A 55,918-nucleotide genomic window follows, 5' to 3' on the forward strand; every position below is an offset into this window, starting at 1 on the left:
GACGCCGATCCTTCTCCGATAGCGACGCAAATAGCCGCAGCATCTTCAACTCTATGTCTCTTGTATAGCCCATCGCTCTGCCAATCCATGCTCTATTTTCAGTAGCAGTGATCATCCCACGAGTGTCGGGAAAAATCGCATTCCGGGAAGTTGTTTCTTGCCAAATCCTTAGAGGATATTTGCCAATGGAATATCAACTGAAATCACGACCGACGGGCTTCTGATTGTGTTCACATGCATGTACACTGAATCCGTGAAAAAAAACATCACGCCCGCATCCATGTCCACATCGTCCCCGTTGGCGATGCCTGTGTTGGTGCTCTTGCTCTGCTTCCTTTTCAACCTCGCGGGGCGGGGCGTCAGCGACACCTACCTGGTGTTCCTGCTGCCGCTTGGATCCGAATTCGGATGGCACCGTTCGCAGATGACCAGCGTGTACTCGGCGCTCATGGTGGTGGGCGGGTTGGCCTCGCCGCTTGTCGGCATAGTGTTCGAACGCTTCGGGCCGCGCGTCCTGTACGGCAGTGGACTGGTCCTCCTGGGCGCAGGCCATTTCCTCGCCGGCCAGCTCCAGCAGTTGTGGCAGTTCTACCTTTGCATCAGCGTGCTGGGCGGGCTCGGCGTTTCGGCGATTGGCATGGTGCCGGCGTCCGCCCTCATCAGCCGCTGGTTCCACGGGCGGCTGAGCACGGCCATGGGCCTGGCCTATGCGGGCTTCGGTTGTGGCTCATTGCTCATGGTGCCGCTGGCGCAGGCTCTCATCAATGAATACGGCTGGCGCGATGCCTACCGACTCATCGGCGGCACGTTGCTGTTGATCGCGCCCCTCGCGCTCCTGTTGCCGTGGGGAACCATCCGTGCCGGCCACCCAAGCGGGCTTTTAAGGCAGAAGGCACCGGCCCTGCAGGCATTGGCAACCACGCCACTTCGCCAAGCCATGCGCCATCGCCCGTTCTGGATGCTGGTGCAGGTCATGTTTTTCACGGCCGTTGCGATGTACCTCATCATCGTGCAGTCGGTGGCCTACCTGATCGACATCGGATTCTCTCCACTGAAGGCGGCGGCGGCCTTCGGCACTGCGGCGATGCTGTCGGTGGTCGGCGTCTCCGCTGCCGGATGGCTGGCGGACCGCTTTGGCCACAAGCCCGCGGCGATGGTGAGCTTCGCAGGCACTTTCCTCGGCGCTGCCCTGCTCTTTGCGATGTCTTATCACTCGACGCACTGGCTGCTGGGCGCCTACATCGTACTCTTCGGCATCTTCCAGGGCGCCCGCGGCCCGATCATCGCGAGCCTCAGCGCGCGCCTGTTTCCGAATCCCGGTCTCGCTACCATCTACGGAACGATTTATGCCTGCATGTCGATTGGCGCCGGACTGGGTGCGCTGCTGTCCGGCGTGTTGCACGACCTGACGGGTGGCTACCGCGCGAGCTTTGTGCTGTCGATGGTGTGCGTGGCCGTCGCGGCATCGCCGTTCTGGACCTCGAACGCTCTCGTCGCCACGACGCCGAAAGACAAGGGCGACCGCCATGCCGGATGACGCACGCCTGATCGGGGGCATGTCACGCAACAAAGTCGTTAACCAGCGCGCCGAGGTCGTGATCGCGTACACGCCGCTTCACATCATCAAGGCTGCGGGGTCGGCTCCGCCCCAATCGTTACGAGGCCCTGTGACAAAATGAGCTTTATATCCTGTCCACTGCAACCCATCCGAAAATCAACGTGAATGTCAAACAAGCTGCCAACGTCGTCGAGTTGATCGAGTTTTTCGCCAAACACAAGCGCCCGGCCACGATGGCCGAGATCGCCAAGCATTTCGACTGGCCGCGCTCCAGCACCTTCAACCTGCTGGGTACACTGGCGAGTCGCGGCTATCTCTACGAACCGCGCGCACGCGCCGGCTACTACCCTTCGCCGCTCTGGCTCGTGATGCTTCAGCAGATCGAGCGCGCCGAGCCTATCCCTGAGCAGTTCCGCAACCTGCTGGTATCGCTGGCCGATCAGACCGGCGAGACGGCCGTGCTGGCGGCGACGTGCAGCAATTACGCGATGTTCATCGATGCCGTCGAATCGCGGCATGCGATCCGCTATACCGCGAGCCCCGGCAAACGCGTGCCGCTGCATGTCACCGCCACTGGCAGGGCACTGCTCTCGCAGTTGTCGGCCGCCGATCGGGCGAGCGTGCTGCGGCGAGCGGCGTTCGAACGGTACACGTCTACCACGCTGATGAGCGTCGCTGCGGTGGAGAAGGAAATCCAGCGATCGATTCAACGCGGGTTTTTTGAGGGCAACGCGGAATACACTGAAGATTTGGGTGGCGTCGCGCTCCCACTCCGGTTGCCGCATCGCCATTTCGCGGTGCTAGTGGCGGGTCCTATGTTCCGCATCAAATCGAGGAGCCAGGAATTTGCCGAGATCATGAGGGCTCAAGTCGACCATCACTTGGGTGACCTCGTGGCCGATGCGGAAAAGGCGGCGGACGCTCTCGGCGTTTCCTGAGCGGCAGGAAAATGAAATCCTGCGTACCTCGACCGGCAAGTTCCTTAACACCAAGCTGCACGATATGTACAAGGATTGGCATCGGGAGTGAGCCGTGATTGAACGGGCCGAATTCGGGCCCCGTTCTGTTTGAAGTCGCGAACGCTTCTAATGCCTGAGGGTTGGCCGTTTACTGCTTGCTTTCACCTCGGTGAAGTGGCTTTGGCACATCAACGGAATAGCGTATTTTGATCCTGGACAGACATGGTTTGCTGCTCCAGCAAGTCCCTGTGCAGCGCTTCAACAGGCCTATTGAAACGGGAGGTGCGATGGGCTACCGAATGTCAGAGAAATGGGAGTTTGTTTCTAACTAACAACCGTTCTGTTAATATCATCACGTGATGTTTATCGAAACCAGTCGGTTTCCGGCAGGCGCGTACAGTCGTCCTTGTCCCTTTTCATCTCACTGTCAGAAAGGCTTCCCATGTCCGTCGAACCCCCTATCCTGTTTGCGGTTGATGCCGACGGCATCGGCACCCTGACGCTGAACCGGCCGGACCAGCTCAACGCCTTCGATCTTGAAATGGTCGACGCCTGGCGTGCGGCGCTCGAGCAGGCCGAGGCCGATGAGCGCGTCAAGGTCATCGTCGTCACCGGCGCCGGTCGCGCGTTTTGCGCGGGTGGCGACTTTGAGGAGATGGCCAAGTTCAGCGAAATGGACAGCATGGGGCGCAAGGATTTTCTGTACCGGCATGTGCACCGCATCGCGCTCACCCTGGAGCGGATGGAAAAACCGGTCATTGCCGCCGTCAACGGTGCGGCGCGCGGCGCGGGCTGCGACATGGCGCTGATGTGCGACATCCGCCTGATGGCCAGTTCGGCCACGCTGGCCGAGAGCTACATCAATATCGGACTGATCGCAGGTGACGCGGGGTCCTGGTTCCTGCCGCGGCTGATCGGCACGGCGCGCGCGCTCGAGTTGTTCTGGACCGGTCGCGTGGTGGGGGCGCAGGAGGCCGAGCGCATCGGCATGGTCAACCGCATGGTGCCCGATGCCGAACTGATGGCCGCCACTTACGAGATGGCGCGCACCATTGCCGCCAAGCCGCAGCAGGCGGTGCGCTTCTTTCGTCGCGCCGTCTACCAAAGCCAGACCATGGCGCTCGCTACGCACCTGGACATGGTGTCCTCGCACATGGCGGTGCTCGAAGACACGCCCGAGCATCGCGCCGGCATTGCGGCCTTTCGCAACCGCTCGCGGGCCAGCAAGTAAAACTGGGTGGCGCTGTGCAAGGCGTTCTGAGCGGCATCACCGTCATCGACCTGTCCCGCTTGATTGCAGGGCCATACGCGGCCATGGTGCTGGCCGACCTGGGCGCGCGCGTCATCAAGGTCGAGGCCATGACCGGCGAGGAGGGGCGGCATTTTGGCCCGCCGTTTTATGGCGACTCCAGCGTCGCTTTCATGACCTGCAACCGGGGCAAGGAGTCGATCGCGCTGGACATACGCACCCCGGCCGGGCGCGCGGTGCTGGAGCGACTGATTTCAAAAGCCCAGGTGCTGGTGCACAATTTTCGCCCCGACTTTGCCGAGGCCCATGCGCTGACCTACGACGCGGTGCGGCGCCTCAACCCGACGATGGTGTACTACATGGTCAGCGCCTTTGGTGAGCAGAGCGACTACCGGCTCAGACCCGCGGTCGACAGCGTGGTGCAGGGCATGACGGGCGCCTTCTACGCCAGTGGTGAAGAGGGCGACGCACCGATTCGCATCGGCTTGCCAATCATTGACGTGGCTTCCGGCATGTGCGGCGCCTTGGGCGTGCTGGCCGCCGTGATGCACCGGCAGCAGACCGGCCAGGGGCAGCGCGTGGAGCTGTCGCTGGCGGACACCATGTTCAATTTTCTGGCGGGCAAGGTGGGTGAGTATGCGATTGAACAGCGCGAGCCGATTCGCTCGGTGAACCTGCCGATTGCGGTGCCGAGCCGTCACTTTCAGGGTTCCGACGGCGCCTGGTTCAGCGTGTCGGTGGTGAATGAAGGGGCGTTCAAGCGCTTTTGCGCCGTGGTTGAGCGCCCCGCGTGGCTCACCGATCCGCGTTACCAGCGCAATGCCGTGCGCATTGTCAACCGAGTGGCGCTGCTGGCCGAGCTGGAGGCGATTTTCATCACCCGTCCGGCGGTCGCCTGGGTGGCGGCCTTCGAGACCGCCGATATTCCCTGCGGTCCGGTGAACACGGTGTCCCAGGCCATGGCCGACCCGGTACTGGCCGCACGCTTTGTTGAGCATCCGGCGATGCCGGGACTGCCGCTGATCCCTTTTCCGGCGCAGCTCGCTGCGGGCATGCGCCGGCCCGACGCGATGCCGCCACCGCCCAAGCTGGGCGAGCACAGTCGGAACATTCTCGGCGAGCTGGGTTACGGCCCGGCCGAAGTGGATCAACTCGTGAAAGATTGCGTAATAGCACGCGAATTGAACCATCGTCATCAGTAGATTCCGAAACTTTTATAGGAGAGTCAGGCATGTCGGACCAGGAAGTTATTTACGAAGTCAAGAACTTTGTCGCCACCATCACCATCAACCGGCCCAAGACGCTTAACGCGTTCACCGGCGATACGATCAAGGACATGGAGCGGCTGCTGGCCCAGGCCAGCAACGATCCGAAGGTCGGCGTGATCGTGCTGACCGGCACCGGCGAGCGCGCCTTCTGCGTCGGCGGTGACGTCAACTGGGAAAAGGGCGAGGGCGGCAAGAGCGGACTGGAGGACCTGGAGTTCAACTTCAACCGCCAGATCGCCGAATGCCCCAAGCCGGTGATCGCGCGAGTCAATGGCTATGCTATTGGCGCCGGTCACCACATTGCCTACTTCTGCGACTTCACCATCGCCGCCGAGCACGCGATCTTCGGTCAGAACGGCCCCCGCGTCGGCTCACCGGCGGGCGGCTACATCGTCTCGCACGCGGCCAATGTCCTTGGCCACAAGCGGGCGCGCGAGCTGTGGATGCTGTGCCGCCGCTACAGCGCGCAGCAGGCGTTCGACTGGGGTCTGGCCAATTCGGTGGTGCCGATGGCCCAACTCGACGCGGAGGTGCAGAAGTATTGCGACGAACTGCTGTCGCTGTCGCCGACCTGCCTGAAGATCGTCAAGCGCTCGTTCTACCACCACATGGCGCCGATCATGGGCAAGGACATGAACGACCTGATCCAGGAAGTGGCGCCCAACTACTTCAACACCGGCGAGCAGCAGGAAGGCGCTAGCGCCTTCCTGGAAAAACGCAAGCCTGATTTCAGCAAATTCCGCTAACCGGTAACCTTTGTCCTGCGCGGCTCGGCGGGGAACTTTTAGAGACTGAAAATGATGAACCAAGAACGTTACCCCGAGTTGCGCGCCGCGCTGCGCGATCTTTTCAAACGCTTCCCTGACGAGTACTTTCGCAAGATCGATGACACCCGTGCTTATCCCGAGGCGTGTGTTGACGCGCTGACCCGGGCCGGCTGGCTGGCGGTGATGATTCCGCAGGAGTACGGCGGCGCCGGCCTGGGTCTGGCCGAAGCCTCGGTGGTGATGGAAGAGGTCAACCGCTGCGGCGGCAACGCCGGCGCCTGCCATGGCCAGATGTACAACATGGGCACTTTGCTGCGCCATGGCTCTGACGAGCAAAAGCGCCGCTACCTGCCCAAAATCGCCAGCGGCGATCTGCGCCTGCAGTCGATGGGCGTGACCGAGCCGACCACCGGCACCGACACCACCAAGATCAAGACCACCGCGGTCAAGCAGGGCGACCGCTACGTGGTGAACGGCCAGAAGGTCTGGATCTCGCGCATCCAGCACTCTGACCTGATGATTCTGCTGGCACGCACCACCCCACTCAAGGATGTGACGCGCAAGTCCGACGGCATGTCGATCTTCATCGTTGACCTGCACCAGGCCATTGGCCAGGGCATGACGGTGAACCCGATCCGCAACATGGTCAACCACGAGACCAACGAGCTGTTTTTCGACAACCTCGAAATCCCGGCCGCGAACCTGATCGGTGAGGAGGGCAAAGGTTTCAGGTACATCCTGGACGGCCTGAACGCCGAGCGCACCCTGATTGCCGCCGAGTGCATTGGAGATGCCCGCTGGTTCATTGATCGCAGCACCCGCTACGCTCGTGATCGGCGCGTGTTTGACCGCCCGATTGGGCAGAACCAGGGCGTGCAGTTTCCGCTGGCCGAAGCCCACATCGAGACCGAGGCCGCCGACCTGATGCGCTGGCGCGCCTGCGAGCTGTTCGACGCCCATCTGCCGTGTGGCGCCGAGGCCAACATGGCCAAGTACCTGGCCGCCAAAGCCTCCTGGGAGGCGGCCAACACCGCTATTCAGACGCATGGCGGTTTTGGCTTTGCCTGTGAATACGACGTGGAGCGCAAGTTCCGCGAAACCCGGCTCTATCAGGTGGCACCGATCTCCACCAACCTGATCCTGAGCTACGTGGCCGAGCACGTGCTCGGGCTGCCACGCTCATTCTGAGAGAAACTGTCATGCGTCCATTAGAAGGAATGTTGGTTGTCACGCTGGAGCATGCGATTGCCGCGCCGTTCTGCACCCGTCAGCTCGCTGACCTCGGCGCGCGGGTCATCAAGGTCGAGCGACCGGGCGAGGGCGACTTCGCCCGCGCTTACGATACCCGGGCCCACGGCCTGGCGTCCCACTTCGTCTGGTGCAACCGATCCAAGGAAAGCCTGACGCTCGATCTGAAGCAGCCGGCCGCTCGCGCTGTATTGCAACAGCTGGTGGACCGCTGCGACGTGCTGGTCCAGAACCTGGCGCCCGGCGCCGCCGCACGCATGGGGCTGGATCACGCCAGCCTGGAGCCGGTCAATCCGCGCATCGTGGTGTGCGACATCTCGGGCTACGGCGACGGCGGGCCTTACACCGAGAAAAAAGCCTACGACCTGCTGATCCAGAGCGAAGCCGGTTTTGTGTCGGTGACCGGCACGCCGGAGCAGCCGTCCAAGGCCGGCCTGTCGATTGCCGACATCGCCGCCGGCATGTACGCCTACAGCGGCGTGCTGGCCGCGTTGCTTGAGCGTGGTCGCACCGGTCGTGGCCAGCGGCTCGAAATCTCGATGCTCGAAGCCATGTCCGAATGGATGGGCTTCCCGCTCTACTACACGCTGGAAAGCCAGCCGCCGCCGCCGCGCGCTGGCGCCTCGCACGCGGCGATTTACCCCTACGGTCCGTTCACCTGCGGCGACGGCAAGCAGGTCGTGCTGGCAGTGCAGCATGACCGTGAGTGGACCACCTTTTGCGACAAGGTGCTGCAGCAGCCGGCGCTCGCCAAGGCGTATCTTGGCAACGCCAATCGGCTGGCCCAGCGCGAGCACCTGCGCGTTGTCATCGAAGGGGTGTGCGCCACCTTGACGGCGGCGCAACTGGTTGAGCGGCTCGACGCAGCGCAAATCGCCAATGGTCAACTCAACGAGATGGCCGATCTGTGGCGTCATCCGCAGTTGGCGGCGCGTGGGCGCTGGACCGAGATCGGCTCGCCCGGCGGCCCATTGCCGGCGCTGTACCCGCCACACCATCTCAGCCACAGCGAGCCGCCGCCCATGGGGCCGGTGCCCGCCCTGGGAGAGCACACCGAAGCCATCCTCACCGAACTCGGCTACGGCGCGCCTGACATCGCCCGGCTGCGAGCGGACAAGGCCATCTAAGCGAGCGACCGAAGTCATGACCCAAGATAAAACCCCGAGCGCGACGCTGGCCGCCTTTGCCGCCGGTCTGCAATTTGACACGATTCCGGTGCCGGTGCTGCGCCGCACCGAAGACCTGTTCCTCGACTGGTATGCCTCGGCGCTGGCCGGCAAGGGCGCGCGGCCGGTCGAAGCCATCGAGGCTTACGCCCGCATCATGGGACCGGACTCAGGTCGCGCCGAGGTGTTGATCTCGCGCCGCACCACCTCGCCCCATTTCGCCGCGATGGTCAACGCGGCTGCCTCGCACTTCGCTGAACAGGATGACGTGCACAACGGCTCGGTGTTCCATCCCGGGGCGGTCGTGTTCCCGGCGGCGCTGGCCATTGCGCAAGACATCGGCGCGAGTGGCCGTGAGTTCCTGGCCGCCGTGGTGGCGGGCTATGAGGTCGGCATTCGCGTGGGCGAGTTCCTCGGCCGCTCGCACTACCGCATCTTTCACACCACCGCCACCGCAGGCACCCTGGCCGCCGCTGCAGCGGCCGGGCGGCTGCTCAGGCTGGACGCGACGACCATGCTGCATGCTTTCGGCAGCGCCGGCACACAAGCTGCCGGACTGTGGGAGTTCCTGCGCGACGCTGCCGACTCCAAGCAACTGCACACCGCGCATGCGGCGTCCAGCGGTTTGGCCTCCGCCTACCTGGCACGAAGTGGTTTTACCGGCGCGCGCCAGATTTTGGAAGGGCCGCAGGGCATGGCCGCGGGCATGTCCAGCGATGCCGACCCGGCGCGGCTCACCGACCGTCTGGGGCAACGCTGGGCCACGGCGGAAACCTCGTTCAAATACCACGCCTCGTGCCGTCATACGCACCCCAGCGCCGATGCGCTGCTCACGCTGATGCAAACGCATGGGCTCAAAGCCGACGATATCGCCGCAGTGGCCACCCATGTGCATCAGGGTGCCATCGACGTGCTGGGCCGCGTCACCGTGCCCGCCACCGTGCACCAAGCCAAGTTCTCGATGGGCACGGTGCTTGCGCTGGCGGCCGAGTACGGCTACGCCGGGCTGAACGAATTCGAGCAGCATTACCTCGCGCCGTGCGTGGCCGCCTTGCGCGACCGGGTCACGATGCAGCTCGACGCCGAGGTTGACCGTGCCTATCCGCAGCGCTGGATCGGCAAGGTGACGGCGACGACGCGTGACGGCCGCACACTCACGGCGCGCGTCGACGAGCCCAAGGGCGACCCGGGCAACACCCTGACACGTGCCGAGCTGGAAGACAAGGCGCAGCGCCTGGCGGCCTACGGTAAGGGCGCTACGCCGCAAGAAATGGAGGCCCTGATCGCGCGCGTTTGGACCGTGGTCGAGGTGCCGCGCATGGGCCGCTGGCTGGAGCCGCGCGCATGATAGCCCATACCGCCGGCCTGCAGGTCTTGCCACGCGCCTACCTTTTTGTGCCCGCCGATCGGCCCGAGCGTTTTGCCAAGGCCCGCGCTAGCGGCGCTGACGCGGTGATCGTCGATCTGGAAGACGCCGTGGCCCCCGAAGCCAAAGTGCGCGCGCGCGAGGCGCTGGCGGCGCTACTGGACGAAGCCGCGCCGCTGGTGGTTCGCATCAATGCCGCTGGCACGCCCTGGTTTGAGGACGACCTCGAACTGTGTCGTCATCCTGGTGTGGCGGCGGTGATGCTGCCCAAGGCCGAGGGCATCGACGCCGTCTGCACCGTGGTCGAGACCACCTACAAGGACGTGTTGCCGATCATCGAGTCGGCGCGTGGCCTTCAGGAGATCCACAGCATTGCGCGCGTGCCGGGCGTGATTCGCCTGACTTTTGGAAGCGTTGATCTGGCGCTCGATCTGGGCATCGACTGTGCGCCTGATGGCGCGGAGACTGAGCTGCTGGCTTTCCGCTCCCAAGTGGTGCTGGCTTCGCGGCTGGCCGGGCTGGCTGCGCCGGTTGATGGCGTCAGCACCGCGATCGACGACCTGCACCGCTTGCAGGCCGACACCGGACGCGCGCGCCGGCTCGGCTTTGGTGCCAAGCTGTGCATCCACCCGAAGCAGGTAGTTGCCGTTCAGGCGGTGTTCACGCCGACCCCCGAGCGGCTTGACTGGGCGCGCCGCGTCTGCGAAGCATTTGCATCGGCCGACGGCGGTGCCGTGGCCGTGGACGGCCAGATGGTTGACCTGCCGGTGGTCCAGCGTGCACGCGCCGTGCTGCGCAGCGCAGCGCCGGCCTGGCAGCCTGATTTCATTGATCCGACAGGAGACCCCCATGACTCGTAAAAGCAAACCCATCCGCTCCGACATCGCCTGGAGTACCCCCGACCGCATCGAAGTGCACGGCAAGAGCCTGCCCGACGAGATCCTCGGCCATCTCAACCTGGGTGATATGGCCTTCCTGCAGATCCTCGGGCGCATGCCGACGCCGCAGGAATCGAACGTGTTCAACGCCATTGCGGTGACGCTGGTCGAGCACGGCATCACGCCGAGCGCGCTGGTCGCGCGGCTGACCTACGCCGGTGCGCCCGAATCGCTGCAGGCGGCGGTGGCGGCCGGATTGTGCGGCCTGGGCAGCGTGTTCGTTGGCAGCACCGAAGGCACCGCCAGGATGCTGTACGAGGCACTGCCGCCGGGCACGCGCGGCGCCGATCTGGAGCGCATTGCGCACGAGACCGTGGCGGCCTACCGCGAGCGCGGCCAGATCATTCCCGGGCTCGGCCATCCGCTGCACAAGCCGGTCGATCCGCGCGCCCCGCGCCTGTTCCAGATCGCCAAGGACAACGGCTTTTCCGGCGACTACATCCGGCTCGAACAACTAATCTGCGCCGAGGCCGAACGCGTCGCTGGCAAGTCGCTTCCCGTCAATGCGACCGGCGCCATCGGCGCCATCAGCTGCGAACTCGGGCTGCCATGGAAAATCGTGCGCGGCATCGGCGTCTTCGCGCGCGCCATCGGGCTGGTGGGCCATATCCTCGAAGAGAGTAACAACCCAATCGCGGTCGAGATCTGGCAGCGGGTCGAAGACGAGGCCACTCGGCACATCAGGCCACAGGGCGCCTGAAGCGCTGCGGCTGGCCTTGCACGCACGACGCGCCCGCGTCGACCTATCGATAGAATCTTACTAGACACTGCTGGAGTATTGAACGATGAATGACACGATTCTGAGAGAAGAACCCATCCACTGGGTGCAATCACCCCCGCAGACTGCCGAGGCATTGAGCGTGGGAAACTGGTCCGTCGAGGCTGTCGTGGCGCTGCTCGACCAGCCATTCAACGACCTGATGTTCCGGGCCCAGCAGGTGCACCGTGAGCATTTCGACCCCAACGAAATCCAGCTCTCGACCCTGCTGTCGATCAAGACCGGCGGCTGCCCGGAAGACTGTGCGTACTGTCCGCAATCGGTTCACTACGACACGGGTGTCGAGGCTGGAAAGATGCTGGACGTGCAGGAAGTTGAGTTGGCAGCCAAGGCCGCGCGCGACCAGGGCGCCAGCCGCTTCTGCATGGGTGCTGCATGGCGTGCACCCAAGGACCGTGACGTCGAGAAGGTTGCCGAGCTGGTTCGCGTCGTGAAGTCGCATGGACTGGAGGCCTGCTGCACGCTTGGCATGCTGAGCAACACGCAGGCGCACACGCTCAAGGACGCTGGGCTCGACTACTACAACCACAACCTCGACACCGCGCCCGAGGCCTACGGCCGGATCATCACGACGCGCGATTATCAGGACCGCCTCGAAACGCTCGGCCACGTCCGCGACGCCGGCATCCACGTATGCAGCGGCGGAATCGTCGGCATGGGCGAGTCGAGGCGCGAGCGCGCCGGACTGATCGCGCAGCTCGCCGGTCTCGATCCCTACCCCGAGTCGGTTCCGATCAACCATCTGGTGCAGGTCGAAGGTACACCGTTGCATGGCATCGAAGCGCTCGACCCGTTCGAATTCGTCCGAACCATCGCCGCAGCGCGGATCACGATGCCGAAGGCTCGCGTGCGTCTGTCTGCCGGGCGGCAGCAGATGGGTGAGGCGGTGCAGGCGCTGTGCTTCCTTGCTGGTGCGAATTCGATCTTCTATGGCGACAAGCTGCTGACCACGGGCAACCCCGACTGGGCCAGCGACCGACGCCTGTTCGACACCCTAGGGCTGGTGGCGCGCTGAACTTCATTGAAGGTGAAACCATGTACCGTACCCTCCTCAAGTCCAAGATCCACCGCGCCACCGTGACGGCATGCGAGTTGCATTACGAAGGCTCCTGCGCGATCGACGAGGATCTGATGGATGCTGCCGATCTGCGCGAGAACGAGCAGATCCACATCTGGAATATCGCCAATGGCGAACGCTTCATCACCTATGTCATCCGTGCCGAACGCGCAAGCGGGGTAATCTCCCTCAACGGCTCGGCCGCGCGTCGCGCCGCAGTGGGCGATCTGGTGATCATTGCCGCGTTCGGACTGGTGGCAGAGACCGATCTCGACAGCGCCCAGCCTCGGCTGGTCTTTGTGGATGCCGACAACCGGATACGCGAACTGAGGTCGACGATTCCGGTCCAGGGCGCATAGGGCTGAGAGAGTGAGAATTTTTCACCACCGGTCTAAGCTGGCACGAGATTGGCTTGCAACGGCCGCATGGCAACGCGAAGCACGGACGACCATGCCGTCAACGATTTCCGCAGCGACGACGGCGAGTTGCTGGACGATCTGCTCACCGACAACGTGGCTGCGGTGGGGGCCCATGCTGCCGCAGTTGTTCATCACTGAGGTGAGAGCCCGAACCATCCTTTGCGAAACGAGGAACCCGTTAGGGTTTCGCGGACTGACGATGACGCCATGGCGTCACGGCTCCTGAGGAAGACGAGGAACAAAGATTAGACGGCAATTAAGTGAGCGTGTTGCTGATCTCGGGCTTTTGACGGGTCAGCCGGAACGTGGCCACGAATGGCCAATATCGAAATCCCCTGTGTTTCCTGGCAATTTACCGTAGCGTCTCCACGCAAAGCGTTTGAGCATAGACGCATATCATGCGAACCGGTTCGGTATGTACAAAGAAATCAAACCACTTCGTCGAGATCGAGATGTTGAAACGCCCACCAGCAGCCTGAAAAGGCCGCGAACCAGAGCAAATGTGCTCAGGAAATCGGTGAAAATGCACTTCAGATTTCATTGTGTGAATTCTTGACGTTCAACTCACGCTCAGCGCCAGTTAAGCAGAGCATCCCTAGCCGCGGCGGTTGCCGGCCGGCATGCGGCGGCCAGTTCGCTCAGGGCATGGACCAGCTGGTCGATATCGGCTTCGGTGTGAGCCGCCGACAGGGCGATGCGCAGGCGCGCCGTGCCCTCGGGCACGGTCGGCGGGCGGCTCGCGGGCACCCACAGGCCGCGCTCGCGCAGGCCCTCCATCGCCGCCAGCGCCTCGTCATTGCGGCCGATCAGCAGCGGCTGGATGGCCGTCCGCGACGCGCCGAGTTGCCAGGTGCTGCCCTTCAGGCCCGTTGCTAGGCCTTGGCGCAGACGCGCGATGAGTTTTTGCAGATGCACGCGCCGCCACTCGTCTTTGGCGATCAATTGCAGGCTGGCATGCAGGGCACTGGCCAGCAGTGCGGGGGCGGCGGTGGCAAAAATATAGCTGCGGGTTTTTTGCAGCAGCCATTCCACGAGAGCATCGCTGCCAGCCACAAAAGCGCCGGCAACACCCGCCGCTTTGCCCAGAGTCGCCATGTAGAGCACGCGGGGTGACGCTTGCGCGCCGCTCAGGCCAAAGTGTGCCAGGCTGCCGCGCCCTTGCGGCCCCAGCACGCCAAAGCCGTGGGCATCGTCGATCAGCAGCAGCGCATCGTGGCGCTCGCACAGCGCCAGCAGGGCCGGTACATCGGCAATGTCGCCGTCCATGCTGAACACCGCGTCGCTGATGACCAGCTTGCGGCGCGCCGGGCTTTGCGCCAGTGCGGCGTCCAGCGCCGCCAGGTCGGAGTGGGCATAACGGTGAATCTGCGCGCGAGACAGCCGTGCGCCGTCGATCAGGCAGGCATGGTTGAGTGCGTCTGAAAAAATCGCGTCGCCGCTGCCGACGAGCGCCGGAATGATGCCGATGTTGGTGGCGTAGCCGGCGTAAAAATAAAGCGCGCGAGGCAGGTCGACGAAAGCGGCCAGGGCGTGTTCAAGCGTCTCGTTGGCCGAGCTATGGCCGCTGACCAACGGTGAGGATGCGGAACCCACGCCGAAGCGGTGTGCGCTGTCGCAGGCGGCCTCCACCAGCGCCGGGTGGGTGGCCAGGCCCAGGTAGTCGTTGCTGCAAAAGGCCAGCATGCTTTGCCCGTCCACCAGCAGGCGGGCGCCGCTTTCGGGCTGCACTACGCGGCGGTGTCGCCGCAAATGACTTTGATCCAGCGCGGCGATGCGCGCCGGAAATTCATCGAGCCAGGAGCTTGTCAGTGAGGGGTGGATTGCCATGCGGGGGGAAGTTCCAGGGTGAGGGCTCTGGCATCGGGCATGCTTTGATGCGCAATGTTGGCCAGCAGCGGTGTATTCAGGCGTTGCTGCAAAAAGGCGATGTTGTCATCTTGCGCCAGCATGGCCGGCTCCATATGGTTGGCGACCCAACCAGCCAGCCGCAAACCGCGCGCGTGAATGGCCTCCAGGGTGAGCAGGGCGCCCATGCCGCCGTGCTGGACCCGGCCCGGCCGACCGAAGGCTGCTGCACCACCTTTCTGGCGTTCGGGAACGGCGCAGCGGCCTCCATGGTCTACAGCGGCTACGACCACTTCGACAGTGACGAGTTTCACTTCTGGATTGGCGAGTCGGGCCAGCCCAAGACGGCGGCCCACGCCAGCAGCCGGCGCAGTCTGCGGCAAAGCACCGCGGACACGGCCGAAGCCGCGGTCCGCGCGCAGCGCTACGGTTACGGCAGTCCGTTTTGGAAGGCCATCCAGTCGGCGCACCGGCCCCACCAGCCGCACTTTGGCGTACTGATCGCGACCTGCGAAAAGGCCGATGCCCGGCCTTCGGCCGATGGTGTGCTGCTTTACACCCACGACGGCGTGCAGGAAGTGGCGCTGCCTGCCGGACAGAGCGTGCCCGGCTACGGCGACGTCCTCGATGAAATGGTCGCCGCAGTCCAAGGCCAGGCCGCGGCCGTGCATGATGGGCGCTGGGGGCGCGACACCCTGGCGGTCTGCCTGGCGATCCTGCAATCGGCAAGGGAAGGCCGCGAAATTTTCCTGCCTGCCGCGTAGCGTGGCGCTGCCGGGGCGCGGAGATCAAGGCCTTCCCACTCGAGTAGGGGCATGATGTGTATCATTTTGACCCGTATCCCGGCACGGCCCCCTAAACGGTGGTCGCGGGCTGCTGCTCCATAAACTCAAAAAGACTATGCCCTTTTGAAGTCAGGTATTCGACAACCATGGAAGCAGCGTGTGGCTTGCTCCAACCCTTTTTTGCGCACACGCCTTGCATATACAGGCTGTCTACAGTCCGTCTAATTATTTGGGCTTTGCGTTTTCATGGTGCTTTTTTCCTTTCAGGCAATTAAAGTCATGCCAGCGTGCTTTGATGCGCCAACATCAAAAGTCATGGTTTGGGCGCAACCAGCACCCGTTGCAGACCTTTCGATCAAACAGTCTGCAAAGTCGGCCTTACCTTCACCAAAGACTCGCAGGGCACGCATTACCTGATCCGCACGCTCTACCAAAAATTGTTTGGTCCGAAGAATCGCCTCCAACGCTTGGCCAACTTGCTCCCCTGTCAACTCGTAGCAGGAGGTCAACACCCAGTACAACTCGATCACGGACACCATGGTGATGTATCCGGGGTTGTCACCGTCCAGAGACTCAATCAACTTGGTCGCCTTGATCCTCCCATTGAATCGATGAAGAGGTGATCAACAAGAACCGGCGGGTAACCTGCTGGTTTTGTTATTTTGGTGGTGTTGATTAGGCAGCGACCTTGGCCATCTGTCGGACATACGTAAGCAGCGCTGGCCAGGTGTTGACGATGCGGCAGTAACGGTGGCCAGCTGATGTTCACGCAGCAACGGTGGCCAGGAGTCGCCGAAACGGAAGAGTTGTTGACCATGAGTCGCTCAAAAGCCGCTTTAAAGCGCTACCTGGTCAACGTTGCTTCGCTGGTAATGGTCAAACTTGCTGCAGTCAGCCATAGTCAATAGCGCGGATAAACATTTACAAGAAAGTAAATGGAATTAATTCACTCGTCAGCACAAGTATCATTGACATGATGGAAAATTAACCCATAATGAAGTCACTTGCAAATTTGAATTGCGGCTAAGTCCTTGATTTGAAACCATTTTTTTGCGCCGCCGACTTTGACCTGTCCAAAATCACGACCCAAACCCGCCCTGGTTGGCCGCGCCGCAGCCGCCCGGTGGGCGCACGCGCCGGCATGCCGGCGGGCTGTACCCCGGCCGCCGGGCGGCCCGGCAACGAGCGCGGACGGCAGGGCGCCCAGCACCAGGTGCGGATCGGCGGCGTGCCGTCGACGCGGGCGCCAGCAGGGCGCTCGTCGGCCGAGCACATGACGGACGCGTGGGTCATATAGAAAACTACACCATATGGAAAACTACACCATGCCCCGGCGGGGCCAGGACCCGGTGAAATGAGCCAATCATTGAATCCCTCGACCAGCGACCTGTCAACACCGCCCGGCGCGCCGCCGGCGCTGACGCTCGAAGGCGCGCTCGACCGGCTACGCAACGGCGTGCGCATCGCGCCGTCCACGCAGTTTCCCGACGCTGTGAACGCACGCCTGGCCAGCGCCGCCCAGACGGCCGCGCGGCAGTGCGCCAAGGTGCCGCCGGCGGCCAGCCGCCGCGTGCTGGGGCTGCTCGATGTCGCCGTGAAAGCGCCGACGGCAGGCCAGCGCGTGGCCTGGCACCGGCGCGCCGCCGACGCGCTGGCCAGCGCCTTTGCGCCGCACGCGGCCTGCCGCGCCGGCTGCAACCACTGCTGCCACATCCCCGTCAAAATCAGCGCCGTCGAGGCGCGGGCCCTGGGCCGGGCCATCGGCCGCGCCCCGGTGCCGCTGGCCGATCACGAACCTGCCGCCATCGCCGGCTACGCCTCGCCCTGCCCGTTCCTGTCGGATGGGCGCTGCAGCATCTACGCGCAGCGCCCGGCCGTCTGCCGCAGCCATCTCAACATGGACGAAGACGCCCTGCTCTGCCAGCTGCTGCCCTCCGGGCACCAGGTCCCGGTGCCCTACCTCGACACCCGGGCGCTGCTGGCGGTGTCGGTGCTGATCGCTGGCGAGGACCTCGGCGCGGCCGACCTGCGCCAGTGGTTTCCCGCGCCTGCCGCCCCCATACGCCCCCCAGAGAATGACAACCATGCCCGTTGACAACTACCCCTTCCGTCCCCACCAGGAACCGGCCCGGTCCATCCATGACGCGTTCCAGCGGGAGGCCGGCAAACGCAAGGAGCGCGCGCTCGACGTGTGGATCGCGGCCGAGCTGCAGGCGGTGTTAGCGGCAGCGCAGCTGGCGGCCGAGCGGCATGGGCTGCGCATGCTGAGCATGGACGAAATCAAGAGCGCGGAGCGCTACGCGCGCGGCTCAGCGGACTACGGCTCGAAGTGGGCCTACACGGTGGTGGACAGCATGCGCCGCTCGGCGGCCAGGTCCGCCGCATGACGGCGCGCACCACCGTCTCGGGTTTCGTGGTGCTGGAGGCGCCGCCGCCGGCCCCCGGCGAAACCGCCCTTCCCCTCAAGCCCAAGCGCGGCCGACCCGTCGGATGGCGCATGCCCACGCTGGCGAACCTGGACCAGCTCACGCTGGAGGACTTTTCGTTTGTGCGCGGCGTCATGAGCGGCATGAAACCCGCCGTGGCCTACAAGCAGTTTTACGCGAACCGCCACTTCGACGCCGACGGCAACCCGATCATTCCGCACGGCACGGAGATCAACAGCCACGCCGACCGCCTGCAGCTGGCGATCCTCGCCGCCGCGCGCGCCTCCAACAAGCCCGAAGCCAAGTCGGCGGCGCTGGCCCTGGAACGCCCTACCCCCGAACCCGTGGCCGCGCCGGCCGCCGTCGCGCAGGCGCACCTGGCCTATACGCAGTGGACCGAATCGCAACCCGAGGACATGTATAACGAAAACGAGATAGTCGAGCGCTACAAGGACTACCTCGCCGACCAGGGTGTTCAGCCCGGCAGCGGCGGCCACTTCGAAGTCGCGGACCAGTCCTTGAGCGTCACCGCCAAGGTCAAGGCGATCAACGCCCTGCAGACCCAACTGGCCACCCTGCCCCAGCCCGAGCACAGCACGAAACTGTGGCTGGCCGCTTCGCTCGTCAAGGCGTTTGCGCGCCGCGGTGTCACGACCATGGCCGGTGTCGTGCAGTCGATCTCCGTCGCCGGCCGGCACTGGCACCGCGACATCAAGGGACTGGGCCCGGGCCGCGCGGCACGTATCGAGGGCTGGCTCGAAGACCACGCCGACACGCTGGGACCGTTGTTGCGCTGGGGTGCGCACTGGGAAGTGGCCCCTCCCCTGGCCCAAGTCATCGTGCCGCTGCAGCGCGCGCCCGCCGCCGCCCTGCTCACCTACAGTCAGGAATCGGGCATCGCGTCCCCCGCCCCGACCGCGCTGGCGCTGCGCTCCGGCATCGCGCCGCTGGAGCTGCTGCTGGTGCCGCCTGCCCTGGACGGCCAGGCCGGCATCTTCAGGACGCAGACGCCGAATCACCTGGGCGCGACAACCGACATCGAGGCCATCGGCGCCTGGCTCAATGGCTACCTAACCGCGGGCAAACAGCGGACCTTTGACGCCTACCGCCGCGAAGTCGAACGGTTTTACATCTGGGCTATGCTCGAAGCACAGTGCCCGCTGTCGTCGATCACCTTGAGTCTGGCCCAGCAGTACCAGGCGTTTCTCAGGGCGATCCCTGGGCGCTACACCACCACTGCACGGGTCCCGCGTCACGATCCGCGCTGGCGGCCTTGGCGCGGCCAGCTCGAGGCGAGCAGCCAGAACTACGCGCTCGGCGTGTTGTACCAGATGTACAATGCGCTCCACAAAAACGCCTACGTGACGGGCAATCCCTTCGAGAGCATCCAGTACGATGCCGCCGGGATGAAGCGCCACGCCATGGATGTGACGCGCAGCCTGCACGCCGACGACCTCTACCTTGTGCGCGAAGCGCTGGCCACCCTCCCCGGCCTCACGTCCGCAACGCTGCGCAAAGCCGCCCTCGCCCGCCGGACCCGGCTGATCCTACACCTTGCCTTGACCACCGGCATGCGTTTGGCCGAGATCTCCTCGGCGAACATGAACAGCCTTGCCCACCCGCGTGTCGATGGCAGGGCCGCCGATGATTGGGTTATTACGGTCGTAGGAAAGGGTAAGAAGAAGCGCGCAGTTCCAATTAGCGTGAAGCTTATGAACATGATTGAGGAGCACCATGCGGACTGGCGGGCCTTGATGCCAGAAGATGCGGCACGCATTGCAGCCTTCGATCTCTCCCCTCCCCTCATCGCCGCCCTGGAGGCGCCGGTTCGCTCGGGTGGGCGCGCCATCACCGATGACACGGCGATGGCCCATGACAACGGCGCGCTGAGCACGAATGGACTCTATCGAACCCTGAAGACGTTTTTCCGGCAGATGGCCAGAAAAGAGCGGGGCCCAGAAATGCAGGCTCGCATCCTGAGGTTCAGCACACATTGGCTTCGTCATACCTACGCACACGAGGTCCTGCGCGAGAACAACGGCGATGAAGGCCTCAAACTTGCCCAGCAGCTGCTCGGTCATGCATCGATTACCACGACCGCGGAGTATGTGGAGCAAGATATTTCGGCACAGGTGAAGGCAGCTCGTAAAGTCAATCCCCTAGGAGACTAGGACTCGAAAGCTGGACTCAGAACCATGGTAGTGCCAACGCAGTTTCCCCGGGGAAACTGGAGGCCATTTTCGCGACGTTTTTTCAGTGCCGACTACAAAAGAGCGAATGCGAATCTTCTTTCCGGCACCAATCCATCACCGGCGATAGGGTACAGCGGCACAGTTTCCCCGGGGAAACTGGAACTCGACCGCGACGCTTTGTCCAGCATCCCAGCCGTGAAAGCTATTGCTGCGGACTCCTTAGCGCCAAGCGATTCGCAGCACGAGGGGTGAAGGCCGCTCAGTTTCCTCGGGAAAACTGAGCGGCCTCGTGGCCACACATCCTCCTAAAAACCTGTCGAACTAAATTACCTCAACATTTAATTGGCGCTGCCCTGGCGGAATCCAACTGAATATCACTGAGCGTCTCTGCAGTTTCCCCGGGGAAACTGTCTGCGCAAGCCAGAGATCGTCCTCCCGATCAGGGGAATAGCTGCGGCGCCGTTTCACTAGAGCTTTCTAAGGCTGATAGGTTGCTACGCTCGCCCGCCCCGCCCCTGGCGTGCAATTCACTCGACACATTCAAATGGTCTGGAAGTGACGCAGCATCCCCGCATAGGCTAGTTAAGCGACGATGGTTAATATCAATCGGCAATAGCTAATGGCGAGGGCAAGAGGCAAGACAACACCATTGGCCAACACGGAGCTCGATAAGCGATAACACGTATGCCCCTTGCAGCAAAAGACAGGCGAATTCCGATAGACGCGCATTGGACAACCGGAAAATCGGCATGGCACGCCGTGCAACAGTAGTTCAGTTTCACCGGGGAAACTGGTTCTCGCTACACGCGCGAACAATTTCACACCATCAACTCGCTTTTGGCCAGTATTACCCCTTGACAGAGTTATCTTTGCTGTTAAATTAGCTTCAGACCAAATGAGAAGCCGATTGTGGGCTGTTATCTGAATAGAAACTTTCAAAGTTCGCTGCTGGGGCACGTCCTCGGTGCAGCTATCGTTTTAGGAGCACTTGCCGGATGCTCCGAATAATCCGCGCCAAAAACCGCCGCCGGCCAAAGCAGCAGCAGAGGACTAGAGCGTCACTCAACAACGCCTCAAAGATCGAAAGAAGGAACACGATGCAAAGAACAAGGCGGTGTGCCTGGAAACCATCGGCAAAGCCAAGTGTGAGGAAGTCGGCTACGTCTTCGACTGATGCTTGCCAAAACTGGCGATTTCGCCAACCTTAAAACCCTATAGGAGAGTCCCGTGATCGTTCAAATTGGAGCCGAAAAAGGAGGGGTCGGAAAGAGCACCTATGCGGTGAATCTCTCCGCCTATCTTGCGCAGCAAGGATACAGTGTCATCCTGGTCGATACAGACACCCAGAAGACTTCCAGCAAATGGGGGGAGTTGCGTTCGCATTTCAAGTTGCAGCACAACTTCACCATCGTCGACAAAGCTGTTGACCCAACCGAGCACATCCGCATGCTCTCCGAGAAGTACGATGTCGTTGTCGTTGACGTCGGCGCCCGCGACTACGCCCGGCTGAGCGAACTCACCCGAATTGTCGACTTGTGGATTGCTCCGACTCGGGTGGGGCAGGGCGATCTTGAGTCCACCCTTGAATTGGCTGATGCCTTTGCCAAGGCGGACTCGAAGCACAAGAACGGGAAGATCCCACTGGTTGTCTCGATCAACGCAGTTCCCGGTGCCTGGAATACCACTGAAGGCGCGGATGCCTACGAAGCGCTTAAGGAGGCCCTCCCAGGCGTGCCTATTCTCGAGGCCTTAGTCCGCGACCGGAAGATCTGGCGTGACGCGCACCGCATGGGGCGAACCATCTTTGAAATGCCACCACGCGAGCGCGAGAAGGCAGAAGCGGAATTCACCCAGATGGTCGATGAAGCTTTTAAAGCATTCAACAAGTTCAACAAGGGAAGCAAGAAAAATGGCGCCTAACTCCAAGTCAAAACGCAAGCCAGTTCTCGGCCATATCCACCGCAACACGGACCAAGCGGCAATGAGCTTGGCGCTGAGCGACGTGCGGCCTCCCACCCCGATTCCTGCGCCGCCAGTGGCGCCCGCAGCTCACAGTTTGCCAACCGCGGACACCGACATTTCGACTTTGTACGCGGTTGGCAGCAAATACCCGGTTCCGTTGTTTCTCCTTGCGCGAAGCCCAAATCAAGCACGGGTCTTCTACAGCACAGAAGAGCTTGACGACATGTCTAAGTCGCTGCGAACAAACGGACAGCACCTGGCCGGGCTTGGATACGTGAGGTCTGGCCGAGTGTTCTTGATCGATGGCGTGAAACGCTTCCAGGGAGCCACCATCGGGGGTCTGGGCACCCTGGAAGTTGAAATCGTTCCCACGCCCGTTGATGACGCCGCTGAGTATGAAATGTCGCGGCGTATCAACCTTGAGCGCAGCGCGCAAACTGCGCTGGACGATGCCGTTCGGTGGAAGGACTTGCTGGCCAAAGGCGTCTATGCGGATCAGGACGCGCTTGCCCAGAGCCTCGGTATATCTAAGGCCACGGTTTCGAAGACGATGGGGCTGAATCGCATCCCCGAGAGGTTGCTTCGGATGATGAGTGACCATCCCCAAACTCGCGCTCTCACAATCGCGTATGAGATCAGCAATGTCTTCGCGGCCGACCAATTCAAAGAAGCGCCCGAGAAGGCTGAGTACATGGCCGAGGACGTCATTGAAGAGACGGCAAAGCTTGACTTGAGCCGGCACCAGGTGAGCACCCTTATCGCTTCGAAGCTCAGCGGTCCGAAATCACGACTTCGAGGTGAAGCCCATCCCGTCAAGTATGGGGAGAGCAAGGGGTCCTTGAAGGTTGTCCCATCGCGCGGCCAAGTGGAGCTGGTGTTCAAAGGGCTACCAGAGCCCAAAGTGGAAGAGCTCAAGGCACTTATCGAGCAGATGCTCGCTGGCCAACTGAGCATCTAAGCGCGGAAAGGTACCCGGGAAACCAACTATCGGTGTGGGCGTCCACTCACCAACAAAGGCCCAAAAAGCGAAGCATCATGCCCCCATTTGGCTCGTTAGACAGTTAGAAAAATGCCTCGCATGTGCTAAAGGTACCCGGATATGGGGCTTCGGTGACCTAAAACCTGAGAATGATCCGAATTCGCCCCATAAACGGGTACCTTAGACGCCCTTAAAGCTGGTTTTCGGACCGCGAGCCCACCTTTTGGTATCTTTCACCCCATAGACGGGTACCTGATGTTTCCCCATAAACCGGTACTTTAAGCAATCCCCCATGGGGGGGTACCTTAGGAAATCCAAGCCTAACTGTCGCCAGATACTTGGGGAGCAGGTTCAGACGGGCACCGCGGATAGGGACCCATGCAGAAGGTAATTCCCCACAAACGGGTACCTTCACGCTGACCCATAAACAGGTACCTAAAAGTACGTCCCTGAGTCTGACGCCGACATAATGAGGTCCGCCGCCGAGCCGTCAGGGGTCGGTCCGCCGCCCCATAGATGGGTCCCCAGGCCGCGCCCCACAAACGGGTACCTTTTGGGCTCCCCATAAACGGATACCTAAGATGGACCTGCACAGAACGAAGCCTGCCTCTTCAACTCAACCTTGGGACACGGGATTAGATCGAGGCCTGGGCAAGCCTCATAAACGTGTACCTATGAAGCGCCCCATATTCAGGTACCTTCAAAACGCCCCATAAACCGGTACCTTTGAAATTCCCCATTGATGGGTACCTTTGACCCCATATCCACATACCTGAAGACCCATAGAAGGGTTCCAGTCACCCATAAATGGCTACTTATTCCCCCACAAAAGGGGACCTTCCGCCCCATAGAGAGATACCATACCCCGCTGAAACCCGCATGGCTGCTGGGTTTCAGATCCCTAAATGTATTAAATTCTTAAAGTGTTAGTTAAATAAATACACAACGGGTGGCGACATCCAAACAAGGGCGTCCAAAGAAACAATCCAAAAAAAGAATTGCCTCAATCGCGGTACATAGGTACCATCAGAAATCTACATTCCGCCAGGCCCCGGCATGGGAACATCTCCACCACCTCCAGAGCACCAGATCAGTCTGTTCATGAAAAAGGAATCCCCGGATCCTTTTCGGAAAGCGGTTCAGATCGTTCACAGTATGCCGCTCGGCGACCTTACCGCTGTGCAGCGAAAGATGTCGAACAACTGGCTCAAAAAGGCAAACTCGACTGAACCCGATGCCGATGGATACTGGTCCATTCGCATCGATGAGATGAGCAATGACATCGGCTTCAATTCAAAGAATCGTAAATACCTCAAGGACGCTGCGCGAGCCCTGCAGCGAATTGTTTTTGCCTGGGACGTAGTAGCTCCAGAAGCGAAAAGGGCAAAGTGGATCTCCTCAGTGCTGTACCCCGACGTGGAGATCACCGCTGATACCATCCGCTTTCGCTTGAGTGAACCACTGAAGCTGTACGTTCGTAATCCAGATGTCTATGCGTTGATTGACGAAACGGTGGTTCGAAAGTACAGGCGCCTGGCGTCTATCGGTATCTATGAACACTGCGTCCGATTTGAAAAAGTTGGAACAACTACGACGGTGCCGTGGCAGAAGTTTCGCGACATCGTCTTGGGCGAATCGGCTACTCGCAAAACCTACGAGCAATACAAGGTGTTCAAGGCAAAGATCCTGAATCCCTCAATAGCCGAGATCAACGCCGAGGGAGCTATCAATATCGTCCTCAGGGAGACAAAGGCAGGAAAGTCTGTCGAAGGTGTCTTCTTCAAGGTAGCAAAGGGACGCCAGTACGCAGACGCTGCGGGTCTCGATGAGAATGAGACATCCCTGGTCGCACAGATGGTGAAACTTGGCGTCCTGTCCTCAGAGGCAAAGCGACTATTGAAGGAATATTCGCCCAAAGTGATCCAGGCAACGCTCGCATATACCAACGAGCGGAAGACCAGTAAAAAGTCGGAAAAGCTTGAAAACCCCCCCGCGTATTTCAGAATGGCGCTGCAGCGGAAATGGGCGATAAACGGCGAAGCTGTGGAGGATGTAGAGCCGAAGGGCGCGGAACCACCACCGTCCTCAGGAAAGCCGAACTTGAGTGCTCTCTATCGCACCAACCAAATTGCGAAGGCCGAAGCCTACTTCAAGGTGCTCGACGCGGATGATCAACAGGACCTCATCGCCAAGTACAACGAGCAACAAATTACTCCGGCACTCCGCCTAAAAACCAAAGCAACAAAGCCCTCTGAGGCCGCATTTTTTCAATGGCTAATGAAGGATTTGTGGGGCGAGCCAAATGCGGAAGACCTGCTTGAGTATGCGCAGACCCTTCTAAGCAAGATTTAGAAGGTTTCCCCCGCCTTCCACGGCTGGACTGCGATGATGGCTTCATGCCTTCCGATGCCCCTGAGTTACGCCGCCACCTGGCCAGCCTCACTCAGAATTGATCGCGAGTTCCACCCCAACTATGCCAACATCAGCCGACATCATGCTGTTCTGCGGCGACCCGCACGGGAAGTTCGACCACATCCTGCAGGCCGCCGGCGATTTGAGAGCGTCAGCTGTCATATTGCTTGGCGATATGGAGTCCGGGCAGCCGCTGCACGAAGCGATGGCGTCGATTGATGACAAGCTGTGGTTCATCCACGGCAATCACGATACGGACAGCGAACTTAACTGGAACAACCTCTGGGGCGGCAAGCTGGCAGATAGGAACGTCGATGGGCGGGTTGTAACCTTGCCCAACGGTATCCGGATCGCCGGGTTGGGAGGGGTCTTCCGCGAAAGCGTCTGGTATCCCAGCCTGCCGACACCGCCAAATTTCCGCAACCGCAAAGAGCATGTTCGGGCAACGCCATGGCAGGACCGATGGCAGGGGAGCGTGCCGTGCAAGCACTGGTCCACCATTTATCCGGACGAGCTGGATCGTTTGTCAGGAATGCCGGCAGACATCCTCATCACCCATGAAGCGCCTGGATATCACAACAACGGCTTTGAGCTCCTGGACAGCCTGGCGCAGAGCATGGGCGTCAAAGTGGCCGTTCACGGGCACCATCACGATAACCTGGACAGCTCCGATCGGTGGGACCGGCAGGGCTTCAAGAGTTTTGGCGTCGGCTTGCGAGGCATCACAGCCATCGACGCAAGCGGAATCTCCAAGGTGATAGTCCCGGGCGAACTGGACGCGCAGCGGGACTTCCGGCAAAAGTATCTGGATGTGTTCAAGGATGTCGCGCCTTGAACCCGGTTGACCTTGCTTTACGTCGGTACAGCGGCATTCGTGGCCAATGCAGCCTTCCAGTCATTCTTTGGTGAGAACGCCTGCCAGTGATCAATCTCCGCGACCAGATCGCCTCCAGAGTCAGGCCAGTACTCGGCTGCCATGCAACTCGAATAGACCGACAGAATCTCCTGGAACTTCTTGGCGCCATTGTTCATGAAGCTCTCGCCGGCGGTGATGACATGGATCGAATGCGGCTCATCACTTTCAGCAGCAATGAATTCGAACGGCTTTGCGCTAGCTGAACCCTCATAAAGGGAGCGCCCGAAGGTATACATGAACGCCTGGAAGTCGTAGCCCATGTCGTTCGCATCGCGCAAGAACGCTGAGCTGGTGGCGTGCCGGGTGGTCTTCAAATCGAAGCTGATCTCCGGGTGGTACAGATCGAACCGAACCTTGAGCATCAGTCCGGTCGTCGGCTCCTGGAAATAGATGCTCACCTCCGCCTGCCCCTCGGCGAGAAAATCACCAAAGAAGCGACCCCGAACACGGCGATACTTGATTTTTTCAGCAAGGAGAAGGCCCTTGCGAAATGTGGGTTCGTCAATTACCAGACGTGCCGGATTCGCAGCCTCAAAGGCCTTGTAATCCTTGTTGCGAGCATCCGCCAGTCCAGGAAAGACAGCAATCTCGTTGCCCACCTGTTGAGGCTCCAGCACGAGCGCATGAACGAGGCTTCCGAAATCTTTCGCTTTGCTTGATGAATGCAAATTCAGAAGGCTGGCCTGGAAATGCGCCGGCGAAATCAGAAGTGGCTTGAGCATGCTGCAGCTCAGAACCTCGCGGTCCGCATGGTACGCATGAGAGGTCATGTCGGCGTACATGCGGCTGAAGGGGGTAGCTCCTGCCGTCACGTTGAGACTCAGCTCGTCTGTCGTGCCAAACAGTGCCGCGGATGAAGTGAGGTCGAATACTTTGTTCATGTCTTGGTTGCTCCATTGATGGGCTTGATCTATGAAACCACGGACGCACCATCTGTCAAGACGCTCGATGGGTGTGAAAGGCCTCAAATATCGGAACAAAGCGGAAAATTCGTGCGTTGAGCGGGGTTGACGGTGCCGCTTCGCGTGATAGCTTTAACGTAAGGACAGCCGCTACTTTAAGAATCAAGAAAATGACCCCAGAAAAATTGACTAACTCCGCTGAAATCGACTTCAATCCTGAGCTTTTGCCTGAGACGTGGAGGGCTGCGCTCCAGACTGCCATCAAGTGCACCGATGAGGCTGCGATCTGGAAAATCATGAATGCCCAGCAACTCAACGCGGAAGCGCATGAGGAATTGGTCAACAGCATCAGCCGGCTGCACTACAGGCACAGGAACATCGATGTGTATTGCGAATTGTTCATGATGCCCGTTATCGTTCCCTCGGAGTGCGAACTCATCAACGAACCTCTCGTCTGGAAATCGGCGCGGGACACTATCAAGTCGGCCCTGAACAACTGGTTCGGGAAAAAGACCCGGATCGTCATCTTCGAGGGAGTCCTGCCGATGGACTGGATAACCACCTGGCGCCCTCGAGTGATTCGGCAACACCTCCAGAGGCTGGTTCCGGAGTCATCGAGGCAGGCGACTGAGTTCCCCGCAACGACCATTGAGCTGCCAGAACGGGCCCCTCGCCTCGGGTTCGTCCTTATCGCCTGCCAAAAGCAAGGGGAGTGGCCGGAGATACCGGAACTGAATTCATTGATGGACAAGCGTCTCAAGGACGTTGTCCGTTCATCTTTGTACTTAGCAGCCTCGCCGGCCGAGGCAATGGCTCCCTACGCTCCGCACGGTGGCTCGCGAGACTTTGAGGGCGAGCCGTTAGTCCTGGCCCCTGAACGGGTCCAGTTCGCTATTACGGATGGCATCGTCCTTTGGCTGATGAAACTCCACGCAATGTTCCCGGTTCTCGGATGGACCGTCTCGCAATCCATCGCCGCGTCGGACGTGGTGAAGTTCACCCTCCACTTGGCTGACTCCGCTGTTCGGCTTACCCAGTTCACGGTTCGGATGCACCAGATTGGCATGCAGGGGTTGAACGACATCACCATTGGCCTGGCAGGAATTGCTCCAAACATGGAAACGCCAGCTGACATGAGCAAAGACCAGTACCTCGCCATGCAAACACCCTCAGCGGTTGCTTGACAACGACCCCTTTCATGTTGAGATAGTCCCAACTATTCGCAACGCGCGCTCTTGGCGCATTTTTCCTGGAGAGTCAAATGGACATGAAATCACTAAGCATTGGCCCGTTCAACGAGGGGTTCATTCGCGTGGCTACGACCAGCGATCCCGCCTCCACCGAAACGAAGTTCACGGGCGAGATCGAAATACTGGCGCGCCACCATACTCGCCTTCCTAGTGAAATCGACGGCGAGCGCATGCGCCTGGCCAGTCACCCCGCAGGCAAGATGTTGCTTGAACGCGAGGCTGCGAACAAGGCCGCAGGGAAGTTGGTTGAGGTGCCGATTCGGATGTTTTTCAACAAAACAGCCAACGCATTGACTGTGAAGTATCAGGCGTTCGACGGGGAAGGTCGGCCGGTCTGTGTCGGTGATGGCTGCAATGCAAGGCGCACCTCACTTATCGAGGGTAATCAGCCTGTAACTGTGGACGCGCCATGCGCCGGCTCGGAGGATTGCGAGTTTGCTCAGTCCGGGGTTGTTTCTTGCAGACGCCAAGTCAAGATGCCGGTCCAGATCAAAGGGCAGGCGAACGCGCTCAGCGTCTTCGAGGTTCGAACCTCGTCGTTCAATGCCTACAAGACGCTCCGTGCCCAGCTGGAGCTCATCGAAAGCCGTTTTGGAGGCCTCCGTCATGTGCCCATCAAGCTCTCGCTCTGGCAAGCCAGCAACGAGGCAAGCTCGTTCGAGCCATTCGATGTCTTCAAACTCTCCTTGGATGGGAACTCGGAAGTCGAAGTGATGCGACAGGCGAAGAAGGAACGTGACGAAGAAAAAGAATGCGGCCTCGTTTCCGATCAAGACGCTATTTACGAGAAGCTCCAAAACGGCGATGCCGACAGCAAGCTCTCGCTGGCATTCGACGACTTCAATGAAATTTCAGATTTTTACGCCCCCGTTGCCATCCCCAAGGCGGAGCGGCGGAAGGGGAGCCAGTCGGTCTCCTCGCCGCTGACTAAGAGGCACGCGCGCAGTTCTGCGCCCCACTTAGCCGCCGATTTGATCTCGTCCTCCCTTGCGCAGGCTGGACTCGCACCGGCAGCGGAACAATCAACACCTACTCAATAGACTATGAGCGACCCAAACATCACGCGCCTAGTAGTGGGCCCGACAATGACACTCGCTATGGGTGTCCCAGTCGGCCAGGCGGTCACGCAAACCGACCTGTCTAAAACCCTACGCTGGAAGGACGGCCATTGGCAGAATTCCGCAAGCATTATAAAAAAGGCGCGCCAGTTCACCTTCCTGCCTGTGGATGTTCTCGAAATATCGGCGACCAGGCGAGCGAGTACCTTCCGGCACTTGCGCGCATACGCGCTGCCAGTTGCGGCGGTAGTCATCTTCTTGGGGACGGCGCTGGGCTTCGTCCTCCAGCAGCGCGATAGCGCGGAAGACATACCGGTAGCGACTTCCATCGCGCCTGCAGAGACACCCGTGGCGGTCAGGTCCGTGGATGCGCCTTACCCCTTGCCAGGCGCCTCGCCATCGGCACCGCTTCCGGGTAATAGCCAGTTGGAGGAAGAAAGTAGCGCGCGTGAGCTTGCGCCACCAGTGCCCAGCGCAAAGGGACCGGTGCAGGTACCGTCTGCCCCGCTGCCCACTGTGACTTCAGCCAAGGCCCCCGCATTGCCCGCCGTGCGACCGACCCAGCAAGCGGCACCAGTCGTCCCATCCCACAAGCAGGCGCCTGCCGTAGTGCCAAAGGAGGATGCCAAGGACGAAAAGGCCCGTCCTGCAGTGATCTTGGACGCGGATGTTCCATTCGCGAAGGCAAAGCTGCCCGAGGCGGTCTCGCAGCAAAAGGCCACTGCTCCACCACCGGCCTTAGGGCAGCTACCAAAGCCGCAGGCTTCCACAAGCGGATCTAGCAGCGTAAGCAGCGGCCTTGTCGCCTTGACTCAGGACGGCAAGTTCGCTCTTTTTACGAATGTGAAGACCCGGCTGCCTGAGAAGTTTGCCGTGGGCGACAGGCTCCCCACGGGCGAAGTTCTGAAGGCAATCGACAGAGTCAATGGCAAGGTCCAAACGGACGCAAAAGAATACAGGCTGGAATGAACATGACCGACGAAACCATAATTATCGATCCCGTTGGGATGAATATCATCAACCGACTTGCACCCGGGAGCAAGTTCATCGGGCAACTGGAAAGCGAAGGCGGACTTCTCATCGAGGGAACTATTGTCGGCAATGTGCTGGTAAGTGGCGGGCCGCTCGTTCTCATGGAGCATGGAAGCATCACAGGTGATGTGACGTGCGAAGACGATGCCTACCTGTTCGGCAAAATCCATCCGGCCGAGGGCAAGGACCACAGCGAACTGATCGCGGGTGGCGCTGTTTTCATGGCGCAAACATTGGAGGCTCGCGCGAACATCACCGCCGGCGCTATCAAAACCTATGACGGCGCTCAGGTCGACGGGCGCATCCGCACGGTCCGCCGCGCCAAAGCAAAGCTCCCGGACGCAGGTTGACGCGCATGAAGAGTGTTGTGGTCAGCCATCGGTGGATTGCCCAGGTCCTGAAGCAACGCGGAATCCCTGTACCGGACTTGAAGGAATTGGAGGGCGCGGTTGCGCAGTGCACCGAGGAAATCCGCGCGCGGCTTCTAAACGTCGTAACTCTTATCGAACGAGGGACAGAAGAGGCAGGTGACATCGAATGGGTACGAGTGGCCCTCAAGGCGCCGGGACAGAAGGCTCGTAAAGTTTCGCCTGATCTTGAGCAGACGCCTCTCGTGGTGAGTGCGGCGCCGGTTCCGTCCCATGCAACCGAGCCACGGCCTGACCGTCCCCAGTTTCTGGAAAACGGCCAGCTGGACGACGCGGGAAGCGGCACCGCGGTGCCGGCGAAGCGTGTAAAGCACCACATCTACGCATCAAAAGCCGCGTTGACCATCGAGCTCGACACGTTGAGACAACAGCCCGGCGAAGAGGATGTGGTGCGTACAGTTCTTATTGAAGCGGCGGTGGCCACCGCTGGTCGCGGGTATGACTGGGAGCGGAAGATCCCGTTTCAACTCATGCGCCGTGAGCTGCCGATGGTAGCGGGCGCTCTCCTTGGGCTTCTCGACCGACCCTTGGCTATTGAAAATCATGGGCCTGAGCGGAATAAATCGATTTGGATTGAGCAACAAGGCAGCAAGTACTTTGTGAAGATCTCTCAGGGGGCCCGCACGATTGCCCTTCCAGTCGATTGCTCGGACGCGTATGCCTGGAATGCCATCGTGCTCCAGGCGCTTCAGCACAATGCTCCCTCACTGTCAGGCAGCCTGCAGCTGCGCCTGATTCACCGTGTAGCCGAAATGATGAACCACACCCCCACCAAATGAAGAAAATCCAACTAGCTGAGCTGGCGCGGCGGTTCCAAGGCCCAGTGCTCGCTGCCGCTGCCGGGGCCGCGATTGGTTACCTCTCCTGGGGGGAGGGGAGAACGCCCATTCTCGCGGCCCTGCTTCCCGTGGCTGTTGGCATTTCCGGTTCAAGGGCCCGAGCGTTCGCGCTCTCGATGGGATATGTGCTTGGAACTATGCGAGGACTGCCGGCGTTCGCCGCCGCATGGTTCGACAACAGTCTGATCATCGGATCGATGCTGTGGCTTCTGGTGGGACTGATCGCGGGCGCCGCATGGTCGCTTGCCTGGACCGCTGCAGAGGTGCCTTGGAGAAAGGCGCTTGCCGTCGCAGTAGCGTGGGTTGTGACTCTGCTTCCGCCGGTGGCGGCGTCATCGCCTGGGCATGCTGTTGTCGCCTGGGGGTACATCACACCCGGATGGGGGTGGATTGGCGTTGCGCTGAGCGTCCTTGTCCCTGCGGCCGTCATGGCGGTGGTCACGGCGAAGAGGTGGTCAATGGCCTACGTACGTGGCGCGGCCGTGGGGCTGGCCGGCGTCCTAGCTGTTGTGTCGCATTTCCACGATGAGATTGAAAACCGGTACGTCAATGACATGGTGGCCGTGAGCACCCGCTGGGGCGCGGCCTCAGATCCATTCGAGATGCTCGATAGGGTAGAGCGGATGGGGAAAACGACGCGGGCGCTGTCAGAAGAGAATGTCGCGTCAGTGGTCGTATTCCCTGAAAGCATCGTGCAGACCTATCACCCAACGCTCTATCCCATTCTCAAGGAAATCATCCTCGACGATGCGGCAAAGGCCGGCCAGACGGTGGTTATTGGGGCGGATTTGCCGACCGCTGATGGCAATTTCCAGACTGCAGCACTTGCCTTCTACCCCGATGGGAGTAGCGTGACCGCCTTGACGCGCCAACCGGTCCCAATAGCGCTGTGGAAACCTTGGAATTCGACGGGCAGCTTCCTCACGAACTGGCGGAGCAGCAACATCCTGCCCTTTCGCAGCGGCATCAAAGCGCGAGTGATATTTTGCTTTGAGGAGTACATGCCGATTCTGAGCCTCCTCAATGAGGCCCTTGACGATCACCAGATGGTGATCGTGCTGGCCAATACCTGGGCGTCCAGGAGCGCTGAAACGGCGGCCATCCAGTCCCGGCACAGCGAAGGCATGGCTGTCTTGTTCGGGAAGCGACTCATCAAGGCGGAAAATAGGCCGAAAGTCGCCAAGGGTGGAGACTGAGAGGCGGTAGAGTTGTGGCTGTCGAAAGGCTAGTTCAATTCGCGAACCCGAAACAATGTGAGTGAGATCTTTGCAGGCGTCACGGTCAGCGGCGAGACGCGACTGATCGGCGAGGTGGCTCAAGGCGCTGCCTGTGCGTGCTTTTGTCGGGTTTGCGGCAGTCCTTTGGTGGCCAAGCAGGGGGAAGTACTCACGTGGCACTTTGCGCACGTTGCCAGACAGGAAAACCCCGAATGCTATGCCGGCGCGCTAAATCTGATCCGCAGGCTCGCCATTGAGGACATTCTTGGCAAGGCGGTTCTGAAACTGCCTGAATGCCACGTCACGATTCGTCGCCCAAGCAGGCTGGGGCATTCTGATGCAAAGCTGGCTTGGCAGCCTGAATTCGAGCGATGGGCGGACTTCGCGATGGATGCACCGAAGGGGGCCACCGTTGCACGCATTCACCTGGTGGACGGGGAAATAGCTGAGCTTTCCGTAGAAGCCACTGAATCGCCGATGTCCGCGTTGCCGGTCGCGGTGAGCGACACGGGAATGATCGTTTGCCGGTTCCCGATTCCAGCTCCCCAGCACCTTCGGACGTTCGAAGCGGCGATGGCGCAAATTCGCGCTACGGCTGCCTGGCAATGGATCCGCGTGCCGGCAGGCGCAGCACAGGTGAAGCACGCAATTGAGCAACTTGATGCCCAAGATCGCCTTGAGGCGGCCAGGATCGACAAGCTAGCTCATCAGAGGGCGATCGAGGCGGGCAGCCGGTGGGCGGGCATAGCTAGGCGAAACCGTGCTGGAGAGGCTTTCCTGCGGCCTCGTCCAGCGTTCGGCCCCCCTCCCACCGGGGGCGGGGCAGAGGATGCTATGCCCGGCCGTTCGCCGGGATGCACGCTGACGTTCTACAGGCTCCCCGATTCAAAGTTGTGGGTACGCTACATGCGCTCTGATCGAAGGTATGTGGTCATCCCGTTTCCGGGTCACCAGTGGAACGGTTGGGAAAACGACCTTCCGCCGGCAGTGGGACGATACGACCCGGAGCTCAAGGCTTTCGTTTTGGATGACGTGTTCCGTGGCATGGAAGCTTTGGCCGCGCTTTCATCGACCGTGAAGTCTGGCCGAAGCTTGGCGGAGTTCACTTCAGACCCCTTTGAGAACTGAGGTGGGCTTCCAGGACTGGCGCGACTCGCGGGCAAGCCACTTTCTGACTGGTCGAGATCTGTTGCAGCGCGGCAGATCGGCTGCTAATATGCCTCTGCCTCCTCACTTTGAGGACTCGCGTGCGCAATGCACGCCGCATTTCAACCCATACGGGGATTCACATCCCCTTGGGATTCGTGGGTCCCCGTTTTTCTTTTCAGAAAGACAAACCCATGACAGAAGTACTGGAACGGCCAATCGGCCAGGAATCGCCCGTCGTTCACGATCAGGGCGAGGACGTAAACATCGCTGTTGGCGAACTCGTCTCCGGGTTCAACTACCGTCGCCGCCTCAACGCAGCGAAGGAAGCCTCGTTCGATGAGGACATCAAACGCAACGGGCAGCTCCAGGGCCTGATCTTCAGGAAGCTCGAAACGGGGGGCCTGCAGATCCTTGCCGGGCATCGCCGTGCAATGTCGATAAGCCGCGTGTTTGGTCCGGAGTACCGTGTTTTTGGCAAGGCCAAGAAGTACTCCAACGCCGAAGCCATCGCGGTGATGGTCAGCGAAAACTACAACCGCGAAGACCCCACCGCCATCGAAGACGCCGAAGCGGCGACCCGCCTCCTCGGTGAAATGAATGGCGACAAGGACGAAACCGCTCGCCGGCTCGGCTGGAAACGGCCGCTGCTCGATCGCCGACTGGCGATCATGAATGCGACGGACAGTGTGCGTGACGCCTTCATTGAAGAGAAGTTGCACCTTGGCCATGTCGAGATTCTTGCTGCCATGCCCCGCGAGGCGCAGGAAAAGGTACTCGTGAAGTTGCTGGCTGCGCCAGTGATGCCAACCGTAGAACAGCTGAAGGCCATGGCCGAACAGGTTCTGCTCGGGCTCGAGGCAGCGATCTTCGACAAGGCCGATTGCAATGGCTGCAAGTTCAATACTGGCAACCAGCAGGCCCTGTTCGACACGTCGTTTTCAGGTACCCGCTGCACAAACGGTGCTTGCTACGGTGAGAAGACCGAGAAGGAACTCGAAACGCGCCGCATGGCGTTGACCGAGACCTACCAGGTCGTGCGGATTGTCCGCCCAGGGGATAACTTGACGGTCAATCCCTTGCGCGCCGAAGGCAAGCTTGGCGTGGGTGCTGAACAGGCGCTCGCGTGTCGCACCTGTGCTGACTTTGGTGCCTGCATTTCAGGGGTACCGGACAAGCTGGGTATGAGCTTCAAGGATGTCTGCTTCAACAAGACGTGCCTTGACACCAAGGTCGGCATCCGTGCCGCGGCAGAGGAGGCCGCGCGGGAAGCTGCAGCTGCTTCGATCGAGAGCGCCGCAAGCGCTGCAATTGACGCAAGCGCCAAGACGGATCGCGCGCCGGGAAGCGCTGGTGAAGGCCAGGGTTCCAACGAGGATCGGAAGCAATCGCAGAAGACCAAAACGTCCACCGTGAAGGTCGCTGCTTCTTCTGAGCCGCGGAACGCAGTGAAGGAATTTCGCGAGAAGATCTGGCGCGGCGTATTCCATCGTGGAGCGTTGAAGTTGTCGGTGGAGAAAAGCCGAGCCTTGTTGCTCGCGCTGTGTCTCTACCGTCCGTCCACCCTCGACTCGCACGCAGCAGTGGAGGCGATTGAACGCGAAACGGGAATGGGAAGCGTTGGGAAACTTGATGCTTTCCAACTTACCAGCGAGATCCTGGCCATGGACGTTAAGGCCCTTGGCAGTGCGTTGTTTCAGATTCCAGCGGCGGTCACAACCAGCCTGGAGATCACGGCGGTTGTCGGATTTCTGAAGGCCTTGGGGATTCAGATCGAGAGCCACTGGAAGATCAACGCAGCGTTTTTTGATCTGCTGACCAAGACCGAAATGGACGCCGTGTGCATCGAACTCGGGATGGACAAGGCGGTCGGCAAGGAATATGCAAAGCTGAAGAACGGCGGCAAGGCCGACTTCATCAAGGCCATCATGGCGATTGAAGGTTTCGAGTATGTAGGGAAAATTCCGGCGTTCATGCGCTGGTAACTGCCCTCGCTTCGTACCAATCACACAAACCTTCGCGGGTGTTCTGCCCGGAGGGGTAGTTCATCCGCAATTCTTTTCTTAGGATATGCAATGAATCTTTTTCAACAATTGGCCCCTCTGGTTTCGAGCGGGATCGTGATGCGGATGACAGTTCGCATGCATGGCGACAAGCTGCAGCTGGACATCATCCCCGAGGTCGAGGCAGGCAAAACCGGCATTTCCGTGCCGGCGCAGGCCTTGATCGGGACCGCTGAAGAACTTGACGCTGGTGTGCCGGGCTTTCTTGCAGCCTACGCACAATCAGCGGCAGACCTCAATGAGCAGATCGCTGTTGCAAATGCCGTTATGGGCAAGGCGCAGGATGCTGCCAAAGAGGTGGTGAAAGCTGCGGCCTCCAAGGTCAAGCCGACGAGTGCAGCCGGTGCCAAGCCATCTGCAAAAACCAACGAAGTCAAAACCGACCGCACGGCGGCGGGCTTCCTGGACATGGACGACGACGAGAACGCAGAAGGCGGGGACGAAGCAGAGTCCCCGTCAGCTGCGGAGAAAAGCACCCCCGTCGCGCCTGATCTTCCGATCAGCGCAACCGGCGAGACTCCCAACATGTTCATGTGAGGCGATCATGCAAGTACTCCAAATTGTCCGCAAGTTCAACTACAACGGGATTGCCTTGGTGGACCCGAATCCTGCGTTGAGCATTGATGCTGTGCGCGAGTTCTACGCCACCCAGTACCCGGAGCTCAACAATTCGGTCATCGAAGGCCCGGTTACCAAAGGGCAGGAAGCGACCTACAAGTTCCTCCGCGCTGTTGGCGACAAGGGTGCCAACAACCAGGGTGCAACCCTGCGTGGCAAGGTTCGCGATCTCGCCGCTGGCAAGGGTGGCGCGACCGTGAAAGTGATTGAGCCGGTGTTGACCGGCTCGTGCGCAGTGATTTACGCCGCGTGCTTTGGCGTGGTCACTTCGAAGCAAGTCGGCCGCCCGATCAAAATGCCCTCTCAGGCATTTGGGATCTGGGGCTAAACGGCGGGATCTGAAATCCGTCAGCATTTCTGAGAGCGAGAAGCCACTTGGCCCCATTTATGGGGTCAGGTGGCTTTTTTTTGCCTGCTAATTTTCAATGGCTTCGATCGTTTGCCAGGCCGGTCAAACTTTAGTAAAGTCTTTTCGTCTTCGCATCATTGCGAGTCCGCGAGCAGGCCTCTAGCCTGTTTCGCATTACTTTTACCCACTGGGAATCCACACACCCAGCGGGTCCGTGGGTTTCCGCTTTCAATTGGAAAACCCATGAAATCATCAACCCAAGATCTTGCTACTCGCGCTCAGCTGGCGCGCTCGTCTGTGCCGTTCGAAAAACGCACATTCCTGAAATTCACTGCGCCGGGCCTGAATGGCCAGGATGTGACTTTGGTCTTCGAGGCAAGTAGCTACAAATGCGGCGCTCCGTTGCATCTGCAGCTCTGGTCGAACGACCGCGAGGAACCTTGCTTCTGGTCGCCGTATGTGACGCTCACGAAAAGCGCGGAGCCCAGCGGTTGCCAGGACGGTGAGATCGTCGTCAAAACCAGCGACGAAAACGCCCATCTGCGAGACGTCCTCTTGACTCGCGGTTTCTTCGAAGACACCGGCCGTCGTCTGCGTGCGGGTTACAGCGTGCTGGAAATCTGGACCATGACGGACCTGTTCACGGCCGCACTTGAAGAAGTGCTCGGTGCGCAGAAGCCTGCGAAGAAGACAAAAGCGAAAGCGGCTGCTTTGACTTGACCTGACACGTCGAATCTTCACCCGCAACACAACCAATTGAGGGGCCGGACACACATTGTGTGCCGGCCCCTTTTCACTATGGAAATCAAAAATGACTGATCAGTTTAGCTTTAACCTGGCTTTCGAACCGCAGGGGAACTACACCCTCCGTCTCGCAAGTGGAGCCACAGAGGCGTATCCGACCTTGGGCGACATGATGGTAGGACTCAACCGCACGCGTCGGGATCCCGAGGAAAGAATCCTGGGTCTCACTGGCAGCACGAAAGCAACCCTGAAAACGGGTGAATGCTGTGAAATTGTCCAGGCCCACAATCACCTTGGGATTCGTTTGCCATCCGAGGACGGGAATTGCCAGGCCTTGATTGACGCGTACCTCGATGAAGTTGAGCCATACGGGAAGGACACGAATGGCCGCGTCAAGCATCCGTGGGAAATGACGCAGGGCGAGTGGGGCGCGTTGACCTCGTTCGGGAGTGTCCTCTATGGGGTCATTCCGTGGCTATCACCCACCCAGAGGGCTCAGACCTGCGTGACAGCTGGAGCAGAGCGGTGTGGACCACTTGACTACGGACTCGACCTTTTCAGGCGGCGGATGGGCTTCGGGCACAACGGCCCGACCTACGACGGCGAAAATACCAACTCGCGCCACGAGGTACACGTTGGGTACGCATTGGCGGCCGGCAAGCCAGTTCCGCAGGCAGTGATCGACGAGTACCTGGACCAGGGAGAAGAGGTTCAGTATCGGGATCCGTGGTTCGAGGCACTGTTGGCGAAGCCTTTCCTGCGCGGAAGGGTAAGCCGTGATCGACTTGCGCAGTTGGTCACATTGTTGGACTGGCGCGGCGATGGACTTGCAAACCTGACCGAGGAAGTGGCCAGTCATGCAATTGAGCAGATCGCAAGACTTCCGGCATCTGCAGGACCCATTGAGGTCGACAACGAGCTCTACCTTGCCGGGATCCTTAAGGTACGCACCTTGAACGATTCGTTGAGCGCGAGCGACATTGGCACGCCTCACAACGAGTTCGCAGCGACCGTCCGAGACCTGCTTGTGGCCGAACACCGAATAGCTGGACACCTCCGCGTGCAGAAGGCTCTGGATGACGGGAACATGACATTTCGCGAGGCTGCTTTTGCTCGCCTGCTGGCAGATTCCACTGAGCGAACGGCAACCTACTGCCACGCCAATCGGCTGGCGAAGGCGATCGAGGCCGGGGACATCGGATTCTTACTGGACACGCTCGATGGCACTGGGAACGACATCAGCAAGAAGGCTATCGAATCCTTCTTTCAAACGAAGTTGCGCAATGTGAAGGCCGCAGAGCGGCGCAAGGCGATATTCGCACTTGCCGGGCACGTCACCGAGCAGCAGATGGCTGCGGCCGAGGCCGAACTTAAGGTCCGCCGGGAGGCAAGTCATGCGGCGAGGGAGGTCATTGCGGAGGCAAAGCGCAAAAAGAACGCGGATGACCATGCAAAATGGAAGGCCTCATCAACGAAATACAAGTTTGAGGGCAAGATCATGACGGGCGCAGAGTTCGTGGAGCTGATTGTCAGCCGGGGGTTCTTGCAGTTGCGGACCCGGAAGGTTGGGGCGGTAACTCACCACTATCTCGGCAACACGGCGACCTCGGAAAGCTACCGGTTGCGTGTGAATGACGGGACCCTCGACTATGCGAAATTAGTACTTGATCGCCAGACCGAGACCGTCTAACTGCTGCTGTAGCAGCACCAAAAACACCCAAGGCTCGCGCCCTGGGTGTTTTTTTTTGCCTGCCTCGATGCTCCGTCTGGCGGTCGAGCGTTCATGCATTTAAAGAGTGGTCGCTACAGGTCTTGCCTGATTCGATTTGCAGGTGTGCGTCGGCCAGATGCCGGCAGAAAAAAAGGAAAGAAATGAACGATTTCAGATTTTGGCTTGTAGCACTGCTGTGTGTGTTTCTCTTGAAATACTGTTCCTGAGCATCCCCCCGAGGGGCGTTCGTGGCGCCTCTCGTGGGTTTCACCCTGCCGGTCAGGTGCCCAGCCTCCACGTGGCCTCGGGCGCGCCCCCGCTCCTTTGGGCCCCGATGGCGCATAGACCACCATCATTTGCGAATACGTTCACTCCGGGGCACAATTCAATCGTCATTGGCTCCATGCCAGTTTCGCCGGACTAGTTTCGGCCTTCAACATCAATCCACCGGGATCCTCATCCCGGTTGGGCTGAGGCTCTCGGTTTTCTTCTTATAGGAATCCCGAAAATGAGTCTCAAACAACAAGCTGAAATCTGGCTGCGTACCGTCGTTTCGAAACATCTTGGCAGCAACATCCGCCGTTACAAGTGGAGTTCGTATTTGGGCGAGGTCAGCCACAATTCCCTCGGCGGCATCTCGTTCCTGCCACCCTGCGAAGGCAAGGTTGCGGAAGTCAGTGACGAGTTCACCCTCGTGAAAACCGCCGCAAGCTGCTTCTGCGTCGTGTCGAACGCGTTGCTGGGTCAGCCGGTCGCTGAAGGCGACAAGATCGGCCTGACGTTCTACAAGCCCAAGCGCTTCGACGGGACCAAGGCCGACGGCTCGGATGATCCTTCCGAGTGCGGGGTCCGAACCGTCATGCTCACCGGTGCGGCCAGCCTGTTTCCCGTCAAATGGGAGGGCCGGTACCTGGGAATAAACGACCGTTTTGCTGACGCCTACACCGAGATACGCAATCCCTACCTGCGTGACTTGATAACCCAGCTCGAACGCATGCCAGTTTCGAACGGGCTGCGCGCAGTCGTGAACGTGCTGATTGACGCCAACGCCACGGGTCTGACCTTCAACGATCCGGCGGAAAGCGAAAGTGCGTCAAGTCCCCCGGCGATCCGGATGTCTGTGAGCACTGAAAAGCACAAGGGCCAGGTCGAAATTTCGTATGACCGGGCAATGGACGTCTACGCAGTCAGGCTCACCCCCGACAGTGGCTCCGGTCCCCTGGTGCTCGAAAACGTGTACTTCAACCAGCTGGGCGAGGTGCTCATCGACGGCATTGATGACGGCCGCTGGATGCTCGCCGCGGTCGCGATGATCAAGCCGGCGCCGAAAAAGCGGAAGCTGGCCCAGCCAGAAGAAGCCTGACCGGTTGATTTGCATAGGTCGTGGCTCTACCCTGAAAAGGGGTAGGGCCACTGCCTGATGCGACAACTGGAGCTTCACGCAAATTCCCTTCACGAGCCCTGCTCCTTTAGGGCGCAGGGCCATCCTTCTGGAGTCGCCTTGTCATCTCGCTCAAACTATCACCTGCTCAGCAGGTCACGCCAGGCATTCTTTGGCCATCTCCGCGCCACAGGTGTGTTGCCGATCCACCACCTTGTCCGGATCATCCTGGACAAGGGCTACAGCGCACGCGTTCGCTCTGCTGCGCTTCGAAACTTGGTTGTCGCCGCTCCCGTTGAGGTCACCCTCGGGCAACCGTATGCCGTTCGCCGGCTGCTGGTTCGAAAGCACTACCAGGTCTGAAGCGTCCATGTGACTGTTCAGACCCTGAATTTCCCGAACAAACCCGCGAATCCGCCTCTCTGAGAGGCGGATTTTTTTTGGCCGTCAACTTTTGCACTTCGTCTGGAAATCAGCTAGATTTGGGGTGTTTGGCTTCATGCCTTTCGCGCGCCTGCTCACTGCAGAGTGCGCATCTCATTCACCCTCGGGAACTCATCCCGCTGGGCATGGGTTCCTGTTCATAAGGAACTCCATGAAAAACAGTCTTTTGGAGCGCCCACGGCTGACAAGCCCTGGAAGATTTGTGCTCCCCCAGATCGCTACGGATATTCCGACGCGTCTGGGAAAGGAATCCGTCAAGCACCAGGTACTGGCCAAGTTTGCACTTGCCGCCGAAGCGATCGGCCTACCGCTGCCTGGTGGCGATTTCGTTTCGATTGAAGAGGTAGTTCACCAGCAATGGGGGAACTACTACAACGCGACGATGGCGCCGGAATCGAACCACTTCCTCGCGGGCAACCTCGAAATCGTTGTATCGAACAAGCGGCTGGAGGCGCGAATTGCGTCGAGTCCCAATCTCGTCATTGTTCAGGCAAAGCCGGTCATTACCGCCTTGGAATCGAAAATGCCCGGCCTCGGCTGGTATGTGATGGATGTACTTGGACGGGCCGCGGGGCACGGCATGAACGTCTATGACTGCCACCTCGTTGGGTATCAGTCGCAGAGCTATCTTTTCGAAGCTGAAAGCGACGAGGAGTTTGCCAAGAACCTCTTCAATGAGGAACATGGCAGCGACCCAAAGGCCGAAGATATTCCCATGCTCATTGAGGCCTACCGGGATGACTATGCGTATCTCCCGTCCGACGTGCTGCGGCAGGTTGATGGGCACAAGCACCTGCTTGGCTGGACAGATAGCAGCGAGGCGGGCAGACGCAGGGCTTTCGTAAGCAAGCATGCAGAAGCGGCGCTTGCTGGAATCGCTCTTGATCCCGGATTTGCCAAATGCGTCCAGGCCGCTATCGCGCTGGACAAGTTGTTCAAAAAGGACAAGGCCCGGGCGTTCAGCTGGTCGGGCGAAGAGGTTGACCCTGAGGACGGAGAGGACTTTGGCGACTACCCCGAACAGGTCGGGGCGGTGTGCATCGTCGCCTGGGAAGAGACCGACATGCTGCTTGAGATGATTGAGCACTCGGAGAGGGGGGCCTATGAAAATGGGACAGCCTACGAGTACCAGGGAATGGCCTGGGTTCCTCTCGATGCCTCAAGCAAAGAAATCAAAAATTTGGCCCGTGATCTTCGGGCTTACTTAGAACGATGGAATGCGATGGCCTTGCTGGTCTCGTGTTTCCCGTTCGCAGAGGAACAATGATATGAAAACAAGTGTTTTGGTAACTGGAAGTCAGTTTGAAATCTCCGGGGCGATCCTGCTCTACCGACAGAACCTCGATTCGGTGTACGGACGCCAGTCGAACGCCTTTGCAACGATACACGCAGTCAGCACTGATCAGCAGCGGCCGCAAATCGAAGCAGGGCGCCCAATGACGGAAGAAGACTTTGCGTCGCTCGTCGCTCAGCTTGCTCCGAAAAGCCGGCCGCAAGTTGAATGGCAGGATCACAGCGTGTTGGCCAAGGGCCTGGGACGCATGATCTGGTGGACGCCACCGATGAAGCGGGCCATGTTCTTTTCGGCATCAAAGCACAACACCAGGTCCTTCAAGGGTCAGGCGATGTGCCCAGTGCCGGGAATGGTGTGGCAGGCGACAGGCACCAGCCTGTACGTCTACGCGTTTGAGGGGGATGGTATGCCAACGCAGGAGACCCCCTTGTTTCAGGCGCCGCTGTTCAATGTTTGGGCGAGTGGGCAGGTTTGCCACGGCAATGCTGTGGCGCCTGTCGACGGGAAGAAGGGCGAAACCAGGGAGTGGGAGAAATTCCTGTTCGGCTCCCGGTTTACCCACCCGAACTTCACTGAAAAGGACCGGTTGATTCTCGGTGAGGATCCAGCAGTGTTTTGGAACAAGATGATCGCCAGGCCTACGAAGTCGTTTCCCACTAAGAAGCTGGTGAAGGTCGACCTCAAGGTAGGGGATCTGCTGGCGCCGGATTTCACCGCGCGGGTGTCCAAGATGACTGCGCAGGGAGAGTTTTGATGGAGACGATGGATCAGGTGGTTCAGGCCGCATTTCCAGTTGTTTCCGCGCCGCGCTTCTCCAGCCTGGAGGCAGGGGCGAAGCCAGGATCGCGGCACATCGTAGCCAAGGATGGACTTTGGCGTGAGATCACGCTTCCCTGGATTCGCAGCATTCACCCGATTGCTGCGTGCGATGTGCCGCTGCCCTACGGGGCACTGCATGCGGAGATTGAGCTGTTTTGCGGCCCGATCCCCAAGGATCTGCGCCAGAAGTTCGTTCGCGACGCCACCGCCGCCAGTCCCTACGAGATGGCAGCGGCAATGATTTGGAATCAGGCCACCGGTGGCTGGCGCTATGCCGTTCGCGAAAACCTCTCTGCGGGGCACGCGTTCGTAACCTACAACGAAGTGAGTTTGGAGGAAGGGGAATTTCTGGTTCTCGACCTCCACAGCCATGGGGAATTCGACGCATATTTTTCCGAACGGGATGATGCGGATGACGCAGGTTCAATGAAATTCAGTGGTGTGATCGGCAACCTGAACACGGGAACGCCGACGACAGTGATGCGTCTGAATCTGCTTGGAAAAACATGGGCGGCCACAATGGCCGCCGACGGAACTCTGGAGGTTTTGGAATGATGAAACACAGTCTGCAATCAGCCCTGCTGACGAAGCCCGTGAAGATCCTTTTGGTCGGCGCGGGCGGAACGGGAAGCAGGATGCTGGAGAAGCTGGTGTGCCTGCACAAGGCGCTCAAGGCGAAAGGGCACCCACACGGCTTCGACGTTGTGGTGGTGGATCCTGACACAGTCTCGCCGGCCAACATTGGCCGACAGGCGTTCTATCCGGGCGACGTAGGCGCATACAAGGCCGACATCCTCGTGACAAGGGCAAACATGGCGCTGGAAGATGCGGTCTGGGCAAGTTGCGTTGCAAAGCTGGACACGCAGAGTAATCTGTCTGCCTACGACATCGTGATCGGCGCAGTCGATAACCGGGCAGCCCGGCTCGGAATCCTCCGGGGACTGGAGAACACCATGAGCGGACTCCGCTACTGGATGGACATGGGAAACAGGCGAGCAGACGGCCAGGTCGTACTCGGACAAGTCAGCAGCCGCCGAAAGGTGGGTGAGGACAAGTTGAGGCTACCTCATGTTGGCGAGCTCTACCCCGAACTCATCGATCCTGCATTCGAGGATTCTGACGATACGCCATCCTGCTCATTGGCGGAAGCGCTGGAGAAGCAGAGCCTGTTTATCAATCCAACGCTGGCTGACTTTGCCGGCAACCTGTTGTGGAATCTCTTCACAAAGGGGGAAGTTGACACGCACGGGGTGTTTGTGAACCTTGATCGAATGGTGGTAACACCACTTCGTGTGGACCCTGCTGTTTGGGCGCGCTTCGGCGTGGTCAGAGACGGCCGGCGTCACAAGGTGATACGTCCAAGTATCAAGGCGAGGACGGATGCGAAAGCGGCGATTGCGAACGCAGCGTCTGCCTGAGGGAAAGTATGAAAAAAGCCACTGAAAAGTGGCTTTTTTTTTGCCCCACTTAGGCCGACTATTTCAGGACGCCTAACACGCGAAGCCCGGCCGTGGTTGCTGGCATAGGTGTTTCAACCCACGGAATGTCAGGTTCATTGACTTCCACGGCTGCAGCATGCCCGACCACCGTGGACAACTCTTCACGCGCAGCCTGCAGCTCGTCGCCAGCCGGTTCACCGTAGCCTTTTTCGTGCCCCTGAAATCCAGGCACATTGCAGCCGCGGTCCATACCATCCAATGCCGCCAGTAAGCGCTTGGCACTGGCAGTAATTGTGTCCACTTCGCTGGCAAGGTAGTACGTCCTACCGTGCTCCGTGTCGTCTCGGGTTAGAGGTGTTGGCATTTGTTTTCCTCTACTTGGTGATGAAAGTACGGGGCGTACCAGGGCGCGACGTGATCACGCGTTTTGCGACTTTGGGTTTCTGAGGGCCTTTGACCGCTTGCCGCAGCCCAAGAACAGCCATGTCGTTTGCTTCAGCGATCCCGTCGTCGTCAACATCGCTGAGTACCGCATTCGCAGCTGCTTGCAGGGCTACCAGACGGCCCCACAAGAGCTTTTCGCAGGCAGTTGCATTGCTGCCAGGCAGAAGTCCCTGTTGGCTGATCAGTTGCGCCAGCGCGAGCTGCGTCCAATAGCCAGGTTCAGGTTGTGACGGTGTGGCGATAGCTGCCATGATGGTTTCCGTTACTTTGGCGAGTTGACAGGAGTGCGAATTTCGGCGCCGGTCAGCTTGACGCCACCAGGGCCGAAGGAAAAGCTCAAAACACCGCTACGAACCCGCACATCATTCTGGCTGGTGCCAATGGGGTTTGTCTTAAGCATGTCAACCATTTCAGCCTCAGTGACGGCCTGGTATTCTGAGCAATTAAAGTCGTAAACAGCCGACTAGCATTCATGCGCCTTTGCGGTGTACCAAATCAACAACACTCAAAGCCAAAGTCGTAAACACATTGGCGCGCTGCGTCATCCAAAGGCATGCGGGCCGCGCGATCAGTGGAGCGGTGGAGCTGAAACAGGTATTCGGCTGGCTGTCAATTGGAACGGCCATATCCGGCTTCATCGGGCCGTTCGCGGCGGGGCTGTTGATCGATCACGCGGGTGCCACCGCCGGCAGCACTACGGGCTACAGAGCAGCCTTTTTATTGATGGCGATTTTTCCGCTGCTGTGTTGGTTGCTGTTGCGAAGCATGACCGTGTTGCCGCTTACCGGCGTGCCGAAGGTGAGTAAAAACTCGATCACGCCGGCATCGCTGGCACCGTGCACGAAGCCGCGGGCCCTGTTGGTCCTCAGCCCTTGTGAAAATTTGCGACAGCCGCTGCACTGGCAAGATGGTCAGGGCGAGTTACATTTAATGGATGGCCAAGCCTCGTTTCAACTTCATGCTGCGATTGCTCGATCGGAATCCTGATCGGGTACCGATGTCGCACCTGGGGGCCTACATTCAGGAGTTCGCCGCACTACTTGGCGAGGAGAACAAGCCGATATTCAAGGGCATCAAGAAGGCGAGCACCGGCTGCCTGGCTGAAGTGCCCGTCGAGCGGATGCACTACAGCCGCGCTCGCATCGTCCAAGCCAAGAACGACGAGAACAGCAAACCAGGGCGTCACTTGCGCGCGATCGAGGCCCTTATGGGCCGCGATGCGATCAAGGAAGCTCAGATTCTGGACGAAGTCGGCAACGTCATACACGTGATCTTCGGCATCATGCCTGAGGACAACCCCTCGGCCGATCGCCTGTACCAGGAGAGCACCGTCGATGGATGGGTGACCGGTCTGGTTGGCGCCGATGACTCGATGCACCTCTACGTTCGCGACCATTTCGACCGCGATCTGAGACTTGTCGTCCGCGACGAGGAACTGGCCAGGAACATCCTCACTCACTTCCGCTCGGGCACGGTGCGCCTGTGTGTGCGCGGCACTTGGTTGCGCACGGACAACGGCTGGTCGCCCGAGGCCAGCAAGTGCACCGTGCAGGGCTTCGAGCCCCTCGAGGACACGCCGTTCGGAGAAGTATTGGCAGCCGCGGCACGGGTGCCTGGCAACGGCTGGGCCGAAGCTGCAGACCCGATGGCCGACTGGGCGAACATCAGAGGCATCCATTGAAAACACTGCCAAAGGTCATCGTCGTCGACGCGAATTTCATCATCGCGTACTGCAGTAGCAAAACGACCCCCGATGACCGCGCACGGATCCAGCACTTCATCGAACGCGTGGAAAAAGCAAAGGCAAAAGTGGTGTTCCCGATGGTCGCCGTCGCCGAATTCCTTGTGGGCGCAGACTTAGCTGGCGTCGAATTTCTGAACACGCTGGACCGCAAGACGCACATCCAAATGGCCGACTTCAATCGTGCGGCCGCCTTCGAGCTGGCGCAGATCGACCGCGCAGCCATTGGCTCGGGTGACAAGAAGGACGAGTCGGAAGAGCCTTGGCAGAAAATCAAGACCGATCGCCAGATCGTGGCCATCGGAAAGGCTCAGGGCGCACAGCTCGTGATCAGCAACGACAAGAACGTTCGGAACAACGCCCTTCGCGTGAATATCCAAGCAATGAAGATTCAGGAATTGACGCTGCCCGAGAGCGCGCGCCAGATGCACCTTGTGCCCCCGCCGATCAAGAGCATTCCGAAGGCGAGAGCTAAGCCAACGCCATTGAAGGTGATCAAGCCGAGTTCTCGGCCGGTTCCGAAAGTGTAGAGCGCACGGCTGCTTTTCACCCGGAAGCTTTGTTTACGACTTTACCAAAGCATCAAGAATACAGACACTTCGCCAGACCCGCATGGATGCTAGAGCCGTGTTTACGACTGTAATTACCTGTTTACGACTTTAATTGTCCAGAATAGCTTCATCTATGTCATCAACAAGATACTGGGGCACGCTGTTTTCCTATTGCGCATTGGCGCGAAGTTGACGAAGAACGGACTCAGCTTGCGGAACCAGCCACTCTTTGTCCTTGTGAATTGCATCTACCAGGATGCGCTTGGCGTGCGCTGCATCCGACACCACCATCTCACCGCCCAGTGCGAATGTCCGTTTGGGTTTTGTGTTCATGGCTTTATTATATATCCCCAATGGGGATATTGCAAGAGCTATTTGCAACTTTCTTTTTGGTGCGCTCATGCGCTACCTTCAACCGCTCGTGCTCAAGCACCTCCCGTACAAATTTCCACATTGCTTCATCCATCGCCCTGTGATCGTTGGATTTGCTCGGCAACAACCACTTGTCGAGCGTGCGCTTGGGGCATGCCAGGCGCAAAGCGAAGTCTTCCCGCTTCAAACTCAGCTCAGCCATTGCCTCGCGCAAAAATTCTTGCTGTGTGGTCATAAGGCTCCCGCCACGATGTCAGCCAAGCGCACCGGGTCTTTTTCAACAAGCCGCTTGGTAGTGGTAATCGATTTGTGCCCAAGGATTTTTGCGATGTGTACCAGGTCATACCCCTTGCGATATTGCTTGACCGCCCACGTTCTGCGTGCTGCTTGGGCATTCCCGCCTTCAACACCTGCATTGGTATGCAGCCGGGAGATCAGTGCCCCCAAGGTATTGCAGGAATAGCTCAAAACGCCCGATGGCAGCATTTTCGAAGTCAGGGCATATGGCTTGCCGTCATCCGTCAGAAAAAGCGCGCTGTCAGGGTCCATGCCTCGATACGCACCTTTTCTGATCGTGGCCCCATGTTTGCGCTCCAGGCGCCAGGCGATGTACTTGTCCAGCGAATTCACCACGCGCTTGTTTGACCAATACAACGGACGCTCCTCGCCGTTGTGCGCAACATCCTCACGGACAGAGCTCTCCACTTTCACCCGCCCATCAGGCTGGAGATAGTCCGACACCTTCAACCGAGCAAGCTCCGTGGTTGATAGCGCTGTTCCGTACAGTACAAACAGCAAGGCTACATCCCGTTCCGGCATACGGCTATACCCTTGCGTTGCCTTGAGCATGTGCTCCAGGTTTTTATCCTCAACAACTGGTGGAAGGGCCATGGGTCTTTACATCCTTGGGCGTGGGAATGGCTTTGGCGCTGGCGTGGTTGGGTTTGGGGCATCCAGACGCAGTAACTCGCCAAGGCTTGTGTCCTCCAGTGCGTAGACACCTCGGGCGGCCTTCCAGACCAATCCTTTTTCTTGCAAGGCGACAAGTGCCTGCTGGACATTAGACAGGTCAGCGACAACATCGCTCTTGGGCGCAATACTGGACATTGCGCTTTGATACAGCTCCATGGTTTTCGCCTCAAAAGGCGCATAGTCTGGCCCTGCCGTGGCCAGAACCTGAAAAACTGCTGACTGTAATGGCGTCAGGCTGTGAATGACGCGCTTCGCTTCTTTGTTGGTGGAGTCGATTTCAAGCAGAACTTCCTCGTAAAACCGACTTGCTATGTCCTTCTTTTCGACCCCAAAGGCAAAGCGCAACGTGTCCGCTGCGGCTCCCAATATCTCTGGCCGGAATGACGCCTTGCTGAACAGATCAAACACCACGTCAGGATCGATGGTCGCACCGAGGTCTGCATGAGCACAGAACCATTTGACGTACTCCATACCGAGGGATGGGAACCGAACCAACGGCGCCCCAAAAAACGCCTGATCCTTGCTATTGCGCAGCATCGCCAGCTTATCCTGGTTGGAGCCAGTGGCCACCACCCGCAGGCCCTTGTGCCGAGTGCTGTTGAGTTCGTCCCGCGCAGCTTTTAGGGCAAACAATGCATTGGTGCCGCCGTCGGTTGTGATGGCGTGCTGAGCCTCGTCAATCACGAGAACGATGGGTGTCTGCACATCGTCCGACAAAGCGCTCAACGCTGCACTGAGCGAAATACCCTGCGCGAGCCCAAGTTTGTCCAGCGTGAAGGACGTGCCAGCAATTGAAACTTTGTCCAGTCCTGTTGACTTGGCCAGGCGTTTGAGAACGCCGTCGTGCTTTGCCAATTCAGTTCGGATTGCATTCACGATGGCATCGCCTGGGTCTGTTTGACGATTCTCCCAAAGGTCCACATAGAGAACCAATGCCCCTTTGGCTTCCAACTGTGGTCGCAGGTCTTCGCGCAAGAACGTGGACTTGCCCGTGCGCCTGGGCGCAGCGAGAAACAACCCCGAGCTCGATGCCGACGTTGGGGATGTAAAAAGTATCTTGTCCGCAATCTCGGCGGCAAGTTCAGTGCGTTTGAAGAGGCTAGTCAAGGGTGGTCTCGAATGAATTATTGCAATTTATAGACAATTATAGCTAACTCATGGAATTGATGCAATACGTGTAATTTCCGTTAGTTTAGGCGACCTAGAAACGGAAAACAAGCTCGCAGGCCGCAAATTTGCTGGATTGAAAGGAAAGTTGGATGAAACGTACAGGCAAAGAAAAAGGCCCCAACCGTGAGGAAGGGGCCTTGAGGGGGTTTGACAGATTCACATCCGCATTGCTGGGCGCGATCTTTCGAGACTGGGCTCGGGTTGAGTGACTTCAAACATCCAGTCACACTCTTCGTTGTCCGCCATGTAGCAAGTCAATTCTTTGCCGCGATACTTGGCCGGGACGCATTCTGGGAAAAGCTCGATTAGCTTTCCAACCATGCGCACATCCCAGCCGTCGATCAGCTTCAGGCCTGCTTCGCGTGCCCGCAAAACAGTCTGATTCCAAGCGACATCAAGACGTGTGTCGTTGACAGATTTCGCGGCCCCAGCGATCCAGACGCCGCGCTTGGCCTCAAAAGCCTCGGCAAAGGCTCGCATTTCATCACGTTCGCCCTTGGTCGCAAGAACAAATGGCAAGAGCGCTTCGAATGCGGGGGCAGAACCTTTTCGCAAAGGGCCGCCAATGACGGTCCCGGTTGGCCACTCTTGAATAGCGCCGCCGAAAATCAGTTTCGCCTTCGCCTTGATGGCTTCAAATTTCATGGATTGCTCCTTGTGTTGGTGCATTTTGTACCATTTTCCTTTTCCTTCAGCCGCGATGGCGTTCAGCTGACTCAAGCATCTCGTCAGTCGAATTCCCTTCGACAACGATTAGCACAAAGGGCCTTTTTGTTGCCTGCATAACAGGAAACCTGCTTACCCAGGCTTCTCGCCCATCGGCAAGATAATGCTGCTCTGGCTGCACCGGAGGGATGGTCCCTTCCTTCAGCCGTAACGGCCCGCTTGCCGCGTAGACTTCGACATCCGACTCGGGCGCCACCTCGTCTGCGAAAGATGCCAGCACGGGATCCCCTTGCACCTTGTCGGCCAGGTAGACCCCCCGTGCAATTTCGCCTTGTTGGTTTTCCATTTTCCGGTCAGTCGCCCGCTTCGTGTTTGTGGAAGCTGGAGAATCTAGCTGGAAGCCTTCACCCAATCGAGTTGGTTTGGCGCCCAGTTCTGGGGGAAAGGCGGAATCAACACGTTCGACCTCTGTCGCGTAGGTGCGAACTTCTGTCACTATGGATGGCTCCCCTTTGGCGGCTTTACCAAACCGCCACCAAGAAATGGCCGGTTTTCCGTCCATTTCACCCCACTCACCGGGTTTCATGGTTAGTGTTGTCATTTTCCTATTCCTTCACAGCGGTGTGTGCAGAGGCATCAGGGCGAAGCCGCCGTCTGCGGTTCCCCATGTGACTTGTGTTTTCCCATCCAGAACCAGCACATCTGAATCACCCGCGAGAATTTCAACTGTCTTGCAGTTCTCTTCAGAGAGTCGGTAGTACGGGCGCTTGAGGCGTGCTACAAAGGCTTTGAAATCGCCTTTGTGGTGCTTGTTGGCCAGCGGCTGCAGGCGCTCAAACAATTTGTTTGGCCTCTCCAGCATCGGTGACCCCGTTTGCATGATTATTTCCATTTTCCTATCAGGCGCGAGGCCTGCTCCGTATCTTGTTTGATTGCCCTTGCATCGCTGGAATGAAGTCCAGTTTTACAAGGGCGCTTATGTGAGTGAGTCCGCGTTCTACCGCAACCTCAATTCTGTGTCCGCCGTCCAGCAACCCCACTGAGCCATCGATTGAACCAGTGAGGATCGGTCGAAAAAGCTCATTCATCGGAACATTCCGAATCGACCGCAGCCGCTTGCTACGTTCATCGGAAGACTCCCGACAGGTAGGGCAAATGATGGCCTCAATTGGGACATCAGCAATGACCCAGGACGCGGCTTCTTCCAAATCATCCTGATCCAGGATGAATGGAGCATCGCCACTGGCCGCTTCCAGAGCTTCGGAGGTGTTTTCAATCAACGAAGCGCCAAGCATCCATGGTGGCTCCGTTGTGCTCAATACCATTTCCATTGATCTCCTGTGTGGAGAGCACCGGCCCGGGTGGGCAACTGGTGCCCATCTGGGTTGTTCTGAAATTAACCGTATGCCTTCAAGACACGGTCCCTACCGACTCGCGGGGCAGCGCAAATACACCGCCGCGAGTGAAGAAGAAACTACGTCTATTCCGAAGACTTTCAATCTAGGCCTGGATCTTGTGCGCTAGGCTCGCCAAAAGGCGATGTCATCGCCCAAGGCAGTAATTGAATGCGACTCCGCGATTGGAGCCGTTGTTGAAAGGCTAGCACTTGGGCTAGCAAGTCAGCTTTGCGCTGAAGTGGTAGGATTTTAGCGATTTCTATGCGCTCTGTCAGGCCATCTGGCCAGAAGTCAGGAGTTATGAATGGAAATTAGGAGTCTTGGGGGCGTGGCGGTGGGCACGCAATTCACGGCTTTCTATTTGATGCACGCCACTCCCTGGACGCCATGAGATGGCCGACCCACGGGCTGCGCCCGCATTTCCACTGCCTATGAAGCAACCAATTCCTTAAGCTTTTCGAATTGGTGCAGAACGGGCAATTCCGCATCGCTAATGGTAGGGTGGGGCGGCCCGCTGTACCAGACGAACATTCGGTCCTTCGCACGCGTTATGGCCACATACATCAGCCGGCGCTCAGCCTCAACATGGATCAGGTCGGAGCCATCCTCTGGTTTCGTGGCATCAATGACGTGTACGGTCTCAAACTCAAGCCCTTTGGAGCCGTGCATCGTCATGAGCGTTACCGGGGCGGTACCGGAGGCCTTCTTGTTTTGGTTGATGAAGTAGAGGCGATTCGAGATGGTTCCGGAGAGCTTCCCGAGGATGCCTGATGCCCTGGTGAGGATTTCGCGTGTGCGGCGTGAGCGCTGCTTTGACGCGAGCCAGGCTCCCACATCCAGGACCACCTCAGTGTGGCTCCCCGCGGGCATCTGGTTGCGCCAGTACCTACAGGACTCGGCAAACTCTTTGAGAATTTTGGCGTCCTGCGGTGTTGCTGCATCGAGGCTGGGGACCTCACCGGATAGAAACCCAGCGGCATCCCCTTTCATCACATGAAGCAGCTCCGTCTTGACTGTATCGTCGAGTTCCATGCAACGTAGGCTGCCCAGGACGCCGACTGGTGAGTTGTCGAGCAAAGACTGCAGCAGGCTGAGGTAGGTCGCAACCCAGGCGTTGTCCCAGATCGACTTCCCTATCCGGATGTACGGCACCTCGCATGCCGTCAGGGCCAGTTCCAGCTCGTTGAGCGAGTGGTTCATGCGCGAAAGCACAACAGTGTTGGTGTGGCGCTCGGGCGTCTTGCTGATCAACTCCGCAAGTTCCTCACACTGCGTCTCGATGCTACCGGTATGGTAGGCGGCGATCTTTCCGCCGGGGCCGCGAGTAGCCACCAGGTCCTTCTTCAGCCGGCTACCGTTGCGGGCGACCAACGTGACGGCATGCGAGAGAATTTCTTCCTTGCATCTGAAGTTGTCACCCAACTCGATCCGCCTCGCCCCGAAGGTGTCCATGAAGTCCTTCATGCCGGCGTAGCCAAGGGCATTGCGCCACTCGTAGATTGACTGGTCGTCGTCTCCCACGATCGTCACGTTGAGTCCAGCTCTCGCATGGGCAAATATCCAGACCCTCTGCAGCTCGTCGGTATCCTGTCCCTCATCCACGATCATGTCGGTGAAGTTCATCGGAGGGATAGATTCCTGATGGACAAGCAGGGCGCAGTCTCTCATGACGGTGTAGAGATCCGTCGCGCGGCTTGCATTCACGCGCTCCATGTACCGCTTGATTACTTCCGAAGCCGGCGGGGTCAGTTCAACTCGGTCTCGGTCAATCGCATACATGAAAGACTCAAACTCAACCCTGATGGCCTTCACGTGGTCGTTGTCGGAGGCGTAAGGGTTGAGCGCCTCATTTAGAAGGATGCCTTGTTGTACGGGGCTTAGGAGCTTCTGGGCGGGGCGGTGGGCGTGTAGGTGCTGCAGCGCAATACTGTGGAACGTCCCGACGCGTAGCTTCTCCCGACTGAACGGGCGTCCTCCGGCTTCTTCCTGGGCCTTATCCAGGCGGCGGCGCATTTCTTCCGCGCCTTCTTTGGTGAATGTCACCATGAGCAGCCGGCGGGCGGGGTCGGCGAGGATTCTGCGAGCTTTCGCAACAGAGGTAGTGGTCTTCCCGCTCCCGGGGCCGGCAACGATCAGTAGGTGGCCATCATGCTCGATGGCATCTTGTTGAGCGAGTGTGAATCCCATTGCAGACCTAAAAAAAAGGCCGCTCGAGGCGGCCTATTGGGTACAGGGCATTCAGGCCGCTGCGACGGGCTGCTCTTCAACGGCAGGAGAATCCGCGGGTGCGGCCGGCGCCGGGTCCTGTTTGGGCTTGCGAGCCTTCGAGGCTGACTTGGTTGCAGCAGAACTTGCGGCTACCGCATCGTCCAGGACTTTGCTCGGATCTGCATCGCCCATGTTGAGCGCGCTGTCGGTCTTGCCATCGGCTTCCATCGAACTCGCAAAAGCCTGCAGCTCCTGCCCTTGTGCCTCGACCTGGGCCGCCTGTTCGGGGCTCGACGACCCTTTGTGCCGCTGTTCCTGCATCATTCGGTCGGCCTCGCGGTAGAGCCGAACGACTTCGTTGCGCAACGCCGCCGCAAAGGCGCGCACAGCGTTTTTGCACATGTATTCGGCCTGGGCACGCTGTGTCGAGTCAATCACGCCCATAAGGTTGGCAGTGCCTGCCAGCAGGTTGAAGCGGTCAAGCTCCTTGAGAGTCGCGAAGTAGCGACGGGCGAAGCCGCTGATCACGGGGACAGTCGCCACAATACCATTCGGATAGACCGTGCTTTCCATCTTGGTCCCGTTTTGCTGCATGACCTTTTCAAACCGGTTTGACCAGTTTTCGAGGAGGGTAGCCATGCTTGTGAGCTTCTTGGTCACAATCTCCGCGTAACGGTCCAGCAGCTCCTGGTTGTAACCATGCCACGAACGATATTGATATTCATAGGCCAACACCTTCGAGATGTAGCCGAAGTCCCGCCGGTAGAACGTCATGGCGGTCGGGGAACTCAGCAACTCGCCGTCCATGAAGTGAATCGGGCCGCGGTAGGAATTGGCGAACGCCTCGCCAAAAACATCAACCATCGCCTGGCGGCGCTGTGGCGACAGTTGATCGGCAACGGGCTGGGCGTTGTTGGCAGAGGAATCGTTTGCCATGGTGGAACTCTCCAAAAATAGTTGTACAAAGACAACTTTGAATTTAGAGCACCCCTGTGCTATGCGAGCCCGGCCAACGTAGCAAAACTAGCTCGTTGAACGCCTAAGTCACCTGTACCAGCGTCAATGTCCCTTGAGGTTGAAGGCGACCTCGTGCAACTGGTCGCGATCAATTGACGGATGGATTGACCGCTTCAATAATTGCCGCGTAGGTCGAAAATCGGCCTGCAGTGCAGATGGGACACTTAAACTTTTCGATCCGTCATAGTCAGCCGCGACGGCGGCCGACAGCCCGCAAGGGTAAAGAATTATTGTGAAGACCGAAATTCGGTTTTCTGGGGCGAGGTGCTTCGGCACCTCATCCGCTAAACGTGGCCACTCGGGCAATACCTGACAAGTTTTCGGCGACTTGTGAGGTCTTTCTCGACGTTTGTCGT

59 protein-coding genes are annotated in these 55,918 nt (G+C 59.4%); 42 read left to right on the forward strand and 17 right to left on the reverse strand.

The features are described 5' to 3' along the window. Positions 1–238 precede the first annotated feature (238 nt). The 13 genes from B7G53_RS17530 (at position 239) to B7G53_RS23250 (ending at position 12,911) form a co-directional block, all read left to right on the forward strand. Positions 239–1,537: an MFS transporter gene (locus B7G53_RS17530; protein ID WP_096670071.1), complete on the forward strand. Its 1,299-nt coding sequence runs from the start codon at positions 239–241 to the stop codon at positions 1,535–1,537. A 182-nt stretch (positions 1,538–1,719) separates the two neighbouring features. Next, positions 1,720–2,496, forward strand: a complete 777-nt coding sequence (locus tag B7G53_RS17535; RefSeq protein WP_096670073.1) for an IclR family transcriptional regulator — start codon at positions 1,720–1,722, stop codon at positions 2,494–2,496. Between the two features lie 463 nt (positions 2,497–2,959). Further along, on the forward strand, positions 2,960–3,748 hold the full coding sequence (locus tag B7G53_RS17540) for an enoyl-CoA hydratase/isomerase family protein (RefSeq protein WP_096670075.1): 789 nt from the start codon (positions 2,960–2,962) through the stop codon (positions 3,746–3,748). A gap of 14 nt (positions 3,749–3,762) precedes the next feature. Continuing rightward, positions 3,763–4,968, forward strand: coding sequence for a CaiB/BaiF CoA transferase family protein (locus B7G53_RS17545; RefSeq protein ID WP_176491393.1), 1,206 nt, complete (start codon positions 3,763–3,765; stop codon positions 4,966–4,968). A 29-nt stretch (positions 4,969–4,997) separates the two neighbouring features. Further along, positions 4,998–5,780, forward strand: a complete 783-nt coding sequence (locus tag B7G53_RS17550; RefSeq protein WP_096670079.1) for an enoyl-CoA hydratase-related protein — start codon at positions 4,998–5,000, stop codon at positions 5,778–5,780. 51 nt (positions 5,781–5,831) lie between these two features. Further along, positions 5,832–6,989, forward strand: coding sequence for an acyl-CoA dehydrogenase family protein (locus B7G53_RS17555; RefSeq protein ID WP_096670081.1), 1,158 nt, complete (start codon positions 5,832–5,834; stop codon positions 6,987–6,989). Positions 6,990–7,000: 11 nt separating this feature from the next. Beyond that, positions 7,001–8,176: a CaiB/BaiF CoA transferase family protein gene (locus B7G53_RS17560; protein WP_176491394.1), complete on the forward strand. Its 1,176-nt coding sequence runs from the start codon at positions 7,001–7,003 to the stop codon at positions 8,174–8,176. 16 nt (positions 8,177–8,192) lie between these two features. Beyond that, entirely contained in the window at positions 8,193–9,563 is a 1,371-nt protein-coding gene (locus B7G53_RS17565) for an MmgE/PrpD family protein (protein WP_096670085.1), read from the forward strand. Continuing rightward, positions 9,560–10,441 (forward strand): HpcH/HpaI aldolase/citrate lyase family protein, encoded by an 882-nt coding sequence (locus tag B7G53_RS17570; RefSeq protein WP_096670087.1) that lies wholly within the window; start codon positions 9,560–9,562, stop codon positions 10,439–10,441. Before B7G53_RS17565 ends, B7G53_RS17570 begins: the two co-directional genes overlap by 4 nt. Further along, positions 10,431–11,219: a citryl-CoA lyase gene (locus tag B7G53_RS17575; protein WP_096670089.1), complete on the forward strand. Its 789-nt coding sequence runs from the start codon at positions 10,431–10,433 to the stop codon at positions 11,217–11,219. The genes B7G53_RS17570 and B7G53_RS17575 overlap by 11 nt, the downstream gene beginning before the upstream one ends. A gap of 85 nt (positions 11,220–11,304) precedes the next feature. Beyond that, positions 11,305–12,312 carry a biotin synthase BioB gene (gene bioB / locus B7G53_RS17580; protein WP_096670091.1) on the forward strand — a complete coding sequence of 336 codons (1,008 nt, stop codon included), beginning with the start codon at positions 11,305–11,307 and terminating at the stop codon, positions 12,310–12,312. Between the two features lie 20 nt (positions 12,313–12,332). Continuing rightward, positions 12,333–12,713: an aspartate 1-decarboxylase gene (panD, locus tag B7G53_RS17585; protein WP_096670093.1), complete on the forward strand. Its 381-nt coding sequence runs from the start codon at positions 12,333–12,335 to the stop codon at positions 12,711–12,713. Between the two features lie 66 nt (positions 12,714–12,779). Continuing rightward, positions 12,780–12,911, forward strand: coding sequence for a hypothetical protein (locus tag B7G53_RS23250; RefSeq protein ID WP_255250061.1), 132 nt, complete (start codon positions 12,780–12,782; stop codon positions 12,909–12,911). Between the two features lie 432 nt (positions 12,912–13,343). Here the strand turns inward: B7G53_RS23250 and bioF are convergent, their stop codons facing one another. Beyond that, positions 13,344–14,600 (reverse strand): 8-amino-7-oxononanoate synthase, encoded by a 1,257-nt coding sequence (bioF, locus tag B7G53_RS17590; RefSeq protein ID WP_176491395.1) that lies wholly within the window; start codon positions 14,598–14,600, stop codon positions 13,344–13,346. Beyond that, the gene (locus B7G53_RS23395) at positions 14,579–14,722 is read right to left on the reverse strand and encodes a hypothetical protein (protein WP_217992631.1); all 144 of its coding nucleotides are present in this window, start codon (positions 14,720–14,722) and stop codon (positions 14,579–14,581) included. Before B7G53_RS23395 ends, bioF begins: the two co-directional genes overlap by 22 nt. A gap of 51 nt (positions 14,723–14,773) precedes the next feature. Between B7G53_RS23395 and B7G53_RS17600 the strand changes: the two genes are divergently transcribed. Continuing rightward, positions 14,774–15,382 (forward strand): hypothetical protein, encoded by a 609-nt coding sequence (locus tag B7G53_RS17600; RefSeq protein WP_141396372.1) that lies wholly within the window; start codon positions 14,774–14,776, stop codon positions 15,380–15,382. A gap of 284 nt (positions 15,383–15,666) precedes the next feature. Here the strand turns inward: B7G53_RS17600 and B7G53_RS17605 are convergent, their stop codons facing one another. Next, positions 15,667–15,999 (reverse strand): PIN domain-containing protein, encoded by a 333-nt coding sequence (locus B7G53_RS17605; RefSeq protein ID WP_441338997.1) that lies wholly within the window; start codon positions 15,997–15,999, stop codon positions 15,667–15,669. Positions 16,000–16,439: 440 nt separating this feature from the next. Here B7G53_RS17605 and B7G53_RS17610 point away from each other — a divergent pair, with 440 nt between their 5' ends. From B7G53_RS17610 to B7G53_RS17645, 8 genes are all read left to right on the forward strand, one after another. Then, positions 16,440–16,700 (forward strand): hypothetical protein, encoded by a 261-nt coding sequence (locus B7G53_RS17610; RefSeq protein WP_096670097.1) that lies wholly within the window; start codon positions 16,440–16,442, stop codon positions 16,698–16,700. Between the two features lie 57 nt (positions 16,701–16,757). Further along, the gene (locus B7G53_RS23260; protein WP_255250063.1) at positions 16,758–17,498 is read left to right on the forward strand and encodes a YkgJ family cysteine cluster protein; all 741 of its coding nucleotides are present in this window, start codon (positions 16,758–16,760) and stop codon (positions 17,496–17,498) included. Continuing rightward, positions 17,488–17,790: a hypothetical protein gene (locus B7G53_RS17620; RefSeq protein WP_096670099.1), complete on the forward strand. Its 303-nt coding sequence runs from the start codon at positions 17,488–17,490 to the stop codon at positions 17,788–17,790. The genes B7G53_RS23260 and B7G53_RS17620 overlap by 11 nt, the downstream gene beginning before the upstream one ends. Next, positions 17,787–20,000, forward strand: coding sequence for a site-specific integrase (locus tag B7G53_RS17625; protein ID WP_096670101.1), 2,214 nt, complete (start codon positions 17,787–17,789; stop codon positions 19,998–20,000). The genes B7G53_RS17620 and B7G53_RS17625 overlap by 4 nt, the downstream gene beginning before the upstream one ends. Before the next feature lie 1,248 nt (positions 20,001–21,248). Next, positions 21,249–21,941, forward strand: coding sequence for a nucleotide-binding protein (locus B7G53_RS17630; protein ID WP_096670103.1), 693 nt, complete (start codon positions 21,249–21,251; stop codon positions 21,939–21,941). Beyond that, on the forward strand, positions 21,931–22,941 hold the full coding sequence (locus B7G53_RS17635; RefSeq protein WP_096670105.1) for a ParB/RepB/Spo0J family partition protein: 1,011 nt from the start codon (positions 21,931–21,933) through the stop codon (positions 22,939–22,941). Before B7G53_RS17630 ends, B7G53_RS17635 begins: the two co-directional genes overlap by 11 nt. Before the next feature lie 1,122 nt (positions 22,942–24,063). Next, positions 24,064–25,314, forward strand: a complete 1,251-nt coding sequence (locus B7G53_RS17640) for a replication initiation protein (protein WP_255250064.1) — start codon at positions 24,064–24,066, stop codon at positions 25,312–25,314. Positions 25,315–25,435: 121 nt separating this feature from the next. After that, the gene (locus B7G53_RS17645) at positions 25,436–26,209 is read left to right on the forward strand and encodes a metallophosphoesterase family protein (protein ID WP_096670110.1); all 774 of its coding nucleotides are present in this window, start codon (positions 25,436–25,438) and stop codon (positions 26,207–26,209) included. Between the two features lie 17 nt (positions 26,210–26,226). Here B7G53_RS17645 and B7G53_RS17650 read toward each other — a convergent pair whose 3' ends face one another. Next, positions 26,227–27,171 (reverse strand): PD-(D/E)XK nuclease-like domain-containing protein, encoded by a 945-nt coding sequence (locus B7G53_RS17650; RefSeq protein ID WP_096670112.1) that lies wholly within the window; start codon positions 27,169–27,171, stop codon positions 26,227–26,229. Between the two features lie 191 nt (positions 27,172–27,362). On the opposite strand from B7G53_RS17650, the gene B7G53_RS17655 reads away from it, so the two are divergent. The 13 genes from B7G53_RS17655 to B7G53_RS17715 all read left to right on the forward strand — a co-directional run bounded on the left by B7G53_RS17655 (position 27,363) and on the right by B7G53_RS17715 (position 41,010). Next, positions 27,363–28,376, forward strand: coding sequence for a hypothetical protein (locus tag B7G53_RS17655; RefSeq protein WP_096670115.1), 1,014 nt, complete (start codon positions 27,363–27,365; stop codon positions 28,374–28,376). Positions 28,377–28,453: 77 nt separating this feature from the next. Continuing rightward, positions 28,454–29,482: a recombination directionality factor gene (locus tag B7G53_RS17660; protein WP_096670117.1), complete on the forward strand. Its 1,029-nt coding sequence runs from the start codon at positions 28,454–28,456 to the stop codon at positions 29,480–29,482. A 3-nt stretch (positions 29,483–29,485) separates the two neighbouring features. Beyond that, on the forward strand, positions 29,486–30,469 hold the full coding sequence (locus B7G53_RS17665) for a hypothetical protein (RefSeq protein ID WP_176491397.1): 984 nt from the start codon (positions 29,486–29,488) through the stop codon (positions 30,467–30,469). Between the two features lie 2 nt (positions 30,470–30,471). After that, positions 30,472–30,882 carry a bactofilin family protein gene (locus tag B7G53_RS17670; protein ID WP_096670190.1) on the forward strand — a complete coding sequence of 137 codons (411 nt, stop codon included), beginning with the start codon at positions 30,472–30,474 and terminating at the stop codon, positions 30,880–30,882. 5 nt (positions 30,883–30,887) lie between these two features. After that, positions 30,888–31,739, forward strand: coding sequence for a hypothetical protein (locus B7G53_RS17675; RefSeq protein ID WP_096670121.1), 852 nt, complete (start codon positions 30,888–30,890; stop codon positions 31,737–31,739). After that, entirely contained in the window at positions 31,736–32,995 is a 1,260-nt protein-coding gene (locus B7G53_RS17680) for a conjugal transfer protein TraB (RefSeq protein WP_096670123.1), read from the forward strand. The genes B7G53_RS17675 and B7G53_RS17680 overlap by 4 nt, the downstream gene beginning before the upstream one ends. A 57-nt stretch (positions 32,996–33,052) precedes the next feature. After that, positions 33,053–34,144, forward strand: a complete 1,092-nt coding sequence (locus B7G53_RS17685) for a competence protein CoiA family protein (RefSeq protein ID WP_141396373.1) — start codon at positions 33,053–33,055, stop codon at positions 34,142–34,144. A 212-nt stretch (positions 34,145–34,356) separates the two neighbouring features. Next, on the forward strand, positions 34,357–36,147 hold the full coding sequence (locus tag B7G53_RS17690) for a PRTRC system ParB family protein (RefSeq protein ID WP_096670128.1): 1,791 nt from the start codon (positions 34,357–34,359) through the stop codon (positions 36,145–36,147). A gap of 90 nt (positions 36,148–36,237) precedes the next feature. After that, positions 36,238–36,762, forward strand: coding sequence for a PRTRC system protein E (locus B7G53_RS17695; protein WP_096670130.1), 525 nt, complete (start codon positions 36,238–36,240; stop codon positions 36,760–36,762). 7 nt (positions 36,763–36,769) lie between these two features. Beyond that, entirely contained in the window at positions 36,770–37,171 is a 402-nt protein-coding gene (locus tag B7G53_RS17700; RefSeq protein WP_096670132.1) for a PRTRC system protein C, read from the forward strand. A gap of 264 nt (positions 37,172–37,435) precedes the next feature. Then, the gene (locus B7G53_RS17705; protein ID WP_141396374.1) at positions 37,436–37,912 is read left to right on the forward strand and encodes a hypothetical protein; all 477 of its coding nucleotides are present in this window, start codon (positions 37,436–37,438) and stop codon (positions 37,910–37,912) included. Positions 37,913–38,003: 91 nt separating this feature from the next. Beyond that, positions 38,004–39,626, forward strand: coding sequence for a hypothetical protein (locus B7G53_RS17710; RefSeq protein WP_096670136.1), 1,623 nt, complete (start codon positions 38,004–38,006; stop codon positions 39,624–39,626). A 529-nt stretch (positions 39,627–40,155) separates the two neighbouring features. Further along, positions 40,156–41,010, forward strand: a complete 855-nt coding sequence (locus B7G53_RS17715; RefSeq protein ID WP_096670138.1) for a hypothetical protein — start codon at positions 40,156–40,158, stop codon at positions 41,008–41,010. A 174-nt stretch (positions 41,011–41,184) separates the two neighbouring features. Here the strand turns inward: B7G53_RS17715 and B7G53_RS17720 are convergent, their stop codons facing one another. Next, positions 41,185–41,400, reverse strand: coding sequence for a hypothetical protein (locus B7G53_RS17720; protein WP_096670140.1), 216 nt, complete (start codon positions 41,398–41,400; stop codon positions 41,185–41,187). A 223-nt stretch (positions 41,401–41,623) separates the two neighbouring features. Between B7G53_RS17720 and B7G53_RS17725 the strand changes: the two genes are divergently transcribed. From B7G53_RS17725 to B7G53_RS17740, 4 genes are read left to right on the forward strand one after another with little or no spacing between them, the layout of a single operon-like run. Next, on the forward strand, positions 41,624–42,739 hold the full coding sequence (locus tag B7G53_RS17725) for a PRTRC system protein F (RefSeq protein WP_176491398.1): 1,116 nt from the start codon (positions 41,624–41,626) through the stop codon (positions 42,737–42,739). A gap of 1 nt (position 42,740) precedes the next feature. Further along, positions 42,741–43,520, forward strand: coding sequence for a PRTRC system protein B (locus B7G53_RS17730; RefSeq protein ID WP_096670144.1), 780 nt, complete (start codon positions 42,741–42,743; stop codon positions 43,518–43,520). Beyond that, positions 43,520–44,140: a PRTRC system protein A gene (locus tag B7G53_RS17735; protein WP_096670146.1), complete on the forward strand. Its 621-nt coding sequence runs from the start codon at positions 43,520–43,522 to the stop codon at positions 44,138–44,140. Before B7G53_RS17730 ends, B7G53_RS17735 begins: the two co-directional genes overlap by 1 nt. Beyond that, positions 44,140–45,003 (forward strand): PRTRC system ThiF family protein, encoded by an 864-nt coding sequence (locus B7G53_RS17740; RefSeq protein WP_096670192.1) that lies wholly within the window; start codon positions 44,140–44,142, stop codon positions 45,001–45,003. Before B7G53_RS17735 ends, B7G53_RS17740 begins: the two co-directional genes overlap by 1 nt. A gap of 58 nt (positions 45,004–45,061) precedes the next feature. On the opposite strand, the gene B7G53_RS17745 is transcribed toward B7G53_RS17740, so the two are convergent. Beyond that, positions 45,062–45,388: a hypothetical protein gene (locus B7G53_RS17745; RefSeq protein ID WP_096670148.1), complete on the reverse strand. Its 327-nt coding sequence runs from the start codon at positions 45,386–45,388 to the stop codon at positions 45,062–45,064. A 10-nt stretch (positions 45,389–45,398) separates the two neighbouring features. Continuing rightward, positions 45,399–45,719: a hypothetical protein gene (locus B7G53_RS22570; RefSeq protein ID WP_141396376.1), complete on the reverse strand. Its 321-nt coding sequence runs from the start codon at positions 45,717–45,719 to the stop codon at positions 45,399–45,401. Between the two features lie 328 nt (positions 45,720–46,047). Here B7G53_RS22570 and B7G53_RS23440 point away from each other — a divergent pair, with 328 nt between their 5' ends. The 3 genes from B7G53_RS23440 to B7G53_RS17765 are packed head-to-tail and all read left to right on the forward strand — an operon-like array spanning position 46,048 to position 47,739. Continuing rightward, positions 46,048–46,455: a hypothetical protein gene (locus tag B7G53_RS23440; RefSeq protein WP_441338996.1), complete on the forward strand. Its 408-nt coding sequence runs from the start codon at positions 46,048–46,050 to the stop codon at positions 46,453–46,455. Next, positions 46,403–47,149 carry a hypothetical protein gene (locus tag B7G53_RS17760; RefSeq protein WP_141396377.1) on the forward strand — a complete coding sequence of 249 codons (747 nt, stop codon included), beginning with the start codon at positions 46,403–46,405 and terminating at the stop codon, positions 47,147–47,149. The genes B7G53_RS23440 and B7G53_RS17760 overlap by 53 nt, the downstream gene beginning before the upstream one ends. After that, positions 47,146–47,739: a PIN domain-containing protein gene (locus B7G53_RS17765; protein WP_096670154.1), complete on the forward strand. Its 594-nt coding sequence runs from the start codon at positions 47,146–47,148 to the stop codon at positions 47,737–47,739. Before B7G53_RS17760 ends, B7G53_RS17765 begins: the two co-directional genes overlap by 4 nt. 189 nt (positions 47,740–47,928) lie before the next feature. On the opposite strand, the gene B7G53_RS22910 is transcribed toward B7G53_RS17765, so the two are convergent. The 10 genes from B7G53_RS22910 to B7G53_RS17810 form a co-directional block, all read right to left on the reverse strand. Then, positions 47,929–48,093, reverse strand: coding sequence for a hypothetical protein (locus B7G53_RS22910; RefSeq protein ID WP_176491399.1), 165 nt, complete (start codon positions 48,091–48,093; stop codon positions 47,929–47,931). A 7-nt stretch (positions 48,094–48,100) separates the two neighbouring features. Next, on the reverse strand, positions 48,101–48,367 hold the full coding sequence (locus tag B7G53_RS17770; protein WP_096670156.1) for a hypothetical protein: 267 nt from the start codon (positions 48,365–48,367) through the stop codon (positions 48,101–48,103). Beyond that, positions 48,364–49,023, reverse strand: coding sequence for a tyrosine-type recombinase/integrase (locus tag B7G53_RS17775; protein ID WP_096670158.1), 660 nt, complete (start codon positions 49,021–49,023; stop codon positions 48,364–48,366). The genes B7G53_RS17770 and B7G53_RS17775 overlap by 4 nt, the downstream gene beginning before the upstream one ends. Before the next feature lie 6 nt (positions 49,024–49,029). Continuing rightward, a complete protein-coding gene (locus B7G53_RS17780) occupies positions 49,030–50,211 on the reverse strand; it encodes an ATPase (RefSeq protein ID WP_096670160.1) in 1,182 nt (393 codons plus the stop codon). A gap of 219 nt (positions 50,212–50,430) precedes the next feature. Beyond that, positions 50,431–50,919, reverse strand: a complete 489-nt coding sequence (locus tag B7G53_RS17785) for a hypothetical protein (protein WP_141396378.1) — start codon at positions 50,917–50,919, stop codon at positions 50,431–50,433. Between the two features lie 46 nt (positions 50,920–50,965). Further along, on the reverse strand, positions 50,966–51,541 hold the full coding sequence (locus tag B7G53_RS22575) for a hypothetical protein (protein WP_141396379.1): 576 nt from the start codon (positions 51,539–51,541) through the stop codon (positions 50,966–50,968). 12 nt (positions 51,542–51,553) lie between these two features. After that, positions 51,554–51,832, reverse strand: coding sequence for a hypothetical protein (locus tag B7G53_RS17795; protein ID WP_141396380.1), 279 nt, complete (start codon positions 51,830–51,832; stop codon positions 51,554–51,556). A 7-nt stretch (positions 51,833–51,839) separates the two neighbouring features. After that, positions 51,840–52,271 carry a hypothetical protein gene (locus B7G53_RS17800; protein ID WP_141396381.1) on the reverse strand — a complete coding sequence of 144 codons (432 nt, stop codon included), beginning with the start codon at positions 52,269–52,271 and terminating at the stop codon, positions 51,840–51,842. A 495-nt stretch (positions 52,272–52,766) separates the two neighbouring features. Then, positions 52,767–54,524: an ATP-dependent helicase gene (locus tag B7G53_RS17805; protein WP_096670170.1), complete on the reverse strand. Its 1,758-nt coding sequence runs from the start codon at positions 54,522–54,524 to the stop codon at positions 52,767–52,769. A 51-nt stretch (positions 54,525–54,575) separates the two neighbouring features. Then, on the reverse strand, positions 54,576–55,481 hold the full coding sequence (locus tag B7G53_RS17810; protein WP_096670172.1) for a hypothetical protein: 906 nt from the start codon (positions 55,479–55,481) through the stop codon (positions 54,576–54,578). Positions 55,482–55,918 lie beyond the last annotated feature (437 nt).

Source organism: Polaromonas sp. AET17H-212, from assembly GCF_002379085.1.
GTDB lineage: Bacteria > Pseudomonadota > Gammaproteobacteria > Burkholderiales > Burkholderiaceae_C > Polaromonas.

Excerpts from the sequence above, each read along its gene's own strand:
- B7G53_RS17530 (WP_096670071.1), top strand. The coding sequence starts at position 239 with ATGTACACTGAATCCGTGAAAAAAAACATCACGCCCGCATCCATGTCC.
- B7G53_RS17540 (WP_096670075.1), top strand. The coding sequence starts at position 2,960 with ATGTCCGTCGAACCCCCTATCCTGTTTGCGGTTGATGCCGACGGCATC.
- B7G53_RS17550 (WP_096670079.1), top strand. The coding sequence starts at position 4,998 with ATGTCGGACCAGGAAGTTATTTACGAAGTCAAGAACTTTGTCGCCACC.
- B7G53_RS17555 (WP_096670081.1), top strand. The coding sequence starts at position 5,832 with ATGATGAACCAAGAACGTTACCCCGAGTTGCGCGCCGCGCTGCGCGAT.
- B7G53_RS17560 (WP_176491394.1), top strand. The coding sequence starts at position 7,001 with ATGCGTCCATTAGAAGGAATGTTGGTTGTCACGCTGGAGCATGCGATT.
- B7G53_RS17565 (WP_096670085.1), top strand. The coding sequence starts at position 8,193 with ATGACCCAAGATAAAACCCCGAGCGCGACGCTGGCCGCCTTTGCCGCC.
- B7G53_RS17570 (WP_096670087.1), top strand. The coding sequence starts at position 9,560 with ATGATAGCCCATACCGCCGGCCTGCAGGTCTTGCCACGCGCCTACCTT.
- B7G53_RS17575 (WP_096670089.1), top strand. The coding sequence starts at position 10,431 with ATGACTCGTAAAAGCAAACCCATCCGCTCCGACATCGCCTGGAGTACC.
- bioB (WP_096670091.1), top strand. The coding sequence starts at position 11,305 with ATGAATGACACGATTCTGAGAGAAGAACCCATCCACTGGGTGCAATCA.
- panD (WP_096670093.1), top strand. The coding sequence starts at position 12,333 with ATGTACCGTACCCTCCTCAAGTCCAAGATCCACCGCGCCACCGTGACG.
- B7G53_RS23250 (WP_255250061.1), top strand. The coding sequence starts at position 12,780 with ATGGCAACGCGAAGCACGGACGACCATGCCGTCAACGATTTCCGCAGC.
- bioF (WP_176491395.1), bottom strand. The coding sequence starts at position 14,600 with ATGGCAATCCACCCCTCACTGACAAGCTCCTGGCTCGATGAATTTCCG.
- B7G53_RS23395 (WP_217992631.1), bottom strand. The coding sequence starts at position 14,722 with ATGCTGGCGCAAGATGACAACATCGCCTTTTTGCAGCAACGCCTGAAT.
- B7G53_RS23260 (WP_255250063.1), top strand. The coding sequence starts at position 16,758 with ATGAGCCAATCATTGAATCCCTCGACCAGCGACCTGTCAACACCGCCC.
- B7G53_RS17620 (WP_096670099.1), top strand. The coding sequence starts at position 17,488 with ATGCCCGTTGACAACTACCCCTTCCGTCCCCACCAGGAACCGGCCCGG.
- B7G53_RS17625 (WP_096670101.1), top strand. The coding sequence starts at position 17,787 with ATGACGGCGCGCACCACCGTCTCGGGTTTCGTGGTGCTGGAGGCGCCG.
- B7G53_RS17635 (WP_096670105.1), top strand. The coding sequence starts at position 21,931 with ATGGCGCCTAACTCCAAGTCAAAACGCAAGCCAGTTCTCGGCCATATC.
- B7G53_RS17640 (WP_255250064.1), top strand. The coding sequence starts at position 24,064 with ATGAAAAAGGAATCCCCGGATCCTTTTCGGAAAGCGGTTCAGATCGTT.
- B7G53_RS17645 (WP_096670110.1), top strand. The coding sequence starts at position 25,436 with ATGCCAACATCAGCCGACATCATGCTGTTCTGCGGCGACCCGCACGGG.
- B7G53_RS17650 (WP_096670112.1), bottom strand. The coding sequence starts at position 27,171 with ATGAACAAAGTATTCGACCTCACTTCATCCGCGGCACTGTTTGGCACG.
- B7G53_RS17655 (WP_096670115.1), top strand. The coding sequence starts at position 27,363 with ATGACCCCAGAAAAATTGACTAACTCCGCTGAAATCGACTTCAATCCT.
- B7G53_RS17660 (WP_096670117.1), top strand. The coding sequence starts at position 28,454 with ATGGACATGAAATCACTAAGCATTGGCCCGTTCAACGAGGGGTTCATT.
- B7G53_RS17665 (WP_176491397.1), top strand. The coding sequence starts at position 29,486 with ATGAGCGACCCAAACATCACGCGCCTAGTAGTGGGCCCGACAATGACA.
- B7G53_RS17670 (WP_096670190.1), top strand. The coding sequence starts at position 30,472 with ATGACCGACGAAACCATAATTATCGATCCCGTTGGGATGAATATCATC.
- B7G53_RS17675 (WP_096670121.1), top strand. The coding sequence starts at position 30,888 with ATGAAGAGTGTTGTGGTCAGCCATCGGTGGATTGCCCAGGTCCTGAAG.
- B7G53_RS17680 (WP_096670123.1), top strand. The coding sequence starts at position 31,736 with ATGAAGAAAATCCAACTAGCTGAGCTGGCGCGGCGGTTCCAAGGCCCA.
- B7G53_RS17690 (WP_096670128.1), top strand. The coding sequence starts at position 34,357 with ATGACAGAAGTACTGGAACGGCCAATCGGCCAGGAATCGCCCGTCGTT.
- B7G53_RS17695 (WP_096670130.1), top strand. The coding sequence starts at position 36,238 with ATGAATCTTTTTCAACAATTGGCCCCTCTGGTTTCGAGCGGGATCGTG.
- B7G53_RS17700 (WP_096670132.1), top strand. The coding sequence starts at position 36,770 with ATGCAAGTACTCCAAATTGTCCGCAAGTTCAACTACAACGGGATTGCC.
- B7G53_RS17705 (WP_141396374.1), top strand. The coding sequence starts at position 37,436 with ATGAAATCATCAACCCAAGATCTTGCTACTCGCGCTCAGCTGGCGCGC.
- B7G53_RS17710 (WP_096670136.1), top strand. The coding sequence starts at position 38,004 with ATGACTGATCAGTTTAGCTTTAACCTGGCTTTCGAACCGCAGGGGAAC.
- B7G53_RS17715 (WP_096670138.1), top strand. The coding sequence starts at position 40,156 with ATGAGTCTCAAACAACAAGCTGAAATCTGGCTGCGTACCGTCGTTTCG.
- B7G53_RS17720 (WP_096670140.1), bottom strand. The coding sequence starts at position 41,400 with ATGGACGCTTCAGACCTGGTAGTGCTTTCGAACCAGCAGCCGGCGAAC.
- B7G53_RS17725 (WP_176491398.1), top strand. The coding sequence starts at position 41,624 with ATGAAAAACAGTCTTTTGGAGCGCCCACGGCTGACAAGCCCTGGAAGA.
- B7G53_RS17730 (WP_096670144.1), top strand. The coding sequence starts at position 42,741 with ATGAAAACAAGTGTTTTGGTAACTGGAAGTCAGTTTGAAATCTCCGGG.
- B7G53_RS17735 (WP_096670146.1), top strand. The coding sequence starts at position 43,520 with ATGGAGACGATGGATCAGGTGGTTCAGGCCGCATTTCCAGTTGTTTCC.
- B7G53_RS17740 (WP_096670192.1), top strand. The coding sequence starts at position 44,140 with ATGAAACACAGTCTGCAATCAGCCCTGCTGACGAAGCCCGTGAAGATC.
- B7G53_RS17745 (WP_096670148.1), bottom strand. The coding sequence starts at position 45,388 with ATGCCAACACCTCTAACCCGAGACGACACGGAGCACGGTAGGACGTAC.
- B7G53_RS22570 (WP_141396376.1), bottom strand. The coding sequence starts at position 45,719 with ATGGCAGCTATCGCCACACCGTCACAACCTGAACCTGGCTATTGGACG.
- B7G53_RS17760 (WP_141396377.1), top strand. The coding sequence starts at position 46,403 with ATGGCCAAGCCTCGTTTCAACTTCATGCTGCGATTGCTCGATCGGAAT.
- B7G53_RS22910 (WP_176491399.1), bottom strand. The coding sequence starts at position 48,093 with ATGAACACAAAACCCAAACGGACATTCGCACTGGGCGGTGAGATGGTG.
- B7G53_RS17770 (WP_096670156.1), bottom strand. The coding sequence starts at position 48,367 with ATGACCACACAGCAAGAATTTTTGCGCGAGGCAATGGCTGAGCTGAGT.
- B7G53_RS17775 (WP_096670158.1), bottom strand. The coding sequence starts at position 49,023 with ATGGCCCTTCCACCAGTTGTTGAGGATAAAAACCTGGAGCACATGCTC.
- B7G53_RS17785 (WP_141396378.1), bottom strand. The coding sequence starts at position 50,919 with ATGAAATTTGAAGCCATCAAGGCGAAGGCGAAACTGATTTTCGGCGGC.
- B7G53_RS22575 (WP_141396379.1), bottom strand. The coding sequence starts at position 51,541 with ATGACAACACTAACCATGAAACCCGGTGAGTGGGGTGAAATGGACGGA.
- B7G53_RS17795 (WP_141396380.1), bottom strand. The coding sequence starts at position 51,832 with ATGGAAATAATCATGCAAACGGGGTCACCGATGCTGGAGAGGCCAAAC.
- B7G53_RS17800 (WP_141396381.1), bottom strand. The coding sequence starts at position 52,271 with ATGGAAATGGTATTGAGCACAACGGAGCCACCATGGATGCTTGGCGCT.
- B7G53_RS17805 (WP_096670170.1), bottom strand. The coding sequence starts at position 54,524 with ATGGGATTCACACTCGCTCAACAAGATGCCATCGAGCATGATGGCCAC.
- B7G53_RS17810 (WP_096670172.1), bottom strand. The coding sequence starts at position 55,481 with ATGGCAAACGATTCCTCTGCCAACAACGCCCAGCCCGTTGCCGATCAA.